53 protein-coding genes and 1 riboswitch (2 of these 54 running past the window's edge) are annotated in these 57671 nt (G+C 74.4%); of the genes, 18 read left to right on the top strand and 35 right to left on the bottom strand.

Translation table 11 applies throughout. From position 1 onward, the window contains the following. A protein-coding gene (locus C5N14_RS06960) for a hypothetical protein (RefSeq protein ID WP_117666972.1) crosses the window boundary here: on the bottom strand, positions 1–462 show its 5' portion. 258 nt of this gene lie to the left of the window's left edge; 462 of the gene's 720 nt are visible here — the first part of the coding sequence; the start codon lies at positions 460–462; its stop codon lies off the left edge, out of view. A 202-nt stretch (positions 463–664) separates the two neighbouring features. Between C5N14_RS06960 and C5N14_RS06955 the strand changes: the two genes are divergently transcribed. Next, positions 665–1873, top strand: a complete 1209-nt coding sequence (locus tag C5N14_RS06955) for a DUF349 domain-containing protein (RefSeq protein ID WP_117666587.1) — start codon at positions 665–667, stop codon at positions 1871–1873. A gap of 238 nt (positions 1874–2111) precedes the next feature. Here C5N14_RS06955 and miaB read toward each other — a convergent pair whose 3' ends face one another. Then, positions 2112–3683 carry a tRNA (N6-isopentenyl adenosine(37)-C2)-methylthiotransferase MiaB gene (gene miaB / locus C5N14_RS06950; RefSeq protein ID WP_117666585.1) on the bottom strand — a complete coding sequence of 524 codons (1572 nt, stop codon included), beginning with the start codon at positions 3681–3683 and terminating at the stop codon, positions 2112–2114. 51 nt (positions 3684–3734) lie between these two features. Between miaB and C5N14_RS06945 the strand changes: the two genes are divergently transcribed. Continuing rightward, on the top strand, positions 3735–3968 hold the full coding sequence (locus C5N14_RS06945; RefSeq protein ID WP_117666583.1) for a DUF2277 family protein: 234 nt from the start codon (positions 3735–3737) through the stop codon (positions 3966–3968). A gap of 186 nt (positions 3969–4154) precedes the next feature. On the opposite strand, the gene C5N14_RS06940 is transcribed toward C5N14_RS06945, so the two are convergent. Both C5N14_RS06940 and selD read right to left on the bottom strand, forming a co-directional pair. Further along, positions 4155–4634 (bottom strand): hypothetical protein, encoded by a 480-nt coding sequence (locus C5N14_RS06940; protein WP_117666581.1) that lies wholly within the window; start codon positions 4632–4634, stop codon positions 4155–4157. 290 nt (positions 4635–4924) lie between these two features. Beyond that, positions 4925–5914, bottom strand: coding sequence for a selenide, water dikinase SelD (gene selD, locus C5N14_RS06935; RefSeq protein WP_117666579.1), 990 nt, complete (start codon positions 5912–5914; stop codon positions 4925–4927). A 196-nt stretch (positions 5915–6110) separates the two neighbouring features. Between selD and C5N14_RS06930 the strand changes: the two genes are divergently transcribed. The 4 genes from C5N14_RS06930 to C5N14_RS06915 all read left to right on the top strand — a co-directional run bounded on the left by C5N14_RS06930 (position 6111) and on the right by C5N14_RS06915 (position 9424). After that, a complete protein-coding gene (locus C5N14_RS06930; RefSeq protein ID WP_117666577.1) occupies positions 6111–6866 on the top strand; it encodes an amino acid ABC transporter ATP-binding protein in 756 nt (251 codons plus the stop codon). Between the two features lie 56 nt (positions 6867–6922). Then, entirely contained in the window at positions 6923–7786 is an 864-nt protein-coding gene (locus C5N14_RS06925) for a glutamate ABC transporter substrate-binding protein (RefSeq protein ID WP_117666575.1), read from the top strand. Positions 7787–7865: 79 nt separating this feature from the next. Beyond that, a complete protein-coding gene (locus tag C5N14_RS06920; RefSeq protein WP_117666573.1) occupies positions 7866–8540 on the top strand; it encodes an amino acid ABC transporter permease in 675 nt (224 codons plus the stop codon). Beyond that, positions 8540–9424, top strand: a complete 885-nt coding sequence (locus C5N14_RS06915; protein ID WP_117666571.1) for an amino acid ABC transporter permease — start codon at positions 8540–8542, stop codon at positions 9422–9424. Before C5N14_RS06920 ends, C5N14_RS06915 begins: the two co-directional genes overlap by 1 nt. A 213-nt stretch (positions 9425–9637) precedes the next feature. Here C5N14_RS06915 and rny read toward each other — a convergent pair whose 3' ends face one another. The 8 genes from rny to C5N14_RS06875 all read right to left on the bottom strand — a co-directional run bounded on the left by rny (position 9638) and on the right by C5N14_RS06875 (position 19035). Further along, a complete protein-coding gene (rny, locus tag C5N14_RS06910; protein ID WP_117666569.1) occupies positions 9638–11404 on the bottom strand; it encodes a ribonuclease Y in 1767 nt (588 codons plus the stop codon). A 605-nt stretch (positions 11405–12009) separates the two neighbouring features. After that, on the bottom strand, positions 12010–12702 hold the full coding sequence (locus tag C5N14_RS06905) for a regulatory protein RecX (RefSeq protein ID WP_117666567.1): 693 nt from the start codon (positions 12700–12702) through the stop codon (positions 12010–12012). Positions 12703–12716: 14 nt separating this feature from the next. Then, positions 12717–13763, bottom strand: a complete 1047-nt coding sequence (gene recA / locus C5N14_RS06900) for a recombinase RecA (protein WP_117666970.1) — start codon at positions 13761–13763, stop codon at positions 12717–12719. A gap of 187 nt (positions 13764–13950) precedes the next feature. Then, complete coding sequence (locus C5N14_RS06895; RefSeq protein ID WP_117666565.1) at positions 13951–14151, bottom strand: DUF3046 domain-containing protein; 201 nt, start codon at positions 14149–14151, stop codon at positions 13951–13953. A gap of 2 nt (positions 14152–14153) precedes the next feature. After that, positions 14154–15464: an MFS transporter gene (locus tag C5N14_RS06890; protein WP_117666563.1), complete on the bottom strand. Its 1311-nt coding sequence runs from the start codon at positions 15462–15464 to the stop codon at positions 14154–14156. A gap of 94 nt (positions 15465–15558) precedes the next feature. Then, complete coding sequence (locus tag C5N14_RS06885; RefSeq protein ID WP_117666561.1) at positions 15559–16701, bottom strand: acyl-CoA dehydrogenase family protein; 1143 nt, start codon at positions 16699–16701, stop codon at positions 15559–15561. Between the two features lie 115 nt (positions 16702–16816). After that, positions 16817–17521 carry a UdgX family uracil-DNA binding protein gene (locus tag C5N14_RS06880; RefSeq protein ID WP_117666559.1) on the bottom strand — a complete coding sequence of 235 codons (705 nt, stop codon included), beginning with the start codon at positions 17519–17521 and terminating at the stop codon, positions 16817–16819. Positions 17522–17697: 176 nt separating this feature from the next. After that, positions 17698–19035 carry an aminotransferase class I/II-fold pyridoxal phosphate-dependent enzyme gene (locus tag C5N14_RS06875; RefSeq protein ID WP_117666557.1) on the bottom strand — a complete coding sequence of 446 codons (1338 nt, stop codon included), beginning with the start codon at positions 19033–19035 and terminating at the stop codon, positions 17698–17700. A 38-nt stretch (positions 19036–19073) separates the two neighbouring features. Between C5N14_RS06875 and C5N14_RS06870 the strand changes: the two genes are divergently transcribed. After that, positions 19074–20318 (top strand): bifunctional pyridoxamine 5'-phosphate oxidase family protein/GNAT family N-acetyltransferase, encoded by a 1245-nt coding sequence (locus C5N14_RS06870; RefSeq protein WP_117666555.1) that lies wholly within the window; start codon positions 19074–19076, stop codon positions 20316–20318. Further along, positions 20315–20983 carry a leucine efflux protein LeuE gene (gene leuE / locus C5N14_RS06865; RefSeq protein ID WP_117666553.1) on the top strand — a complete coding sequence of 223 codons (669 nt, stop codon included), beginning with the start codon at positions 20315–20317 and terminating at the stop codon, positions 20981–20983. Before C5N14_RS06870 ends, leuE begins: the two co-directional genes overlap by 4 nt. A 69-nt stretch (positions 20984–21052) precedes the next feature. On the opposite strand, the gene C5N14_RS06860 is transcribed toward leuE, so the two are convergent. The 10 genes from C5N14_RS06860 to C5N14_RS06815 all read right to left on the bottom strand — a co-directional run bounded on the left by C5N14_RS06860 (position 21053) and on the right by C5N14_RS06815 (position 31328). Further along, on the bottom strand, positions 21053–21976 hold the full coding sequence (locus tag C5N14_RS06860) for a sporulation protein (RefSeq protein WP_117666968.1): 924 nt from the start codon (positions 21974–21976) through the stop codon (positions 21053–21055). A gap of 126 nt (positions 21977–22102) precedes the next feature. Further along, positions 22103–23170 (bottom strand): hemolysin family protein, encoded by a 1068-nt coding sequence (locus C5N14_RS06855; RefSeq protein WP_117666551.1) that lies wholly within the window; start codon positions 23168–23170, stop codon positions 22103–22105. Next, positions 23167–24543: a hemolysin family protein gene (locus C5N14_RS06850; protein ID WP_117666549.1), complete on the bottom strand. Its 1377-nt coding sequence runs from the start codon at positions 24541–24543 to the stop codon at positions 23167–23169. The genes C5N14_RS06855 and C5N14_RS06850 overlap by 4 nt, the downstream gene beginning before the upstream one ends. A gap of 142 nt (positions 24544–24685) precedes the next feature. After that, positions 24686–25024, bottom strand: coding sequence for a monovalent cation/H(+) antiporter subunit G (mnhG, locus tag C5N14_RS06845; protein ID WP_117666547.1), 339 nt, complete (start codon positions 25022–25024; stop codon positions 24686–24688). Further along, a complete protein-coding gene (locus C5N14_RS06840) occupies positions 25021–25284 on the bottom strand; it encodes a monovalent cation/H+ antiporter complex subunit F (RefSeq protein ID WP_117666545.1) in 264 nt (87 codons plus the stop codon). The genes mnhG and C5N14_RS06840 overlap by 4 nt, the downstream gene beginning before the upstream one ends. Continuing rightward, positions 25281–25922, bottom strand: coding sequence for a Na+/H+ antiporter subunit E (locus C5N14_RS06835; RefSeq protein ID WP_243639225.1), 642 nt, complete (start codon positions 25920–25922; stop codon positions 25281–25283). Before C5N14_RS06835 ends, C5N14_RS06840 begins: the two co-directional genes overlap by 4 nt. A gap of 38 nt (positions 25923–25960) precedes the next feature. After that, complete coding sequence (locus C5N14_RS06830) at positions 25961–27475, bottom strand: Na+/H+ antiporter subunit D (protein WP_117666543.1); 1515 nt, start codon at positions 27473–27475, stop codon at positions 25961–25963. Next, positions 27472–27945 (bottom strand): Na(+)/H(+) antiporter subunit C, encoded by a 474-nt coding sequence (locus tag C5N14_RS06825; protein ID WP_117666541.1) that lies wholly within the window; start codon positions 27943–27945, stop codon positions 27472–27474. The genes C5N14_RS06830 and C5N14_RS06825 overlap by 4 nt, the downstream gene beginning before the upstream one ends. After that, a complete protein-coding gene (locus C5N14_RS06820) occupies positions 27942–30785 on the bottom strand; it encodes a Na+/H+ antiporter subunit A (protein ID WP_117666539.1) in 2844 nt (947 codons plus the stop codon). The genes C5N14_RS06825 and C5N14_RS06820 overlap by 4 nt, the downstream gene beginning before the upstream one ends. A gap of 132 nt (positions 30786–30917) precedes the next feature. Further along, positions 30918–31328, bottom strand: a complete 411-nt coding sequence (locus C5N14_RS06815; RefSeq protein WP_243639224.1) for a hypothetical protein — start codon at positions 31326–31328, stop codon at positions 30918–30920. Positions 31329–31526: 198 nt separating this feature from the next. On the opposite strand from C5N14_RS06815, the gene C5N14_RS06810 reads away from it, so the two are divergent. Then, positions 31527–36101 carry an ATP-dependent helicase gene (locus C5N14_RS06810; RefSeq protein ID WP_243639221.1) on the top strand — a complete coding sequence of 1525 codons (4575 nt, stop codon included), beginning with the start codon at positions 31527–31529 and terminating at the stop codon, positions 36099–36101. A gap of 282 nt (positions 36102–36383) precedes the next feature. On the opposite strand, the gene C5N14_RS06805 is transcribed toward C5N14_RS06810, so the two are convergent. Then, entirely contained in the window at positions 36384–37589 is a 1206-nt protein-coding gene (locus C5N14_RS06805) for a helix-turn-helix domain-containing protein (protein ID WP_117666537.1), read from the bottom strand. After that, on the bottom strand, positions 37579–37749 hold the full coding sequence (locus C5N14_RS32015) for a hypothetical protein (protein ID WP_165878041.1): 171 nt from the start codon (positions 37747–37749) through the stop codon (positions 37579–37581). The genes C5N14_RS06805 and C5N14_RS32015 overlap by 11 nt, the downstream gene beginning before the upstream one ends. A 458-nt stretch (positions 37750–38207) precedes the next feature. On the opposite strand from C5N14_RS32015, the gene C5N14_RS06790 reads away from it, so the two are divergent. Together C5N14_RS06790 and C5N14_RS06785 are read left to right on the top strand one after the other, a co-directional pair. Then, positions 38208–38459, top strand: a complete 252-nt coding sequence (locus C5N14_RS06790; protein WP_117666534.1) for a GntR family transcriptional regulator — start codon at positions 38208–38210, stop codon at positions 38457–38459. Positions 38460–38622: 163 nt separating this feature from the next. Then, complete coding sequence (locus tag C5N14_RS06785; protein WP_117666532.1) at positions 38623–39945, top strand: helix-turn-helix transcriptional regulator; 1323 nt, start codon at positions 38623–38625, stop codon at positions 39943–39945. Positions 39946–40089: 144 nt separating this feature from the next. Here the strand turns inward: C5N14_RS06785 and map are convergent, their stop codons facing one another. Further along, on the bottom strand, positions 40090–40872 hold the full coding sequence (gene map, locus C5N14_RS06780) for a type I methionyl aminopeptidase (RefSeq protein WP_117666530.1): 783 nt from the start codon (positions 40870–40872) through the stop codon (positions 40090–40092). A gap of 65 nt (positions 40873–40937) precedes the next feature. On the opposite strand from map, the gene C5N14_RS06775 reads away from it, so the two are divergent. After that, the gene (locus C5N14_RS06775) at positions 40938–41240 is read left to right on the top strand and encodes a helix-turn-helix domain-containing protein (RefSeq protein WP_117666529.1); all 303 of its coding nucleotides are present in this window, start codon (positions 40938–40940) and stop codon (positions 41238–41240) included. Positions 41241–41376: 136 nt separating this feature from the next. Then, positions 41377–41937: a hypothetical protein gene (locus C5N14_RS06770; protein ID WP_117666527.1), complete on the top strand. Its 561-nt coding sequence runs from the start codon at positions 41377–41379 to the stop codon at positions 41935–41937. On the opposite strand, the gene C5N14_RS32010 is transcribed toward C5N14_RS06770, so the two are convergent. Continuing rightward, positions 41919–42086 (bottom strand): hypothetical protein, encoded by a 168-nt coding sequence (locus C5N14_RS32010; protein ID WP_165878040.1) that lies wholly within the window; start codon positions 42084–42086, stop codon positions 41919–41921. The two genes, C5N14_RS06770 and C5N14_RS32010, sit on opposite strands and share 19 nt — an antisense overlap. Before the next feature lie 141 nt (positions 42087–42227). Between C5N14_RS32010 and C5N14_RS06765 the strand changes: the two genes are divergently transcribed. Further along, positions 42228–43094, top strand: coding sequence for an S-adenosyl-L-methionine hydrolase (locus C5N14_RS06765; protein ID WP_117666960.1), 867 nt, complete (start codon positions 42228–42230; stop codon positions 43092–43094). Positions 43095–43126: 32 nt separating this feature from the next. Beyond that, a complete protein-coding gene (locus tag C5N14_RS06760; protein ID WP_117666525.1) occupies positions 43127–43369 on the top strand; it encodes a CPCC family cysteine-rich protein in 243 nt (80 codons plus the stop codon). Positions 43370–43405: 36 nt separating this feature from the next. Here the strand turns inward: C5N14_RS06760 and C5N14_RS32875 are convergent, their stop codons facing one another. Continuing rightward, entirely contained in the window at positions 43406–44689 is a 1284-nt protein-coding gene (locus C5N14_RS32875) for a hypothetical protein (RefSeq protein WP_371685804.1), read from the bottom strand. A gap of 108 nt (positions 44690–44797) precedes the next feature. On the opposite strand from C5N14_RS32875, the gene C5N14_RS06750 reads away from it, so the two are divergent. Further along, positions 44798–45646, top strand: coding sequence for a zinc finger domain-containing protein (locus C5N14_RS06750; RefSeq protein WP_117666523.1), 849 nt, complete (start codon positions 44798–44800; stop codon positions 45644–45646). A gap of 227 nt (positions 45647–45873) precedes the next feature. Next, positions 45874–49536 (top strand): multicopper oxidase domain-containing protein, encoded by a 3663-nt coding sequence (locus tag C5N14_RS06745; protein ID WP_117666521.1) that lies wholly within the window; start codon positions 45874–45876, stop codon positions 49534–49536. A 4-nt stretch (positions 49537–49540) separates the two neighbouring features. Here C5N14_RS06745 and C5N14_RS06740 read toward each other — a convergent pair whose 3' ends face one another. The 7 genes from C5N14_RS06740 to C5N14_RS06710 form a co-directional block, all read right to left on the bottom strand. After that, positions 49541–50323, bottom strand: a complete 783-nt coding sequence (locus C5N14_RS06740; RefSeq protein ID WP_117666519.1) for a hypothetical protein — start codon at positions 50321–50323, stop codon at positions 49541–49543. 95 nt (positions 50324–50418) lie between these two features. Beyond that, the gene (locus C5N14_RS06735; protein WP_117666517.1) at positions 50419–51291 is read right to left on the bottom strand and encodes a PspA/IM30 family protein; all 873 of its coding nucleotides are present in this window, start codon (positions 51289–51291) and stop codon (positions 50419–50421) included. A 263-nt stretch (positions 51292–51554) separates the two neighbouring features. Then, positions 51555–52019, bottom strand: coding sequence for a helix-turn-helix domain-containing protein (locus C5N14_RS06730; RefSeq protein WP_117666515.1), 465 nt, complete (start codon positions 52017–52019; stop codon positions 51555–51557). Between the two features lie 157 nt (positions 52020–52176). Then, the gene (locus tag C5N14_RS06725; RefSeq protein WP_117666513.1) at positions 52177–52752 is read right to left on the bottom strand and encodes a CinA family protein; all 576 of its coding nucleotides are present in this window, start codon (positions 52750–52752) and stop codon (positions 52177–52179) included. Between the two features lie 140 nt (positions 52753–52892). Continuing rightward, entirely contained in the window at positions 52893–53486 is a 594-nt protein-coding gene (pgsA, locus tag C5N14_RS06720; RefSeq protein ID WP_117666511.1) for a CDP-diacylglycerol--glycerol-3-phosphate 3-phosphatidyltransferase, read from the bottom strand. Between the two features lie 77 nt (positions 53487–53563). Continuing rightward, the gene (rimO, locus tag C5N14_RS06715) at positions 53564–55129 is read right to left on the bottom strand and encodes a 30S ribosomal protein S12 methylthiotransferase RimO (protein WP_243639219.1); all 1566 of its coding nucleotides are present in this window, start codon (positions 55127–55129) and stop codon (positions 53564–53566) included. Positions 55130–55222: 93 nt separating this feature from the next. Beyond that, positions 55223–56146 (bottom strand): ornithine cyclodeaminase family protein, encoded by a 924-nt coding sequence (locus tag C5N14_RS06710; protein ID WP_117666509.1) that lies wholly within the window; start codon positions 56144–56146, stop codon positions 55223–55225. 164 nt (positions 56147–56310) lie between these two features. After that, positions 56311–56382, top strand: a riboswitch (guanidine-III (ykkC-III) riboswitch). A gap of 57 nt (positions 56383–56439) precedes the next feature. Here C5N14_RS06710 and C5N14_RS06705 point away from each other — a divergent pair. Continuing rightward, positions 56440–56754 carry a multidrug efflux SMR transporter gene (locus C5N14_RS06705; protein WP_117666507.1) on the top strand — a complete coding sequence of 105 codons (315 nt, stop codon included), beginning with the start codon at positions 56440–56442 and terminating at the stop codon, positions 56752–56754. Between the two features lie 30 nt (positions 56755–56784). Here the strand turns inward: C5N14_RS06705 and C5N14_RS06700 are convergent, their stop codons facing one another. After that, on the bottom strand, positions 56785–57671 hold the 3' end of the coding sequence (locus C5N14_RS06700; protein ID WP_117666505.1) for a DNA translocase FtsK. Its footprint extends 1585 nt past the window's final position; the window shows 887 of its 2472 coding nt (coding positions 1586–2472); its start codon lies beyond the right edge, outside the window; it ends in the stop codon at positions 56785–56787.

The following is a 57671-nucleotide window of genomic DNA, read 5'->3' as shown; positions in this document are numbered from 1 at the left end:
CGTCCCGCGGCAGGCCGAACCGTCCCCCAGCACCAGCAGCGCCATCCGGTGGTCCGCCGCCCCGACCAGCTCGGCGCCGAGTCGGGCGCACTCCTGCGGGGACGCGTCGGCGGCGATCGCGTGCGCGAACCGGGGCAGCTTGGTGCCGGTGCGGCCGAGGAGCCACGCGCCAATCGTCAGGCTCAGCGGGAGGCGCTCGCCCCCCGCGCAGTTGACCCGCCACAGCCGCACGTGCCGGTCCACCCCGTACGGCCGCAGCGAGCCGTAGTCGGCGGACCGTAACGACAGGGTCCGCGGCCCGGCGCCGACCAGCGTGATCGCGTCCGGCCCGGCGGCGAGCAGCCGGGCCACCGCCGCGGCGCAGGCGGCGCGGAGTCCGTCCAGCTCGCCGGCGGCGGCGCCGGCCACCTCCGGCACGATCAGGGGCGGGTGGGGACAGACTGCGGCGGCGACCAGAGGCACCCGTTCACCGTAGCCGGACCCACCGGTGCGTCCCCGCACCGATCCGGTCGTCCGGGGCCTAGGACACCGTATGGTCACGGTCGACGACAGGCGCTCGACGCGGACGGGGTCGGACCTGTGACAATGCCGGGAGTAACTTGGCTGCGCCGTGGCGGCGATCGCGGGTCTGTCCCGTCGACGCCGGGAGAACGAGGATGGGCACATGAGCGACTGGACGGCCTTCGGACGGGTGGACGCGGACGGCACCGTTTACGTCAAGACCGCCGAGGGCGAGCGGGTGGTCGGATCCTGGCAGGCGGGGGCCCCCGAGGAGGGGCTGGCCCATTTCGCCCGCCGCTTCGCGGACCTGGTCACCGAGGTGGACCTGACCGAGGCACGGCTCAACTCGGGTGCGGCTGACGCCGGCGGATCGCTGGCCACCATCCGCCGAATCCGCGCCTCGCTGGCCGAGGCGCACGTCGTCGGCGACATCGACGCGCTGGCCGCGCGGCTGGAGAAGCTCGCCGCGGTCGCCGAGGAGAAGGCCGGCGAGGCCCGCGCCGCCAAGGACGCGGCCCGGGTCGAGGCACTGGCCCGCAAGACCGCCCTGGTGGAGGAGGCGGAGAAGCTGGCCGCCGAGTCGACCGGCTGGAAGACCGCCGGCGACCGGCTCAAGGAGATCCTCGACGAGTGGAAGACCGTCCGTGGGGTCGACAAGAAGACCGACGGTGAGCTGTGGAAGCGCTTCGCCGCCGCGCGGGACGCCTTCACCCGCCGCCGGGGCGCCCACTTCGCCACCCTGGACTCGCAGCGCAAGCAGGCGCAGCAGGTCAAGGAGGAGCTGGTCGCCGAGGCGGACAAGCTGAAGGAGTCCACCGACTGGGCGGCCACCGCCAACCAGCTCAAGGACCTGATGACCCAGTGGAAGGCGGCCCCGCGCGCCTCCAAGGAGGCCGAGCAGAAGCTCTGGGAACGGTTCCGGGCGGCCCAGGACGCGTTCTTCACCCGGCGCAGCGAGGTCTTCTCGGCCCGGGACAACGAGCAGCGGGCCAACCTGGAGCGCAAGCAGGCGCTGCTCGCCGAGGCGGAGGCGCTGGACATCGACAGCGACCCGAAGGGCGCCCAGGCCAAGCTGCGGGACATCCAGGCGCAGTGGCACGAGGCCGGCCGGGTGCCACGGGAGGCCGCCGCCGGGCTGGAGCGCCGGCTGCGCGCGATCGACGACAAGGTCCGCGAGGTGATGGACTCCGCGTGGCGGCGGACCACCAAGGAGGACAACCCGCTGCTCGCCCAGATGCGGGTGCAGGTCGCCGAGGCCGAGGATCGGCTGGCCCGGGCCCAGGCCGCCGGCGACGCCCGGCGGGTCAAGGAGGCCGAGCAGGCGCTCGCCTCGAAGCGCCAGTTCCTCCAGCTCGCCGAGCAGGCCGGCTGACCCAACCTCACCCCCGGAAGCCCCCGCCCGCCCTCGCGGACCGGGGGCTTCCGCCGTCCCACGCCCACCCCGCGCCCACCCCGCGCCCGGGCAGCGGCACCCGCAAATTCAGAGAAAGCGTGGTCTCGCCAGCGCTGTTAGGCCCTCTTTCTGAGAATTTGCGCGGGCGCCGGCAAGATCACGGTCTGGCCCTCCGGACGTTGGTCGGGGCCCGCCGGCGCGGCGGGCCCCGACCGCGTCAGTGGGCGGCGCAGCCGGTCGTCGGCGCGGGCGCCGCGGCCGGCGCGCCGATCGTGGGCAGCCCGAGCAACACCCCGGGGGTACGCGGGGAGCGGCCGGCCTCGGCGGCGTCGCCGGCCCGGGTACGGCGGTGCGACAGCGGCTCGCCGTCGGCGTTGAGGTGGTGCGGGGCGGCGTACGTGACGGTGGTGTGCACGATGTCCCCCGGGCGGATCCGCCCGGCGAGGGACCCCGCATCGCCGGGCTGGTCGTTCGCTCCGGCTACGCCCGTCGCGCCGAGTTGGCCGTTCGCTCCGGCTACGCCCGTCGCGAAGTGCACCAGGCGGCCGTCGCGGGCCCGGCCGGACATCCGGCCGGTGCGCTCGTCCTTGCGGCCCTCGCCGACGGCGACCAGCACCTCGACGGCCTCGCCGACCAACCGCTTGTTCTCCGCCCAGGTGATCTCCTCGACCGTGGCGATCAGCCGCTCGTACCGCTCCTGGACCACCTGCTTGGGGAGCTGGCCGTCCATCGTCGCGGCCGGGGTGCCGGGGCGCTTGGAGTACTGGAAGGTGAACGCCGAGGAGAACCGGGCCTCGCGGACCACGTCCAGGGTGCGCTGGAAGTCCGCCTCGGTCTCGCCGGGGAAGCCGACGATGATGTCGGTGGTGATCGCCGCGTCCGGCATCGCCGCCCGCACCTTTTCGATGATCCCCAGGTACCGCTCCGACCGGTACGACCGGCGCATCGCCTTCAGCACGTCGTCGGAGCCGGACTGCAACGGCATGTGCAGCGAGTGACAGACGTTCGGGGTCTCGGCCATCGCGGCGATCACATCGTCGGTGAAGTCCTTCGGGTGCGGGCTGGTGAACCGGACCCGCTCCAGCCCGTCGATCTCGCCACAGGCGCGCAGCAGCTTGCCGAAGGCGTACCGGTCGCCGAACTCGACGCCGTAGGAGTTGACGTTCTGCCCGAGCAGGGTCACCTCCAGCACGCCCTCGTCGACCAGGGCACGGACCTCGGAGAGGATGTCGCCGGGGCGGCGGTCCTTCTCCTTGCCGCGCAGGGCGGGCACGATGCAGAACGTGCAGGTGTTGTTGCAGCCCACCGAGATCGACACCCAGCCGGCGTACGTCGACTCGCGCCGGGTCGGCAGCGTCGAGGGGAAGACGTCGAGGGATTCGAGGATCTCCACCTCGGCGGCGGCGTTGTGCCGGGCCCGCTCCAGCAGCACCGGCAGCGAGCCGATGTTGTGCGTGCCGAAGACCACGTCCACCCAGGGGGCCTTGCGGAGGATGTCGCCGCGGTCTTTCTGGGCGAGGCAGCCGCCGACGGCGATCTGCATCCCGGGATGCCGGTCCTTCACGGGGCGCAGATGACCCAGGTTGCCGTAGAGCCGGTTGTCGGCGTTCTCCCGGACGGCGCAGGTGTTGAACACCACCACGTCGGGGTTGTCGTCGGCCTCGGCGACACGCACGTAGCCGGCCTGTTCCAGCAGGCCGGAAATGCGCTCGGAGTCGTGCACGTTCATCTGGCAGCCGTACGTACGCACCTGGTAGGTGCGCGGGCTGCCCGCGGCTGCGGTAGTCATGACCCGGACAGCGTATCCGGGCGAGCCGATCGATCCGAACGAGGAGGAGCCGTGTGCCGAAGCATCAAGACCTTGCGTGAGCCGTACGTGCCGGAGGTGACCCGGGCCGACGTCGAGGCGGCGGCGTTGCAGTACGTCCGGAAGATCTCCGGTTTCCGGGCGCCGGCCGCGCACAACGCGGCGGCGTTCGACGCGGCGGTGGCCGCCGTCGCCGAGGCCACCGCGACCCTGCTGGACCAGCTCGTGGTCCGCGGCGGTGGCCAGCAGCCGGCCGCCCGAGGCTGAGCCGGACGGGGCCCGCCCCGGGCGGGCCGCACCCGGGCCGGGCCCTTCGCCGCGACCCGGCTGCGGTGCCGCCGGGAGCCGGCAGGGTGCCGCCGGACGGCCGGCTGGGGCGTGCCGGGCTCCCGGCCACGGTGTCGAGGGGCGGCGACGGCCGCCTCCCGGTCCACCCGGCGGGGCCCGGCCCGGTCAGGCGGCGGCCAGGGCCGGGACGACCGAGTCCGGGGCCCACCTGGAGCGGTGGCACCGCGACCAGCCCCGGCAACCGGGGTGGGCCAGCGTGCAGAGGCGCTGGTTGCCCAGCACCTCGCCGTCGTCGGTCTCGGCGACGTCGAAGTGCACCGGGCGGATCGTGCCGTCCGGCGCGACCAGCAGGTGCCGGCCGGCGTCGAGGGTGTCGTCGCGCAGCAGGCAGTTGCGGCCGAGCAGCCGGGCCAGCGCGGCGACGCCGGGCAGCTCGGGCAGACTCTCGGGCACCCCGTAGCAGTCCACGATCGTGCCGAACTCCCCCGGCGCCTCCCAGACGTCGCAGATCACCGCGTACGTGGGCAGCCGGGCGGGGTCGGCCACCGCGAGCGGCATCACCACCCGCCCCAGGGCCTCGGCCAGCGCCGGGTAGACCTCCACCGGGGGTACCCCGTCGATTCTCCAGTTCCACAGCTCGGTCATGCCGCCTCCTCGCTGCGTTCGTCCCACCGGCCTCCGGATCGGGCCTTAATGACGATGGTGGGGGGCATATGACCTCAGCCGGGGGCAAGTTACCGGTCTGTGACCATTCCGGGCAAAATTTCCTGACCCGCCATCGCGGAGAGTGGCGGGAAGATGACAGTTTATCGGGTATTGTTGCCCGTCCGGCACCCCGACACCCCACCCACTCCACTCCGGCCCGGCACCATTACCCGGCCCGGCTAGGCCCGGCCCGGCACCATTGCCCGGCTCGGCGACCTGCCCGGCCCGGCTCAGCGCAGCACGACGAGGTGCTCGCCGCGCGGCAGCAACTCGCCGATCACCGTGGCCCCCGGCAGCTCGCCGGCGACCAGCAGCCCGCCCGAGGTCTGGGCGTCGGCCAGCAGCAGCCGCTCCGCCTCGCCGGCCGCGCCGAAGTCCGTCCACGGCACGACCCAGTCCAGGTTGCGGCGGGTACCGCCGCTGACGTACCCGTCGCGGACGGCCTCCCGCGCGCCTGGCAGGTACGGCACCCGGGCGGCGTCGATCGCCACCGTGAGCCGGCTGGCCCGGGCCAGCTTCGAGGCGTGCCCGAGCAGCCCGAACCCGGTCACGTCGGTGCCGCAGCGGACCCCGGCGGCGACCGCCGCGCGGGCGGCGTCCCGGTTCAGCGCCGCCATCGAGGCGACCGCCTCGGCGAACCGCTCCCCGGTGGCCTTGTGTCGGGTGTTGAGCACCCCGACGCCGAGCGGCTTGGTCAGCGACAACGGCAGCCCGGCCCGGCCGGCGTCCAGGGTGATCAGCTCCTCGGGCCGGACCACGCCGGTGACCGCGAGGCCGTACTTCGGGCCGTCGTCGTCGACGCTGTGCCCGCCGGCCAGGTGGCAGCCGGCCGCCCGGGCCACGTCCTGGCCGCCGCGCAGCACCTCCCGGGCCAGTTCCAGCGGCAGCCGCTCGCGGGGCCAGCAGAGCAGGTTGAGCCCGACGAGCGGGGTGCCCCCCATGGCGTACACGTCGGAGAGCGCGTTCGCGGCGGCGATCCGGCCCCAGTCGTACGCGTCGTCGACGACCGGGGTGAAGAAGTCGGCGGTGCTGACTAGGCCGGTCCGCTCGTCGAGGCGGACCACCGCGGCGTCGTCGCCGTGGTCCAGGCCGACCAGCAGCTCGGCCGTGCCGCTGGCGGGGCCGAGCCCGGCCACCATCGCCTCCAGCTCGCCGGGCGGGATCTTGCACGCGCACCCGCCGCCGCGGGCGTAGTCGGTCAGGCGCACCGGTTCGGTCATCCCCACATGATCCCCACGCGACGGGGCCCCCGCCACCGGACCGGCCGACCGGCTCCGGAATTCGGGCCCCTGACGACGATCGTTACCGGTGTTACCGCACCGTGACCAGATCAGCGGCATTCCACCATGTCACCCCGCCTACAGTGGCCGGACCGGGGGTCATCCGACTCCACTGGCGTACGTGACGACAGGGACGGTGGACGACGTGACGACGGGCGAACCGCTCATCGTGCTGGACTCGGTCAACAAGTGGTTCGGGCCGCTGCACGTGCTGGACGACGTCTCGCTCTCCGTCGGCAAGGGCGAGGTGGTCGTGGTGATCGGCCCGTCCGGCTCCGGGAAGTCGACCCTGTGCCGCACGATCAACCGCCTGGAGCCGATCAGCTCCGGCACCATCACCTTCGACGGCCAGCCGTTGCCGGCCGAAGGAAAGGCGCTGGCCAGGCTGCGCAGCGAGGTCGGCATGGTGTTCCAGTCGTTCAACCTCTTCGCGCACAAGACCATCCTGGAGAACGTCACCCTGGGCCCCGTCAAGGTCCGCAAGGAGAAGGCGGCCAGCGCGCGCGAGCGCGGGCTGGCCCTGCTGGACCGGGTGGGCATCGCCAACCAGGCCGACAAGTTCCCCGCCCAGCTCTCCGGCGGCCAGCAGCAGCGGGTGGCGATCGCCCGCGCACTGGCCATGCAGCCCAAGGCGATGCTCTTCGACGAGCCGACCAGCGCGCTCGACCCGGAGATGGTGGGCGAGGTGCTGGACGTGATGACCTCGCTGGCCCGCGAGGGCATGACCATGGTCGTGGTCACCCACGAGATGGGCTTCGCCCGGCACGCGGCCAACCGGGTCATCTTCATGGCCGACGGCAAGCTGGTCGAGGACGCTTCGCCGACCGAGTTCTTCGGCAACCCGCGCAGCGAGCGGGCCAAGGACTTCCTCTCCAAGATCCTCACGCACTAGGCGTCCGTACCGGAGCACTCCGCCCCCCGGCGGGCTCCGTCGAGAAGGAGATGAGTATGCGTATCAAGCGCGTGGCGGCAGTAGCCGCGGCGGCCACCCTTGCACTGGGAATGACCGCCTGCGGAGGCGACGACGGCGACGGCAGCGGCTCGGGCAGCAAGGGCCTTGTCGGCAAGGCGCAGAGCCAGAAGAAGCTGGTCATCGGCGTCAAGGCCGACCAGCCAGGGCTGGGCCTGCAGACGGGCAGCACCTACGAGGGCTTCGACGTCGAGATCGCCAAGATCATCGCCAAGGGCCTGGGTGTCGAGGCCGCCAACATCGAGTGGAAGACCACGGTCTCCGCCAACCGCGAGCCCTTCATCCAGCAGGGCACCGTCGACCTGGTCGTGGCGACGTACACGATCAACGACGAGCGCAAGCAGAAGATCAACTTCGCCGGCCCGTACTTCATCGCCGGCCAGGACCTGCTGGTCAAGGCGGACTCGACCCTCGCTGGCCCGGAGGCGCTGGACGGCAAGACGGTCTGCTCGGTGACCGGGTCCACCCCGGCCAAGCGGATTCAGCAGGAGCACCCGAAGGCCGATCTCCAGCAGTTCGACTCGTACTCGAAGTGCCTGCCGCTGCTGGAGAACGGCAAGGTCGACGCCGTCACCACCGACGACATCATCCTCGCCGGCTACGCCGCGCAGACGCAGTACGTCGGCAAGTTCAAGGTGGTGGGTAAGCCCTTCTCCTCCGAGCCCTACGGCATCGGCCTGAAGAAAGACGACAAGGAAGGCTGCGAGAAGGTCAACGAAATCCTCAAGGCCGCCGCCTCGGACGGCACCTACAAGACCGCCTGGGACTCCACGCTGGGCAAGAGCGGCAAGGCCGCGCCCGAGCTGGACACCACCAAGCTGACCAACTGCGGCAGCGTCTGACTGGTTCCGGGGCCGGCACCGGTGACGGTGCCGGCCCCGGTCTGTCACGACGCCGACAACGTGCCCCGGGAGTCGACGCATGCACGTATTCGCTGACCAGGCCAACTTCGACGCGTACGTGTCGGGCTTTCTCTGGATCCTCAAGCTGACCGGTGCCGCGGCGGTCCTCGCGTTGCTGCTCGGCGTGCTGCTCGCCGCGTTCCGGGTCTCCCCCGTGCCGGTGCTGCGCGGCTTCGGCACGGCCTGGGTCAACATCTTCCGCAACACCCCGCTGACCCTGATCATCTTCTTCTGCTACTTCGGCCTCTTCTCCACGCTCGGGCTCAGCCTGGCCGATGACCTGGACCTGAACAACTACTGGCTCGGCGTCGTCGGCCTCTCCGTCTACACCGCGTCGTTCGTCTGCGAAGCCGTGCGTTCCGGCATCAACACGGTGCCGAACGGACAGGCGGAGGCCGCCCGGGCGATCGGGCTCACCTTCTTCCAGACCCTGCGGATCGTGGTGCTGCCCCAGGCCGGCCGGGCCGTCGTGGCCCCGCTGGGCAGCGTCCTCATCGCGCTCTGCAAGAACGCCACGATCGTCGGCACGATCGGGCTGATGGAGTCCTCCAGCGTGATGAAGGACCTGATCAACAGCAACGGTGACGCGGTCATCGCGATCTTCGCGGTCTTCGCCGGCACGTTCGCCGCGCTCCTGATTCCCACCGGCTACTTCTTCGGCTGGCTGGCCAACCGACTGGCGGTGAAGCGCTGATGAGCACCAGCAACGTCCTCTACGACCACCCGGGGCCGCGGGCCCGTATCCGCAACGCGGTGCTCAGCGTGGTCTTCGGCGTCGGTCTGGTCGCGCTGCTCTGGTGGATCTACCGCAAGTTCGACGAGGCCGGCCAGTGGGAGGCCAACCTCTGGAAGCCGTTCACCGAGGCGAAGACCTGGACCCAGTTCATCGTCCCCGGCCTCCAGCAGACCCTGCTCGCGGCCGGCACCGGGATGGTCCTGTCCCTCGCCTTCGGCATCGTCTTCGCCGTGGGCCGGCTCTCCGACCACCGGTGGATCCGGGTGCCCTCGGGTGCGGTCGTGGAGTTCTTCCGCGCCGTACCGCTGCTTCTGATGATCTTCTTCATCTTCTACGGCGTGCCGTTCCTCATCCAGCGTCCGGTCTCGGCGTTCTGGTCCGTGGTCATCGGTCTGACGCTGTACAACGGATCGGTCCTCACCGAGGCGTTCCGCGCCGGCATCCGGTCGATCCCAGGAGGCCAGTCCGAGGCGGCGTACGCGGTGGGTATGCGCAAGGCCCAGGTGATGCGCCTGATCCTGATCCCCCAGGCGGCCCGGGCGATGCTGCCGGTGATCGTCAGCCAGCTCGTGGTGCTGCTGAAGGACACCGCGCTCGGCTACATCGTGGCCTTCCCCGAGCTGCTGCAACGCGGCGTGAACGACCTTGCCGCCAACTACGGCAACGTGGTCGCCGCCGCGATGGTCGTCGCCGCGATCTACATCGTGATCAATACGCTGCTCACCCTGCTGGCGAACTGGCTGGACGGCCGGGCCCGGCGACGGGCCTTCCGGGTGTCGAAGCAGGCCGCCCCGAGCTCGAACCAGGTGGGCGGACCGGCCGTGGTCGAGCCACAGGGCTGAGGGCTCCAGCAGCAAGTCGGGCGACGCGCGAGGACTCGCGCGTCGCCCGACTCGCCTTGGAGACTGGTCGGCCGGGCGCGCTCGGTGCCCCTGACCGCGCAGGGGCGCCCCGAGCGACTCCACCACTCCACCCGAGGCCGCCACTCCCGCCCGGAGCGGTGGACGGGGCGGGGAAGCCGTGGTGCCGGCTGGGCCCCTCACCCGTTCCCGCTCTCAGCGGGCGATCTCGGTGACCCGGGACTCGCGCACCACGGTCACCCGGATCTGGCCCGGGTAGGTCAGCTCCTCCTCGATCTGCTTGGCCACGTCCCGGGCCAGCACCGCCGCACCGATGTCGTCGACGTCGTCGGGCTTGACCATCACCCGGATCTCCCGGCCCGCCTGCATGGCGAAGACCTTCTCCACGCCGAGCTTCCCGGCCGCGATCTCCTCGATCCGCTCCAGCCGCTTGACGTACGCCTCCAGGCTCTCCCGCCGCGCCCCCGGCCGGCCACCGGAGCAGGCGTCGGAGGCCTGGGTGAGGACGGCCTCGATGGTCTGCGGCGGCACCTCGTTGTGGTGCGCCTCGATGGCGTGGACGACGTCCTCACTCTCGCCGTACTTGCGGGCCAGGTCGGCGCCGATGATGGCGTGGCTGCCCTCCACCTCGTGGGTGAGCGCCTTGCCGATGTCGTGCAGGAACGCCGAGCGCTTGATCGTCGGCACGTCCAGCCGCAGCTCGGCGGCCATGATCCCGGCGATGTGCGCGGTCTCGACGAGGTGCTTGAGCACGTTCTGCCCGTACGAGGTGCGGTAGCGCAGCCGGCCGAGCAGGGTGACCATCTCGTCGTGGATCTCGGTGATGCCGACCTCGACGAGGGCGTCCTCGGCGGCCCGGCGGCAGAGCTGCTCCACCTCCTGACGGGCCAGGTCGTAGACCTCCTCGATCCGGTGCGGGTGGATCCGCCCGTCGAGCACCAGCTTCTCCAGGGTGAGCCGGCCGACCTCGCGCCGCACCGGGTCGAAGCAGGACAGCAGCACCGCCTCGGGTGTGTCGTCGATGATCAGGTTGACCCCGGTGACCGACTCGAAGGCGCGGATGTTGCGGCCCTCCCGGCCGATGATCCGCCCCTTCATCTCGTCCCCGGGCAGGTGCAGGACGCTGACCACGCTCTCCGCGGTCTGCTCGCTGGCCACCCGCTGGATGGCGTCCACGACGATGTGCCGGGCGCGCTGCTCGGCGGTGTTGCGGGCGTCGGACTCGATGTCCCGGACCAGCAGCGCGGCCTCCCGCTTGGCCTGCGTCTCGATCGCCTCGATCAGCTCGCTGCGGGCGGTGTCGGCGGTCAGCCCGGCGACGCGCTCCAGTTCCCGCCGGCGCTGCTCCTCCGCCTCGGTGAGCGCCCGTTCCCGCTCGGCCAGCGCGGACTCCCGGACGGCCAGGGCGGCGCTGGTGGCGGTGAGCTGCCGCTCCCGGTCGGCGAGCCGCTCCACCTCCTCGGTGTGCAGCCGCTCCCGCTCGTCCATCCGGGCGGCCCGCCGCTCCACCTCTGCGGCCTGTTCCCGGGTGGTCGCGGCGAGCACCGCCACCTCGCGTTCGCCGCTGCGCCGGGCCGTCGTGCGCAACTGCTCGGCGTCCGCCTCGGCCTGCTTGTGGGCCCGCTCCAGGACGGTGTCCGCCTCGGCGCGGGCGTCGTCGAGCACCCGGCGGGCCTCGGCGCGGGCCGCCTTCGCCTCGGCCTTCGCGGCGGCGGCCTCGGCGCGGGCCGCGGCGGCGGCGGACTTGGCCACGTCGATGGTGCTGTTCGCCTCGTCGGCGGCGGTGCGCAGCGCGGCCAGCGACTGCTCCTGGCGGTCCTTCTCGGCGATGAAGGCCGGGTCCTCGGGGCGGGGGGCGGCGCTGATCCGGCGCATCGTGCGCAGCCCCACCAGCACCGCGCCGACGACCACGGCGGCCAGCACCAGCACCACGGCGAGGATGACGACGTCGAAGGCGTTCACGGCCGGACCGCCGCGTCGACGCGGGCCGAACCGAACCGACGGGTCGGGGTGTGCCGGCGGACCCGGCCGCCCGTCGGTGTGCCGCGACCGACGGCCGTCCTGCCGGGACCACCGGTGTACCTGTGCCGCCCCGTCATGGCCGCCTCCCCCTGAACGTCGCGCCGCAGTGATCGTGCCGGTGGCACGCGCGCTGCGGCTCTGAGACGCCCGACCTGAGCGGCTGGCCGTGGGTAGCTCTCACCGCCGGCGGTGCCCACGGGCATCGTCGGCGGCCGGGTGCAGTTGTCGCACCAGCTCCGGACCGGCCTGTCCGGAGCTGGCACCGCAGGCCGGCGAGCCGGCCAAAGTGATGCTGTTCTGTTACGCGATCTATGTTGTGCGCTTAGCCTGCGCTGGTCGGGCAATGTGAGCCTGTATGGCGAGGCTAGGTCTCCGGGGGCCGTCTGGTCAAGGACTCATGATCAAACCCCCCGAACGGAGCGAAGTTGAGGGGTCACCGAAAGCTGATCCGGCCTCGGACACCGGCGGACAAAGGAGGCGTGGCGCACCCGCCATCGGGGCATCGGCGCCGCTCGGCTCGCCCCGCGCGCGAGGGCCGCGCCCGGTCAGTCGAGGCTGCGGCTGTCCCGGTCGATGTCGCCCTCCGCGTCGGCGAGCGCGTCGGCGTCGATCCGGTCGGCGAACTCCGCCGCCTCGGCGCTCTGCGCGGCGAGCGCGTCCTTCACCGCCCGGATCGCCACGCCGGGCGGGTAGCCCTTGCGGGCGAGCATGCCGACGAGCCGGCGGAACACCGCGTCCGGCTCGCCCCGGGCGGTGCGGAGCTTCCGCTCGACCAGCGCCCGGGCCGTCTCGGCCTCGGTCTCCTCGTCCAGCTCGCCGAGCGCCTCGGTGGCCACCTCGCCGTCCACGCCGCGCCGGCGCAGCTCGTTGGCGAGCGCCCGGCGGGCCAGCCCCCGGCCGGCGTGCCGGCTGGACACCCAGGCCCGGGCGAAGGCCGCGTCGTCGATGATGCCGACCTCGTCGTACCGGTCGAGCACTCCGGCGGAGACCTCCTCGGAGATCCCCCGCTTGGCCAGCGCCGTGGCCAACTCGGCCCGGGTGCGCGGGCGCAGGGCGAGCTGGCGCAGGCAGATCTCCCGGGCCACCTCGGCCTCGTCCCGGGGCGTGGCCTGCCCGCCGGACTCCGGATCGGGCCGATCACGCCGGTCGCGCCGGGAACGGGGCGGGGTGTCGGCGTCGCCCGCCCGGGGCGGGCTGGCATCCCAACCCCGCCCCGTCCGGGCGCGTCGTCCTGCCACGGGTCAGCGCCCGGTCAGAAGTCGACCGGCGGCAGCTCCGGGCCACCGGCGGCGTCGCCCGCGCCGACCCCGACGCCGAGCTTCTCCAGGATCTTCTTCTCGATCTCGGCCGCCACGTCCGGGTTCTCCCGGAGGAACTCGCGGGCCTTCTCCTTGCCCTGGCCGAGCTGGTCGCCGTCGTACGTGTACCAGGCTCCGGACTTGCGGATAATCGCCTGCTCCACGCCCACGTCGATGAGCGAGCCCTCGCGGGAGATGCCCTTGCCGTACATGATGTCGAACTCGGCCTGCTTGAACGGCGCGGCGACCTTGTTCTTCACGACCTTGACCCGGGTGCGGTTGCCGACCACGTCGGTGCCGTCCTTGAGGCTCTCGATGCGGCGCACGTCGAGCCGGACCGAGGCGTAGAACTTCAGCGCCCGACCACCGGTGGTGGTCTCCGGGCTGCCGAACATCACGCCGATCTTCTCGCGGAGCTGGTTGATGAAGATCGCCGTGGTGCCGGTGTTGTTGAGCACACCGGTGATCTTCCGCAGCGCCTGGCTCATCAGCCGGGCCTGGAGGCCCACGTGGCTGTCGCCCATCTCGCCCTCGATCTCGGCGCGCGGCACCAGGGCCGCGACCGAGTCGATCACGATGATGTCGATCGCGCCGGAGCGGACCAGCATGTCCACGATCTCCAGCGCCTGCTCACCGGTGTCCGGCTGGGAGACCAGCAGGGCGTCGGTGTCGACGCCGAGGGCCTTCGCGTAATCCGGGTCGAGCGCGTGCTCGGCGTCGACGAAGGCGGCGATGCCGCCGGCCCGCTGGGCGTTGGCCACCGCGTGCAGGGCCACCGTCGTCTTACCGCTGGATTCCGGACCGTAGATCTCGACGACCCGGCCGCGGGGCAGACCGCCCACGCCGAGCGCCACGTCGAGCGCGATGGACCCGGTCGGGATGACCGAGGTCTGGACGACCGGCCGCTCCCCCAGCCGCATCACCGATCCCTTGCCGAACTGCTTGTCGATCTGAGCGAGAGCAAGGTCGAGCGCCTTCTCCCGGTCAGGACCTGCCGCCATCGTTGCCACCCCTGCCTTCGCCGGCGTCTTTGCTGCTGAGCTTCTCGTCACGCGGACACGCTAGGCGCTGGGTCTGACAGAACACCAGCCGACCGGCCGCGAGCTGTGGACGAGTACCCCGCTGTGGACAATAGCCGAACAGGTGTACGACTCGACAAGCGACACGCGGAAGGAGCGAAAAGGCTGCTCAGCGTAGCCGCGCGGGCACCCGGTCAGGGTAGGCGGCGACCACCGCGCGCCACACGACGTGGGTCTGCTCACCCGATCTCAGCGCCTGCTCGATGGTCCGCCCGCCGAGCTGGGACAGCACCTGGTCCGAGGCGATGCTGGCCGCGTAGCCCGGCCCGAATGCCTCCTCCAGCCGGGTCCAGAAGTCGGTCAGCCGCACTGTCAGTCCTCCTCGTCCGGCGCCGGTCCGCGCGCCGGACGCAACGCTAGCGCCAGCAGGGGCACCGTCGCGATCGCCGCCAGCAGGGTGAGTGTCGGATACCCGGCCACCTGCATGACGAACCCGCTCAGCGCGCCGGCGGCGGCCCCGGCCAGGCCCATCGTCAGGTCGGACAGCCCCTGCACGCTGGGCCGCACGGCGGTCGGCACCGACTCCGACAGCAGGGTGGAGCCGGCCACCATCGTCCCGGACCAGCCCAGCCCGAGCAGGACCAGGCCGACCGAGAGCCCGGGCGTGTGGTGCCCGGAGGCGCCCGCCACCGCGCAGGCCGCCAGCAGCACCGCCAGGCCGCCGAGGATCACCGGACGCCGGCCGAGCCGGTCGGTGAGCCAGCCGACCACGGGGGACAGCGCGTACATGCCGGCGATGTGCAGGCTGAGCACGACCCCGACCACCCCGAGCACGGCGGCGTCGGAGTGGTACTCGCCGAGGCGGACCGGGGTCATCGACATCACCGCGACCATCACCAGGTGGCCGACCGCGACGGCGGCGATGCCCAGCCGGGCCGCCGGCCGCGCCCGGACCACCCGCCAGGCGGCCCGCATGCCCGTCCCGCGCCGGGCGGTCGCCGTGCCGGCGGTCCCGGCGGCGTCGGGGGCCTCGGCCGCCGCGAGCCGGCGCGCGGTGAGCAGCGGGTCGGGCCGCAGCAGGGCCAGCAGTACGCCGGCGGCGAGCGTGAACGCCACGGCGCTGAACGCGAACGGGCCGGCCAGCGGCGGCAGTCCCCAGCCCCGGGTGGTCCGGTCGGCCAGCGCGGCGAAGTTCGGCGCGGCCACCGCCCCGACCGTGGTGGCCCAGACGACCACGGATAGCTGGCGGCCCCGGCGGGCCGGCTCGGCGAGGTCGACGGCCGTGTAGCGGGCCTGGAGGTTGGCGGCCGTGCCGCCGCCGAACAGCAGCATGCCGAGGAAGAGCAGGGGCACCTGACGGGTCACCGCGGCGAGCACCACCAGCGCGCCCCCGGCCGCCCCGACCAGGTACGCGGTGACCAGGCCCGGCCGGCGGCCGTACCCCGTCATGATCCGGGTGACCGGGACGGCGAGCAGCGCGCCGCCCACCACCCCCGCGCTCTGCGCCAGGCCGGCGACCGCCGTGCCGGCGATCCGGGCGGCGAGCAGCGCCCCGACCGTGACGCCGATGGTGACGCCGACGCCCCCGATGATCTGGGTCACGAAGAGCAGCCGCACCGTCCGACGCTGGATCGGGGCGACGTCGGTCCGGCTCGGGGCCGGCGCGGTGAGGTCGGTGGCCATCGGGGCTCCTCGGTGGGGACGGCGGCTCCCGGGTAAGGGGTGGGGGGCCGACCCATCCTTGCGCACCCCCGGCCGGGCCGGCACCCGGGTTCTGCTAGAGGCCGAGACCCCGGCCGATGATCTCCTTCATGATCTCGGTGGTGCCGCCGTAGATGGTCTGCACCCGCCCGTCCAGCCAGGCTTTGGCCACCGGGTACTCCAGCATGTAGCCGTACCCGCCGTGCAGCTGGACGCAGCGGTCGGCGACCCGGTTCTGCAACTCGGTGGTCCACCACTTCGCCTTGGCGGCGTCGGTGGCGGACAGCCGGCCGGCGTTGAACTCGGCGACGCAGTGGTTGACGAACGTCCGGGCGATGGTGACCTCGGTGTCCAGCTCCGCCAGCAGGAACCGGTTGTGCTGGAACGCGCCGACCGGCCGGCCGAACGCCTCCCGGGACCGGGCGTACTCCAGGGTCAGGGCGAGCAGCCGCTCGGCGGCGGCGACCGCCGACACCGCGATGCCGAGGCGCTCGCGGGGCAGGTTGGCCATCAGGTGGTAGAAGCCGTGGTTCTCGGTGCCGATCAGGTTCTCCGCCGGCACCCGGCAGCCGTCGAAGAACAGCTCGGTGGTGTCGTTGGCCTTCAGGCCGACCTTCGCCAGCCGGCGGCCCCGGCTGAACCCGGGGGCGCCGGTCTCCACGGCGACCAGGCTCACCCCGTGCGCGCCCCGGTCCGGGGCGGTGCGCACCACCACGATCACCAGGTCGGCCAGCTCGCCGTTGGTGATGAAGGTCTTCTGCCCGTCGAGCACCCACGCGTCGCCGTCGCGGACCGCGCTGGTGCGGATGCCGGCCAGGTCGGAGCCGGCGCCGGGCTCGCTCATCGCGATCGCCGTCACCAGGTCGCCCGAGCAGAAGCCCGGCAGCCACCGCTCGCGCTGCCCGGCGGAGGTCAGCTCGGTGAGATACGGGGCCACCACGTCGTTGTGCAGCCCGAAGCCGAGCCCGGTGCACCCGGCCCCGACGATCTCCTCGACCAGCACCGCGTTGAACCGGAAGTCGCGTTGCCCGCCGCCGCCGTACTCCGGGTCGACGTCCGTGCCGAGCAGCCCGGCCGCACCCGCCTTGCGCCACACCTCGCGGTCGACGATCCCGGCCGCCTCCCACCGGTCGTGGTGCGGCACCGCCTCGCGGGCCAGGAACTCTCGGCACAGGTCCCGGAACTCTTCGTGGACGGGCTCGTAGAGATGCTGCTCCATGGCGAGAAGTGTGGCACCGCGCACCCGCCCTGCCCAGGGCCCGCCAACCGCCGCTCCGACCGCCCGGCCGTGGTCAGGGCAGGTGCCGGGCACGGCCAGCGGGCGCGCCGCGAGGTCAGGCGGACAGGGCGCGGGCGGCGACGGTCAGGTCGGCGACCAGGCCGGCGTACGCGATGTCCTGGTCGTCGGCGCGCAGCACGGCCGACGGGTGGATGGTGGCCAGCAGCCGGGCCGCCGGGGCGTCGGCGACCTTCCCGGCGGAGTCGACCGGCACCCGGGCGAAGTCCTCCGGGTGCTGGGCGCAGGCCGGCCACGGCATCAGCGTGCCCCGCTGCCGGGTTACCCGGAACGTGGGGCCGAGCAGCGCCTTCGCGGCGGTCGCGCCGAGCACCACCACGACGTCCGGGCGCAGCCGGGCGAACTCGGCCACCAGCCACGGCCGGCACGCGGTGACGTGCACCCGGTCCGGGGTCTGGTGGATGCGCCGCTTGCCGCGCAGCTCGAAGCGGAAGTGCTTGACGGCGTTCGTCAGGTAGAGCTGGGTCGGGTCGAGCCCGGCGTCGTCGACCGCCCGGCGCAGCAGCCGGCCGGCCGGCCCGACGAACGGCAGCCCCTTCTGGTCCTCCAGGTCACCGGGCTGCTCGCCGACCAGCACCACCCGGGCGTCCTCGCCGCCGCGGCCGAAGACGGTCTGGGTGGCGTCCCGGTACAGCTCGCAGCCCCGGCAGCCGCCCGCGGCGACGCGCAGCTCGTCGATGGTGTCGGCCTGCGGCGGGATGAACTGCTGCGCACCGGGGGCGGTGTCGGTCTCCTCGGACATGACGATCTTCCTACCCGCCCCCACCCCCTCAAGCGAACACCCCACCCCCGCGTGTCCCCACCCCACCCACCCCCAACCCCCACCCGGTTGATCAAGAGGTTTGCGTCACGCCAAGGGCGGATCCCCGACGCAAACCTCTTGGTCAACCGCGAAAGCCGGGTGGGGGCCGGTGGGGGTTAGGCCGTGAAGCCGGACGGGGGGGCGGGGTGGAGGGCGGCGGCCAGCGCGTCGGCCAGCGCCGGGATGTCGGCGGCGGCGAGCGAGCTGACCGTGATCCGCAGCCCGGGCCCGGCGGCGATCCGGAACAGCGCGCCGGGGGCCACCGCCCAGCCGGCGTCGCGCAGCGCGGTGAGGGCGCTGGTCTCGTCCGGCACGGGCAGCCAGACGTTGATGCCGGTGCGGCCGTGCCCGGTCAGGCCCCGCGCGGCCAGGGCGGCGAGCAGATCGCCCCGACGCCGCTCGTAGCTCTCGCCGGCCCGGTCCACCAGCGCGGCGGTGGCCGGGTCGCGCCAGAGTTCCAGCACGAGGCGTTGCAGCACGGTGGATACCCAGCCCGCGCCGACCCGGGCCCGGCCGGCGACCCGCGCCACGGTCGCCTCGTCGCCGGCCAGCACCGCGAGCCGCAGGTCGGGCCCGTACGGCTTGCTGACCGACCGGACGAAGGCCCAGGCCGGGGTGGCCCCGGCGAGCGGGCACAGGGGCACCCGGGCCAGCTCGGCGGCGTGGTCGTCCTCGATCAGCAGCAGGTCGTTGCGTCCGGCGAGCAGGGCGCGCAGCGCGGCGGCCCGGTCGGCGGAGACGGCCGCCCCGGTAGGGTTCTGCGCCCGGCTGGTCACCACCAGGGCCCGGGCCCCGGCGGCCAGGGCGGCCCGCAGCCCGGCCTCGACCGGCCCGTCGTCGTCGACCGGGACGCCGATCGGGCGCAGCCCGAGCGCGGCGACCAGGTCGAGCAGGTTGGCCCAGCCCGGGTCCTCCACGGCGACGGCGTCGCCGGGGCGCAGGTGGGCGGCGAGCAGCCGCTCGATGCCGTCGAGCGCGCCCCCGGTGACGGTGACCTCGTCGGCGGGCACGCCGTCGGCGGCGAGCCGCTCCCGGGCGGCGGCGGCCAGCTCGGGCACGACGCCGACCGACGCGTACCCGGCGGGAGCGCCGAGGTCGGCGGCGAGGGCGGCCAGGTGCGGGCCGAGCGGCGGGAGCAGCCCGGTGTCGGGCTCGCCGAGGGACAGGTCGCGGGCGCCGGGCGCGGCGGGCGGGCGGATCGCGCGGCGGGTGGCCACCGGCGGCCGGGGACGCACCCGGGTGCCGTGCCGGCCGGCGGTGGCCAGCAGACCGCGCTGGCGCAGTTCCTGGTACGCCCGGGCGACCGTGGCCGGGCTGACCGCCAGCTCGGCAGCGAGGGCCCGCACCGGCGGCAGCGGGGCCCCGGCCGGCAGCTCGCCGGACCGGATGCCCGATTCCACGCTGGCCGAGATCTCGGCGGCCGTCCCGCCGCTCACCTGATAACGTGCTGACACAATTTCGATATTGTACTAGAACGAAGGCGGGACGTCGCATGTACCCACCCACGCCCCGGACCACCGCCAGCCGCACCCGCGACCGGATGAGCTACGACCGGGCCGCCACGCACGCCGTGCTCGACGAGGCGTACCACTGCGCGCTCGGGTTCACCGTGGACGGCGAGCCCCGGGTGCTGCCCACCCTGCACGTCCGGATCGGCGACACCCTCTACCTGCACGGCTCCACCGGCAGCCGGCCGCTGCTCGCCGCCCGGGGCGACGGCCTGCCGGTCTGCGTCGCGGTCACCCTCCTCGACGGCCTGGTCTACGCCCGCTCGCAGTTCCACCACAGCGCCAACTACCGCTCGGTGGTCGCGCACGGCACCGCGCACCTGGTCACCGATGCCCGGGAGAAGGCCGCCGCGATGACCGCCCTGGTGGAGAAGGTCGCCCCCGGGCGCAGCGCGGACGCCCGCCCGCCGAGCCGCCGGGAACTGGCCGAGACGGCGGTGCTGGCGCTGCCACTGCGCGAGGTGTCGACGCGCGTCCGGGCCGGCGGGGTCCGCGAGGACGAGGCCGACCTGCACCTGCCGCACTGGGCCGGGGTGGTGCCGCTGGCGCTGACCGCCGGGCCGCCCGAGCCGGACGCGGGGGTGAGCGTGCCGGTGCCGGCGTACCTGCGGCCGGGCCGGTCGCCGTGGCTGGAGCCGGCCACCCTGCGGGGCGCGCACGTCGTGCTCGAACCGCTGGACCTCGCGCACGTCGACGAGCTGCACGCCGCCACCGCCGACCCGCAGGTGTGGCAGCACCTGGGCAGCCCGCAGCCGACCGATCCGGCCGGCACGGCCGAGCTGGTCCGGGTGGCGCTCGCGGCCCACCACCGGGGCGAGCGGGTGCCCTGGGTCCAGCGCTGCGCGGTCACCGGGGCGGTGGTCGGGACCACGTCGTTCTACGAGGTCGATCCGGCCCAGCGGGCGGTGGCGATCGGGCACACCTACCTGGGCCGGCCCTGGTGGCGGACGGGGATCAACACCGAGGCGAAGCTGCTGCTGCTCGCCCGCGCCTTCGAGGAGCTGGGCGCCGAGCGGGTGGTGTGGCACACCGACCTGCGCAACGAGCGCTCGCAGCGGGCCATCGAGCGGCTGGGCGCCACCCGGGAGGGGGTGCTGCGCCGGCACCGCGTCCGGCCCGACGGCTCCTGGCGGGACACCGTCCAGTACTCGATGATCGTCGAAGAGTGGCCGAACGCACAGGCCAGGCTGCAGGAACGGCTTCTCCCCGCGCAGTCGTCGGCGCGATGATGGCGGGCGTGCTGGGCATCACAGACATCTGGACGTACCTGCTGGGGACCGTGGCGATCATCCTGCTCCCCGGCCCGAACTCACTCTTCGTGCTCTCCACCGCCGCCAAGCGCGGGGTGCGGACCGGCTACCGGGCCGCCGCCGGGGTGTTCCTCGGCGACTCGGTGCTGATGATCCTCTCCGCCGCCGGGGTGGCCTCGCTGCTCCAGGCGTACCCGCCGCTGTTCCTGGTGGTGAAGTACGCCGGCGCGGCGTACCTGGGCTGGGTCGGGCTGACCATGCTGCGCGGCGCGTGGCGGCGCTGGCGGGACCGCAACGACCCGGCCGCGCCGCGCCTGATCGACGCCGCCGAGCCGGCGGAGCTGCGCAGCCCGTTCCGGCGGGCGCTGGTGGTCAGCCTGCTCAACCCGAAGGCGATCCTGTTCTTCATCTCGTTCTTCATCCAGTTCGTCGACCCCGGGTACGCCTGGCCGGCGGTGTCGTTCCTGCTGCTCGGGCTGATCGCCCAGGCGACCAGCGTGCTGTACCTGACGATGCTGATCTTCGCGGGGACGTACCTTGCCGCCCAGTTCCGCCAGCGCCGCCGGCTGGCCGCCGGGGCGACCACCGGGGTGGCCGCGCTCTTCCTCGGCTTCAGCGTCAAGCTCGCCACCGCCTCGATCTAGCATGGGCCGCCGTGCCCGTCCGCACCCGGCGGGCGGGTACGGCGGCACCACCCGGGGCGGCGCACCGGCTCAGGTGCCGTCGCCGCCGCCCCCGCCGATGCCGGCGCCGCCGGCGGTGCCGCCCAGGCCGTAGCCCGGCCGGACCGGCTCGTCCGGCCGGCGGCTCACGTGCGCCGACTCGCTGATCCGGGCCGACCAGACGCCGTGTGCCGCCGCCGCGGCGTGCCGGTTGATCGCGTGCCGCAGCCAGCCGTCCACCACGGCGACCCAGTCGGCCCGGTCCGCCCCGGCGTGCCAGACCCGGAACCGGCTGATGCTCTGGTGGGTGACCCCGGCCAGGGAGAGCCGGCGGTCGGCCCAGAGGATCACCTCCAGGCCGGCGGAGTTGGCCACGAAGATCACCTCCAGCTCGGTGATCGGACCGGCGTAGAGCGGCGCGACCCACCAGCCGAGCCGCTGGTGCAGCGGCAACGCCTGCTCCACCCCGGGCAGCCGGTCGGCGACCAGGCCGGCCTGGCGCAGGCTGAACCCGAGCGTGTCCAGCGCGGCCAGGATGTGCTGCTGGGTCGGCAGGGGGTGCACGAAGATCGGAACCATCGCGCCCTGCTCCAGGTCGACGTCGACCGACGCCTCGGTGCGCAGGCCCATCCGCAGGCTCATCAGCGGCACCCCGCCGAAGATGGTGACCGGGGTCTCCCAGGGCAGCGGCAGCGCGAAGTCGACCGCCCGCCGCCGCCCGGCCGGCACCACGAACGCCCCGGCGATCGGCACCTGGTGGAACTGGACGAGCCGGCGGGGCGCGCCCGGGTCGTCCGGCTCGACCTGGGTGACCAGCCCGAGCCGGAGCCGCCGGACGGGGACGTCGTACCGGCCGGCGTGCAGCGTCACCCGCCCGGGCAGCCGCAGCCCGGGTCGGCTGCTCGGGTTCGCCAGCGTGGTGTGCACCGCGAGCCCGGTCCGGCCGGACTCCGGCGACACCCCGGTCAGCCGCACGCCGCTCCCCCCGTACCCCTCGGTGGTGGCACGGCATTCCCGGTCGGCGGCCGGACAGTCCTGCCGGACCGGCACGGACGCCGGGGGCCGGCCCGGCTGGTCGCCGGACCGGCCCCCGGGCGGGCCTCAGCGCATCCGGCGGCCCCGGGGCACCGGGTCGGTCTCGTCGTCGAACTCGCCGATGACCTCCTCCAGCAGGTCCTCCAGCGCCACGAAACCGATCGGGCGGGTCGGGCCGCCACCGTTGCGGACCAGGGCGAGCTGGGCCTGCCGGCCCTGCATCGCGGCCACCGCCTCGGTCACCGACGCCGTCCCCGGCAGCGTGAACGCTGGGCTCATCAGCTCGCCGGCGGTGGCCGTCCGGCCGGCCGTGGTGGCCCGCACGGCCTCCCGGACATGCACCAGGCCGCACACCTCGCCGCCGGAGTCCAGCACCGCCAGCCGGGACCGGCCGCTGTCCCGGGAGACCTGCTCGATCCGCTCCGCCGGCTCGTCCCGGCGGACCGTGACGATCTGGTCGAACGGCTCCATCACCTGGGCGACCGTGGTGCCCTGGAGCTCCAACATGCTGGTGAGCATCTGGTGCTGCTCGGCGCCGAGCAGCCCGTGCTCGCGGGACTGCTCCAGCAGGATCCGCAGTTCGGCCGGGCCGTGCACCTGGGCGAGCTGGTCCTGCGGATGCACCCGGACCAGTCGCAGGATCGCGTTGGCCAGCGCGTTGAGCGCCGACAGCACCGGCCGGGCCACCCGGGCGAAGGCCCGGAACGGCAGCGCCAGCAGGGTCGCCGAGCGCTCCGCGTCGGTGATCGCCCAGGACTTCGGGGCCATCTCGCCGACCACCAGGTGCAGGAAGGTGACCAGGGCCAGGGCGAACACCAGCGCCACGACGTGGCTGGCCGCCGTCGGCAGGCCCACGGCGTGCAGCAGCGGGCTGAGCAGACCCTCGATCGCCGGCTCGGCCAGCGCGCCCAGCCCCAGCGTGCACAGCGTGATGCCGAGCTGCGCGCCGGCCAGCATCAGGGACAGCTCGCGTACGCCGTCCAGGGCCGCGCGGGCCCCCCGGCCGCCGCCACCGGCGACGGCCTGTTCCAGCCGGTACCGCTTGCTGGCCACCAGCGCGAACTCGGCGGCCACGAAGAACCCGTTCAACGCCAGCAGCACCACGGAGACGAAGAGCGCCACTCCCGGGCTCATGCCGCCTCCCCCTCGCCGCGCCGGCCGCCCGCCCTGCCGGCGGTGGCCCCGGTCAGCCGGAGCCGCACCGAGTCGGCGACATGCCGGTCCACCGCGAGCACCTCGACCAGGGCATGCGGCTCGGTCTGGGCGTCGCCGTCGACCACCAGCGCGATCTCCAGCCGGTCGCCCACCTCGGGCACCCGGCCCAGCTCGCGCATGACGAGCCCGGAGAGGGTGTCGTACTCGGGGGCCTCGGGCAGGGCGATGCCGGTGCTGTCGGCGACCTCGTCGATCCGCCAGCGGGCGGGTACCACCCAGGAGCCGTCGTCCTGCCGGGCGGGAGCCCGCTCCGGCGGGTCGTCCTCGTCCCGGATCGGGCCGACCAACTCCTCGGCGATGTCCTCCAGCGTGATCACGCCGGCGAAGCCGCCGTACTCGTCGACCACGCAGGCGAGCTGCCGGTGCCCGACCCGGAGCCGGTCCAGCACCGTCGGCAGCGGCAGCGTCTCCGGCACCAGCAGCGGGGGGCCGGCCACCGCGCTGACCGGGGTGGTCGCGCGCTCGGCCGGGGGCACCGCCAGCACGTCGGCGATGCCGACGACGCCGACCAGGTCGTCGACGCCCTCGGTGCCGCGGACGGGGAACCGGGAGTGGCCGGTGTCGAGCAGCTCCACCACCCGGCTCAGCGGCTCGTGCGCCCGGACGGTGTGCACGTCGACCCGGGGCACCATGGCCTCCCCGGCGGTCAGCGTCCGGAAGTCGAGCCCCCGGTCGAGCAGGTCGGACATCTCGGCGTCCAGGTGCCCCTCCTCCCGGGACTCGGCGATGATCTGTTCCAGGTCCTTCGGGGTGGCGCCGCTGGGCAGCTCCTCGATCGGCTCGATGCCGACCCGGCGCAGCAGCCGGACGGCGGCCTTGTCGAAGAGCGTGATCACCGGCCCGGCGACCTTCAGGTACATCAGGGTGGACCGGCTCAACGCCCGGGCCAGTTGCTCGGCGCGGGCAATGGCCAGGTTCTTCGGGGCCAGCTCGCCGAGGACCATCTGCACGACGGTCGCGATGAGCAGGGCCAGCGCCACGGACAGCGGGAGGGCGACCGCGGTGGACACCCCGGCCCCGCCGAGCAGCTCGGCCAGCCCCGCGCCCAGGTACGGCTCGGCGGCGTAACCGACCAGCAGGGCGGTCACCGTGATGCCGAGCTGCGCGCCGGAGAGCATGAAGGAGAGCCGGCCGGTCACCATGAGCGCCCGGGCGGCGGCCTGGTCGCCTTCGTCGGCGAGCTGCTTGAGTCGCCCCCGGTCCACGGCGACGTAGCCGAACTCCTGGGCCACGAAGTATCCCGTGGCGGCGGTGAGAACGGTGATGAGGACAAGTCCGACGACGATCAACACGGGTCGCTCAGGGCTCCCGGGGCCGTCGGGACGGGAAGATGCCGGGCACGACCCGGCTGGCTACTGCTGCCCTCCTGGGCAGAAGAGTCGATCATGTGGCCCATTTTATCGGCGTCGGCTGAGTGCCCGCTGAAGGACGTCCTCACCGCTCCTGCGCCAGCTCGTCGACGTCGAGCAGGGAGCGGTCCACCCGGCCCGAGCGGTACGCGGCCCGGCCGACCATCTGGGCGGCGACCGGCGCGGTGGCCAACTGGAAGAGCGCGACCAGGACGATCATGCCGATGTCGGACGTCGTGCGCAGCCGCAGCGCCACCCCGGCGAGCAGCAGCAGCACGCCGAGCACCTGCGGCTTGGTGGCCGCGTGCATCCGGTCCAGGACGTCCGGGAAGCGCAGCACGCCGATCCCGGCGGCGAGGCTGAGCAGGCCGCCGGCGACCAGGCAGGCCGCGCCCAGCCAGTCGACGACCGTACCCGCGCTCACGACTCCTCCCGGACGGCGAAGCGGACCAGGGCCACCGCGCCGACGAAGCCGAGCAGGGACAGCACCACGAGCACGGGCAGGGTGGTGGCGTGCCGGTTGACCGCCGCCTCCGCCGCGACCGCGCCGGCCATCGTGTTGAGCAGCACGTCGGCCGCGATCACGCGGTCCAGCAGCGAGGGGCCGCGGTACAGCCGGGTCAGCGCGAGCAGCGCGGTCACCGAGAAGAGCACGGTGAGCACGGCGGCGAGCAGGACGGTCACTGGTCTGGCCCCCTGTCGGTGGGAGGGTCGGGATCTGCGGCGGCGGGGGCGGGCACGTCCGGGGCCGGGGTGTCCAGCAGGCGGAGTTCGGCGGCGGAACCGATCGCGCGGACGATCCGGGCCTCGGTGGCGAGGGTCCGGTCCCGGCTGTCGGTCAGGTCCGCCGGGCCGCGGACGTCGAGCACGTGCACGTAGAGCACGCCGCGCTCCCGGTCGACCTCGACGATCAGGGTGCCGGGGACCAGCGAGATGGCCTCGGCGGTCAGCGCGAGGTTCAGGTCGGTGCGCACCCGCAGGCGTACCGCGATGATCGCGCCCCGGGGCAGGTAGCCGGGCTGCACGGCGATGCGGGCCACGTGGATACTGGCGCTGACCAGTTCCGTGACGAACCGGCCCGCCAGCACGAGCAGCGCCCGGGGGCGCAGCCGGCCGCCGAAGGTGACCGGCGGCAGCGGGAAGAACACCAGCACGGCCGCGCCGACCAGCAGCCCGCCGAGCAGGTTGCCCCAGGAGAACCGGCCCCAGAGCAGGTTCCAGGCCACGACCATCCAGGCGAGGGCCACCAGCCGGTCCCGCCACCGCGCGGCCCGGCTGCCCCGGGCCGCCGGGCCGGGCGGCCCCGGGGCCGTCCCGCCCACGGACCGCGGGTCGCCGGAGGCCGGGCGGCGGGCCCCGGTCACGGCACGCCGCCGGGAAGCACGGCGCGTACGTACGGGGTGCGGGCGCGCAGGTCGGTGGCCGCGTCGGTGGTCACCCCGAACAGCGGGCCGGCGGCGACGGTGAGCGCCAGACCCAGCACGACCAGGGCCGTGGTGGCGCCGACCATCAGGGGTGGCAGCCGGACCGCCGGCTCGGCGGTGTCCAGCCGGGGCGTCCGCCAGAACGCGATGTTCCACACCCGGGACGCGGCGTAGAGGGTGAGCAGGCTGGTGGCCGTGCCGGCGGCGACCAGCGCCCAGGGCAGCGGGCCGCCGACCGCCACCCCGGCCTGGAGCAGGCCCAGCTTGCCGAGGAACCCGGAGAACGGCGGGATGCCGGCGAGGTTCATCGCCGGGACGAAGAAGAGCACCCCCAGCACCGGGGCCACCCGGGCCAGGCCGCCGAGCCGGCGCAGGTCGGTGCTGCCGGCCCGCGCCTCGACCAGCCCGGCGACCAGGAACAGGGTGGTCTGGATGGTGATGTGGTGCACCACGTAGAAGATCGCCGCGGACAGCCCGGCGACGGTGCTCAGCGCCACCCCGAAGATCATGTAACCGATGTGGCTGACCAGCGTGAACGACAGGAGCCGCTTCAGGTCCGACTGGGCCACCGCGCCGAGGATCCCGACCACCATGGTCAGCCCGGCCACCACCATCAGCAGCCCGGTGACCTGGCCGCCGGGGAAGAGCAGCGTCTCGGTACGGATGATCGCGTACACGCCGACCTTGGTGAGCAGGCCGGCGAAGACCGCGGTGACCGGCGCGGGCGCGGTCGGGTAGCTGTCGGGCAGCCAGGCCGACAGCGGGAACACCGCCGCCTTGATCCCGAACGCCAGCAGCAGCATGAGCTGGAGGCTGAGCCGTACCCCGGCCGGCAGCTCGTCGAGCCGCTGGGCGAGCTGGGCCATGTTGAGGGTGCCGGTGGCCGCGTACACCAGGCCCACCCCGGCCAGGAAGATCATCGACGACAGGATGCTGACCACCACGTACGTCGAACCGGTCCGGATCCGGATCCCGGTGCCGCCGAGCGTGATCAGCACGAAGCTCGCGGCCAGCAGGATCTCGAAACCGACGAAGAGGTTGAACAGGTCGCCGGCGAGGAAGGCGTTGGTCACGCCGGCGGTGAGCACCAGGTAGGTGGGGTGGTAGATGGTCAGCGGGGCCGACTCGCCGATGTCCCCCCGCCCCTGGCCGATCGAATAGAGCAGCACGCACAGCGTCACCGCCGAGGAGACCACCACCATCAGCGCGGCGAGCTGGTCGGCGACCAGCACGATCCCCACCGGCGGGGGCCACCCGCCGATCCGCACCACCACCGGCCCGTGCCGGTACGCCTCGACCAGCAGCACCACGGCGACCACCAGGCTGGTGCTCAGCCCGACCATGCTGACGGCGCGTTGCAGCCGGGGCAGGTTGGCCAGCAGCAGGGTGAGCGCGGCGCCCAGCAGCGGCACCACCACCGGCAGCGGCACGAGCGCCTGGTGACCGGTCACGGCTCCCCCGACCGCCGCGGCCGGCGCAGGTGCGGTTCCGGGGCGACCTGCTCCGGGTCGTCGTCCGGCCCCTCGCCGCCGAGGTCGGGCGCGGGCAGTTCGTGGCGCGCGGCCAGCTCGGCGACCTGGCGGTCCTCCAGGTCGTCCTGCACCTCGTCGTTGCCCTCCAGGTACCAGTTGCGGTACGCGACCGCGAGCAGGAACGCGGTGAACCCGAAGGTGATCACGATGGCGGTGAGCACCATCGCCTGCGTCAGCGGATCGCTCATCCGGTCGACCGGGCCGGTGCCGACCACCGGGGCCCCGCCGGGCCGGCCGCCGAGCAGGATCAGCAGGTTCACCCCGTTGCCGAGCAGGATGACGCCGAGCAGGATGCGGGTCAGGCTGCGCTCCAGCAGCAGGGTGACGCCGGTGCCGGCGAGCACGCCGACGACCACCACCAGCACCACGGTCGTCCCGGTCCCGTTCACCGCCGGTTCCCCTCCGGGTCGACGACCAGCCCGCGCTCGCGCTTGCCGGTCGCCTCGATGTGCCGGTCGACCTCCGCGCCGAGGCTGCGCAGGATGTCGAGCATCAACCCGACCACGATCAGGTAGACGCCGGCGTCGAAGAAGAGCGACGTGACGAGGTGGAGGTCGCCGACGCCCGGCAGCGCGAGGTCGACCTTCACGCTGTCCAGCACGGACCGGCCGGCGACGAGCGCGGCCACGCCGGTGCCGACCGACACCGCCAGGCCCGCGCCGAGGATCGTGCCGGCGGAGACCGGGGCCGCATCGGCCAGCTCGTACCGGCCGCCGGCCAGGTAGCGCACGACCAGGGCGAGGCTGGCCACCAGGCCGCCGGAGAAGCCGCCGCCGGGCGCGTTGTGGCCGGAGAAGAGCAGGTACAGGGAGAACAGCACGATGGTGTGGAAGAGCAGCCGGGTGACCACCTCGAAGACGATCGACCGGCGGTGCTCCCGCAGGGTCGGTCCGCCGCGCAGCCAGACCGGCCGCTGCGGCCCCGGGTGGCGGAGCGCCTCGGTGCGGCGGGGGCGGCGCGGGCGGGGACCGGTCCGGGACCGCTCGAAGATCAGGCTGGCCACCCCGGTCGCGGTCACCACCAGCACCGAGATCTCGCCCATCGTGTCCCAGGCCCGGATGTCGACCAGGGTCACGTTGACGACGTTGCGCCCGTACCCGGCGGCGACCGCCAGGTCCGGGAAGGCCAGCGAGATCGGCGGCGCGGTCCGGGCCCCGGCCGCGACCAGGGAGAAGCCGCCGAGCACCACGCCGACGGCGACGCCGAGCGACCGGCGTACCCAGCGGCTGCGGCGCAGCGGCCGGGCGGAGAACCGCTCGGGCAGCCGGCGCAGCACCAGCACGAAGACCGCGATGGTGGCGCTCTCCACCAGGAACTGGGTCAGCGCCAGGTCCGGCGCGCCGTGCAGGACGAACAGCATCGCGAGGCCGTAGCCGGTGACCCCGACCAGCAGCATCGCGGTGAGCCGGCGGCGGGCGCCGACGGCCAGCAGCGCGGCCACCGCGATGACCAGCCCCACGACCAGTTGCAACGGGTTGTCCCAGAGGTCGATCCCCTGCCGCCAGGGGCGGGCGGCCAGCATCGCCCCGCCGGGCACGACCACCAGGACGATCAGGATGGTGCCGAGGTACTGGGGCAGGGACCCGCGCTGGGTGACGCTGGTGACCTCGATGGCGAGCCGGTCGAACTGGTGGGTCAGCCACTCGTACCCCCGGGCGCCGTCCACCGGCGCGCGGACCCGTTCCACCACGCCGGCGAGCGGGCCGCGCAGCGCGAAGAGCGCCGCGCCGCCGCCGAGCGCCAGGGCGGAGAGCCCGAGCGCGGCGGTCGGCCCGTGCCACAGCGCGAGGCCCTCGTCGACCGGGCCGAGCAGTTCGGCGTACGGGCGCAGCAGGCGGCCCAGCGGGCCGGCGAGCAGCCCGACGACGAGCCCGGCGGCGGCCAGCAGGGCCGGCGGCCCCAGCATGGCGACGGGGACCGGGTCCGGTTCGACGGGCGCGGCGGGCGGCCGGTCGGCGAACGCGCCCCAGACGAAGCGGGCGCTGTAGGCGACGGTCAGCACCGTCCCGGCGACCAGCCCGGCGAGGACCAGCGGACGGTCGGCGAACGCGGCGAGCACCGCCTCCTTGGCGACGAAGCCGACCAGCGGGGGCACCCCGGCCATCGAGGCCGCGGCGAGCGTCCCGACCGTGGCCAGCAGTGGGGCGTGCCGGCGCAGGCCGGACAGCTCCCGCAGGTCCCGGGTGCCGGTGCTGTGGTCGATCGCGCCGACGACGAGGAAGAGCGCCGCCTTGAACAGGGCGTGGGCGAACAGCATGGCGGTGCCGGCGAGCGCGGCCTGCGGGGTGCCCGCCCCGAGCACCACGGTGAGCAGGCCGAGCTGGCTGACCGTGCCGTACGCCAGCAGCAGTTTCAGGTCGGTCTGGCGCAGCGCGGCCCATCCGCCGGCCAGCATGGTGAGCAGCCCGGCGGTGAGCACCACGGGGCGCCACGGGCCGGCCGCTGCGAGCACCGGGGCGAGCAGCCCGAGCAGGTAGACGCCGGCCTTCACCATCGCCGCCGCGTGCAGGTACGCGCTGACCGGCGTGGGCGCGGCCATCGCCGCCGGCAGCCAGGAGGTGAACGGCAGCACCGCCGACTTGCTCAGCGCCCCGGCCAGCACCAGCAGCACGGCCGTGGTCAGGTAGCCACCGGACGGCAGGTCGGCCGCCGCGAGGGCGGACCAGCGGTACTCCCCGGTGTGCCGGCCGAGCATCAGGAACCCGACCAGCATGGCCAGCCCGCCGAGGGTGGTCACGGTGAGCGCCTGGGCGGCGGCCCAGCGGCTGGACCGCCGCTCGGTGCTGTGCCCGATCAGCAGGTACGAGAAGACCGTGGTCAGCTCCCAGCAGACGTAGAGCAGCAACAGGTCGTCGGAGAGCACCAGGCCGAGCATCGCGCCGGCGAAGGCGACCAGCACGGCGGCGAACCGGGCCAGCCCCACCGAGCCGGTGGCGAAGTACCGGGCGCAGTAGACCAGCACCAGCGCCCCCACGCCGCCGACCAGCAGGGTCATCAGCCAGGACAGGGTGGTCATCCGGAACGCCAGCTCCAGGCGTAGCTGCGACACCCAGGGGTACGTCTCGACGACCGCGCCACCGTCGCGCACCGCGGGCGTGCGGGCCAGCGCCCAGCCGAACGCGGCGGCCGGTGCGAGCGCCAGCAGATAGCAGGCCCGCGGCCCCCACCACCGGACCAGCAGCGGCGCGACGAGCGCCACCACGAGGTGGAGGATCAGCAGTACGAGCACCCGCGCTCCCGGTCGAGGTGGCAGCAGTGCGCGCCCCGGAGGAAGCGCCTAGGAGCGATCAGACGCCAGTTCGCAGCCTGATGGGCGGTTTTGCCGGAATTGACGCGGCCCGCCCCGACACCCGCCGGACGGTCAGCGCAGGGCGGCGTCCCCGGCCGGCAGCGCCGGCTCCAGGACGGGCCCGTCACGGCGAACCTCCGCCAGCAGGTCACGGTGGGCCTCGACCAACAGGTCGGGGCGGCCGAGCTGGAGCACCACCTTGTTGACCACGCGCTGGGCGGCGGCGAGGGAGCGCACGGAGAGCAGCCGGCCCCGGCTCTCCCGGCGCAGGACGAAGTAGTGCACGGCGGCGCGGACCTGCCCCCGGTCGGCCGCGCTGGACTGGGCCGTCTGCCGGACCAGCTCCCGCAGGCAGAACGCGAGCCGCTCGGCGAGCTCCAGCTCGGGGCCGTGCAGGCCGGTCCGCAGCGCGGCGAGGTGACCGTCGACCTTGCGGATGAGCACGTCGATGCCTGGCCCGAAGTCTCGCCCCTCGACCGCCATCCGCCCTCCTCCACCGCTCGCGCTGCGAGTGAAGTTACTTTATGTTGTCCGATACAAGCAAGCAGTTAAGTAAGACTTAACGTAATTAGCCTACCTTTCCATTACGTAAAACCCGCAGTCGGACAGATCCCAGGGTCGGTGGGCCTCCGCGCCGCTGCGGCGGGCGCGGATGTCCCATCCCCGAGGCAGGATGGGGGCGTGGCGGAGGTGACGGCCGGCCCGGGCGCGGCAGACGCGGCGCGGGTGCTGGCAGGGTTCGGGGCGGCGACCCGGGAGTGGTTCACCGCGGCCTTCGCCGCGCCCACGGCCGCCCAGGTCGGCGCCTGGCGGTCCGTGGCAGCGGGCCGAAACGCCCTGGTCGTCGCGCCCACCGGATCCGGCAAGACCCTCGCGGCGTTCCTCTGGTCGCTGGACCGGCTCGCCGGGTCGCCGCCGCCGGCCGAGGCCCGGCAGCGCTGCCGGGTGCTCTACGTCAGCCCGCTCAAGGCGCTCGCCGTCGACGTCGAGCGCAACCTGCGCGCCCCGCTCGCGGGCATCCGGCAGGCCGCCACCCGGCTGGGCGTGCCCCCGCCGGAGATCACCGTGGGGATGCGCACCGGCGACACCCCCGCCGACGAGCGGCGGGCCTTCGCCCGCACCCCGCCGGACATCCTCATCACCACCCCCGAGTCGCTGTTCCTACTGCTCACCTCCGCCGCGCGGGACTCGCTGCGGGGCGTGGAGACGGTCATCGTCGACGAGGTGCACGCGGTCGCCGGCACCAAGCGCGGCGCGCACCTCGCGCTCTCCCTGGAGCGCCTCGACGAGTTGCTGCCCGCCCCCGCCCAGCGGATCGGTCTGTCCGCCACCGTCCGGCCGGTCGACGCGTGCGCCCGGTTCCTCGGCGGGGCCCGGCCCGTCGACGTGGTGCAGCCGCCCAGCGCCAAGACCATCGAGGTGAGCGTCCAGGTCCCGGTGGAGGACATGACCCGCCTCGACGAGCGGGAACAGCCCGCCGACGACCTCGGCGGCCCCGGCCCGCGCCGGGCCTCCATCTGGCCGGCCGTGGAGGAGCGGGTCTTCGCCCTGGTCCGGGCGCACCGCTCGACGATCGTCTTCACCAACTCCCGGCGCAGCGCCGAGCGGCTCTGCGCCCGGCTCAACGAGCTGGCCGCCGAGGAGCTGACCGCCGCCCCCGCCGGCGGCCGACCGACCGGGCCGCCCGCCGAGGTGATGGCCCAGTCCGGCGCGGCGGCCGGGGCGGCCCCGGTGATCGCCCGCGCCCACCACGGCAGCGTCTCCCGCGAGGAGCGCAAGCACATCGAGGAGGCCCTCAAGTCCGGTCAGCTCCCCGCCGTCGTGGCCACCTCCAGCCTGGAGCTGGGCATCGACATGGGCGCGGTCGACCTGGTGGTGCAGATCGAGGCCCCGCCCAGCGTCGCCGCCGGCCTGCAACGCGTCGGCCGGGCCGGGCACCAGGTCGGCGTGGTCTCCCGGGGCGTGGTCTTCCCGAAGCACCGGGGCGACCTGCTGTCCTGCGCCGTGGTCGCCGGGCGGATGGCCGACGGCGCGATCGAGGAACTGCACCACCCGCGCAACCCCCTCGACGTGCTGGCCCAGCAGATCGTCGCGATGGTCGCGCTGGAGCCGTGGCGGGTCGGCGACCTCGCCGTCCTGGTCCGCCGGGCCGCGCCCTTCGCCGAACTGCCCGACTCCGCGCTGCACGCCGTGCTGGACATGCTCTCCGGCCGGTACCCGTCGACCGCCTTCGCGGAGCTGCGGCCCCGGCTGGTCTGGGACCGGGCCGCCGACGTGCTCACCGGCCGGCCCGGCGCGCAGCGGCTCGCCGTCACCAGCGGCGGCACCATCCCCGACCGGGGCCTGTTCGGGGTCTTCCTGGCCGGCGCGGAGCGGGCCGCAAGGGTGGGCGAGCTGGACGAGGAGATGGTCTACGAGTCGCGGATCGGCGACGTGTTCCTGCTCGGCTCGTCCTCGTGGCGGATCGAGGACATCACCCCCGACCGGGTGCTGGTGTCGCCCGCCCCCGGGCAGGCCGCCCGGATGCCGTTCTGGAAGGGTGACCAGCTCGGCCGGCCGGTGGAGCTGGGCCGGGCCATCGGCGGCCGGGTGCGGGCCCTGCTGCGCCAGGGCGACGAGGCGGCGGTGGCCGCCCTGCGCGCGGGCGGGCTGGACGACTGGGCCGCCGGGAACCTGATGGCGTACCTGCGGGAGCAGCAGGCCGCCACCCGGTCCCTGCCGGACGACCGGACGGTGGTGGTCGAGCGGTTCCGCGACGAGCTGGGCGACTGGCGGCTCGCCGTGCACTCGGTGCTCGGCGCCCGGGTCAACGGCCCCTGGGCGCTGGCGATCGGCCGCCGGCTAACCGAGCGGTACGGCGTCGACGCCCAGGTCATGCCGTCGGACGATGGGATCGTGGTGCGGCTGCCGGACACCGCCGAGGAGCCGCCCGGGGCCGACGTGGTGGTGTTCGAGCCCGACGAGATCACCCAGCTCGTCGAGGAGTCGGTCGGCACGTCCGCGCTGTTCGCGTCCCGGTTCCGCGAGTGCGCGGCCCGGTCGCTGCTGCTGCCCCGCCGCGACCCGCGCCGCCGGCAGCCGCTGTGGCAGCAGCGCCAACGCGCCGCCCAACTCCTCGACGTGGCCCGCGAGTACGCCGACTTCCCGGTCACCCTGGAGGCCGCCCGGGAGTGCCTCCAGGATGTCTTCGACCAGCCGGCGCTCGCCGCGCTGATGCGCGACCTGACCGCCCGCAAGGTGCGCCTGGTGGAGGTGGAGACGACCCAGCCGTCGCCGTTCGCCCGGTCGCTTCTCTTCGGGTACGTCGGCGCGTTCCTCTACGAGGGCGACGCCCCCCTCGCCGAGCGGCGGGCCGCCGCCCTGGCGCTGGACTCGGCGCTGCTCGGCGAGCTGCTCGGCCGGGTCGACCTGCGCGAACTGCTCGACCCGGCGGTGCTCGCCGAGACCGAGCGGCAGCTACGCTGGCGCACCGAGCAGCGCCGGCCCCGCGACGCGGAGGACGTCGTCGAGCTGCTGCGCACCCTGGGCGACCTGTCCGAGGCGGAGCTGGCCGAACGCGGCGCGCCGGTCGACTGGCTCACCGAGCTGGCGGCGGCCCGCCGGGTGCTGCGGGTGCGGATCGCCGGCGAGGACCGCTGGGTGATCGTCGAGGACGCCGCCCGGCTGCGCGACGCGCTGGGCGTGGCGCTGCCGGTCGGGGTGGCCGAGGCGTACCTCGCCCCGGTGGCGGACCCGCTCGGCGACCTGGTCGCCCGGTACGCCCGCACCCACGGCCCGTTCGCCGCCGCCACCTGCGCGGCCCGGTTCGGCCTCGGGGTGTTCGTGGTGGAGCAGGCGCTGCGCCGGCTCGCCGCGACCGGGCGGGTGGTGTCCGGCGAGTTCACCCCCGACAGCGTGGGCACCCAGTGGTGCGACGCCGAGGTGCTGCGGCTGCTGCGCCGCCGGTCCCTGGCCGCGCTGCGCCGGGAGATCGAGCCGGTGCCGCCCCGGGCGCTCGCGGCGTTCCTGCCCCGCTGGCAGCAGGTCGGGGCGTCGGCGCGGGGGGTGGAGGCCCTGGCCGCCGCCGTCGAGCAGTTGCAGGGCGCGGCGGTTCCGGCGTCCGCGCTGGAACGCCTGGTGCTGCCCGGGCGGGTCGCCGACTACTCCCCCGCCCAGCTCGACGAGCTGTGCGCCAGCGGCGAGGTGCTGTGGGCCGGCTCCGGGGCGATCTCCGGCGGCGACGGCTGGGTCACCCTCGCGTACGCCGACGCCGCGCCGCTGCTGCTCCCGCCACCCGACGAGGCGCTGACCCGTACCCCGCTGCACGACGCCGTGCTGGACGCGCTCGCCGGCGGGCAGGCGCTGTTCTTCCGGTCGCTGTCCGACCGGGTGGAAGCCACCGACGACGCCGCGCTGACCGCCGCGCTCTGGGACCTGGTCTGGGCCGGGCACCTCACCAACGACACCCTCGCCCCGCTGCGGGCCGCGCTCGGCGGCGGGGGCGCGCACCGGTCCCGGCCGACCGCGCCGCGCACCCGGTACCGCCGCCCCGGCCGGGTCGCGCTGCCCAGCCGCAGCGGCCCGCCCACCGTCGCCGGCCGCTGGTCCCGCCTGCCGGAACGGGACCTGGACCCGACCCGGCGGGCCGCCGCCCTGGCCGACGTGCTGCTGGAGCGGCACGGCGTGGTCACCCGGGGCGCGGTCGTCGCCGAGCAGGTGACCGGCGGCTTCGCCGCCGTCTACCCGGTGCTGTCCGCGCTGGAGGAGCGCGGGGCGGCCCGGCGGGGGTACTTCGTCGAGGGGCTGGGCGCGGCCCAGTTCGCGGTGCCCGGGGCGGTGGACCGGATCCGCGCCCTCGCCGACCCGGCCGGGCCTGGCCGGGGCGGGCCCGCCCTGGTGCTCGCCGCCACCGACCCGGCCAACCCGTACGGCGCGGCGCTGCCCTGGCCCGAGCGGGTGGTGGACTCGGGCGACGGGGCGGCCCCGGCCACCGGGCACCGGGCCGGCCGCAAGGCGGGCGCGCTGGTCGTCCTGGTCGGCGGCGATCTGCTGCTCTACGTCGAGCGCGGCGGCCGGACGATCCTCTCCTTCGCCGACGACCCGGACGCCCTGGCGGCGGCCGGCAGGGCGCTGGCCGACGCGGTGCACTCCGGCGCGCTCGGGGCGATGTCGGTGGAGCGGGCCGACGGGGAGGCGGTCTCTGCGTCCCCGCTGCGCGACGCGCTCACCGCCGCCGGCTTCCGGGCCACCCCCCGGGGCCTACGCCTGCGCCGCTGACCCGCCCGACCCGACCCGACCTGGCCCGACCTGACCCGGCCTGACCCGACCTGACCCGGCCCGGCCCGGCCCGGCCCGGCCCGGCCCGGCCCGGCCCGGCCCGGCCCGGCCCGGCCATGATCCACACGCTGTGCGGCACAACGCGGTTTCCCGCCCCCAACAGAGCACGACATACCGCACACCGTGTGGATCACGACCGGCCGGGCCGATGCTGACGCAGAACCGTCCGGGCCGCCAGGGCGATCCGGTTGCGGATCTGGGCCAGGGAGAGGAACGGCGCGGTCACCGGGTCAGGCCGACCAGGGCGGCCAGGCGTGCCACGTCGGCCGGTGTCGGGCCGCCGCGCGCCACGTCGGCGATCACCGTACGCGCCACCGGCCGGCACCGGATCTCCGCCGGCGCGGTCCGGTCGGCGTCGACCAGGACACGGCCCGCCCGCAGCAGGTCACCGACCTGGAGGTACGCCCGCGCGGCGTCCACCAGGTGCGCGGCCCGATGCTCGACCGGCAACCGCCCCCACCCGCTACGGCCGGTGGCCTTCTCGTGCCAGCTCACGGCCTCACCACCGTCACCCAGCTCCACCGCCGCCGCCACCCGGGCCAGCTCGACCGTCGTGGGTCCGAAGCTGGTTCCATTGTGCTGGCCCCGGCCCTCGCCGACCCGCTCGGCGATCTCGGCCGCCTGCTCGATCAGCTCCCCCACGCTGCGCGCGTCACCGCACACGGCGGCGGCAAGGGCGGCCTCCACCAGCAACGTCCCGCACAACGACAGTTCCCGGAGCGGGCCGTCGTGCGGCACAGGAGGTGCGATCCGGTGCGCGGCGGCGACCGTCGCCGCCATCGCCAACCGGCCCCGCCCCGCCGCCCGCAGCGCCTGCCCCAACGGCACCGCCGCGACCGCCCCCAGCAGCGGGTCACCGGCGGCCACCGCCATCGCCCGGTCGGCCGCCAGCCACGCCAGGTCTGCGTCCCCCAGTTTCACCAGCACCGACGCCATGATTCGGTACACCTGCACCAGCCGGTTCGCCGCCTCGTCCCCCGCGCCGGCGGCGTGGGCATGTTGGGCGTCGCCGAGCAGGTCCGGCAGCATCCGCACCACCTGCGGGTAGTGCGCGTGTTGGTAGGTCAACCAGGCATGCTCCACCCGTCGGCCCAGCTCGCCGACCGGCAGGACCGGTCGGGAACCCGGCCCGTCCAGAAGGGTGGGATAACGCGCGAGCGCGGCCCGCACTCCGTCCACGCCCGCAACGGCAGCGGTGATCGATGACGGCCGGGCGTCCCCGCCGACCAGCACCGACGGGTCCACCCGAAGCACCTCGGCGATGTCCTGGATGACCGAGAACCGGTCCAACGCACGGACGCCGCGCTCGACCTTGTCGACCCAGCTCTTGGACTTGCCCAACCGGTCGGCCAGCATCTGTTGAGTCATCCCGCGCCGGGCCCGCCACTGCGCCACCCGCCGGCCTATCGGCAGCTCATCACTGCCCACGACGCCACCGCCGGTCCGGCACCGCCCGCGTGGTCTCGTCCACCGGTATCCGATCCGCCTCGGCCTGCGCAAGGATGCGCCGCCTCGCCGCCTCCCGCTCGGCGGCCTCGGCCTGCTCACCACGGCTGGACGTCGACTCGTCACCGCTGCTGGATGCCATGCCACTCATCCCCGCCTCCGGGTAGGGGCGCGGCGTGCTCCTGGAAGGACCGACACCGCCGCGCCCGGCCAGTGATCGCGGTTGATTGGGATGCGGTGCCGGACACGGCAGGGCAGGTCGGCTCCACACCGGCACACCCGCCGCCACTTCCGCCAAGACCAGACCGGCTGGTGCCGGCGAGCCAGGGTGCGGGCCACCGCCAAGACGTACTCGTCATAAGAGATGTGCGTAATCGGCTCGTCGCTGGCACCCGGGCCAACGGTCTTCATGCTGGCCACGTCGAAGAGAGCACGGCTTCCTCCTTGTGCCGCGACTTTTCCGGAAGGCGTGGATGCCCGAACGTAGGAAGTTCGCCCGGGCATCCACGCTGGCGAGGACGGTCCGACAGCGCCAACCGAGGAATCGCCCCCCCTTGAAACCTCCCATAGGTACCGTTGGGTAGTCAAGGGACGAGGTAGGTGGTCTACTCGTGCTGCCAACCGAGGAGAAGCACCGTGCCACCGCGTTACCGCTACGAGCAGATCGCCGACGACCTCGCCGCACGCATCGCGGCGGGAGAGTTCCCGCCCGGCTCCAAACTGCCCAGCCGACGAGAGTTGATCGAGCATTACGGGGTCACCGAGCCAGTGATCGACCGCGCCATGCAGGTCCTACGCATCAAGCAAATGACCGAGACGCTGCCGGGCGTCGGCGTGTTCGTCGCCGAGTAACCCGCGCCGGACGATCGGCCTTTTCCTGTCGCCGCCATAGCGACACTCCACGCCAAGGCGGCCCAGCACGGTAACCCCACCATGGGGTCCCCAGGGGACCTCGCTGCCGGCCATGGACGCGATAACGTGACCGTCTACCAGCTTCCCTGACGGAGGGAGCCACGTGGACGCACGGACAGACCGCGTGCTTCCCCGGCGCCTGCTCAACGATCCGCAGATCGTCCACGCGCTCACCCAGCGAAACTTCACCCCGGTGTTCGCCGCGGCGAAGGCGGCCGGGTTGAGTTACAACGCGATCGCCGCCGCGTGCGGAATGAAGACCGAGCGGGTCAGCCTAATCGCACGTGGCAGCGCCACCGTCACGAGCATCGACACCGTTGAACGGATCGCTGACGGCTTGCACATTCCGGGTGGGATGGTCGGTCTCGCTGAGCGATGCTGGGAGAAGCAGCCTGCACGCCATCCGTCGAGCAGGACAGGAGACGATCTCATGAAGCGCCGTCAACTCCTGCGGGGTGCTCTCGCCGCCGGCCTGACCACCGCCTCGCTGACGCACATCACCGAGGCGCGGCAGAGTGGCGACAGGGCCCTCACCGTTACCGGCACCACCGACCTGGCCCACATCGAGTCAGCCGCCGAACAGCACAGCTACGGCTACCGGGGACGCCCACCCACCGACGTGCTCGCCGACCTCGTCGCCGACTTCAGCGAGATGACCCCCCTGCTACGCCGGCCGCAACACGCGGCAGCCCGGGCCCGGCTGTCCCACCTCACCAGCATGATCGCGGGAATGACCGCCATCGTGCTCCACGACCTCGGCAACCGACGCGAAGCGCACGCCTGGTTTCGCACCGCCGCTCGGGCCGCCGAGGAGTCCGGCGACCGAGCGCTGCACGCCTGGGTGCTGGCCCGAGAAGCCATGGTGCCCCTGAACTTCGGCGCACCGCGTACAGCCGCAGGCCTCGCCGAGCAAGCCCGACACGTCGCCGGCAAAGGCACCACCGCGGCGGCCACCCTCGCCTCCGCCGTCGCCGCCCGCGCCTACGCCATCAGCGGCCAACGCGACAAAGCCCTGGCCGCGCTCACCGAAGCCGACCGCCTCGCCGAGCATCTGCCCGCAGGCGAACGTACCGACTCCTGGTTCGGCCACTGCGAACAGAAGCACCGGGTGCACCTCTCCCACGCCCTCACCGCGCTCGGCGAGACCACCCGGGCCCGGCAGAACCAGGCCCAGGCACTGGCGCTGTCGGCACCCACGAGCGCCCTCACCCGCACCCTGATCCGGCTCGACGCCGCCATGTGCGACCACCGCGACGGCAACTCCATCGACGGCTGCCACGCCGCCACCCTGGCACTGATCGACCTTCCAGCCCGCTTCCGAACCGACCTGACCCGCAAGCGCGCCCTGGACCTGTACCGGGAGATGCCGGCACACCTTCGAACGTTGCCCGAAGCTCAAGAGTTCCGAACCATGCTGACACCCTGACGAACCACGACATCGACCCAGAGCCACCCGCCGCATATCGCGAGGGAAAGCCACGGAGCGTTGCGGTGCAGGATGGGTGAGGTTCTCGGGCCCGTCAAGCAGATCGAGGGTGACCTGACGGGTGCAGCCGTTGAAACGGGGTCCTCACGAGTGCGCCTGCTTCGGCAAGGTGAGGATTTCGGCTCCGTCGCTGGTGATGGCGATCGTGTGCTCACTGTGTGCCGTCCGGCAGCCGGTCGCACTTCGGAGCGTCCACCCGTCGGCATCAGTGATGAGTTCAGCGGTGTCCGCCATGACCCACGGTTCCAGTGCCAGCAGCAGCCCCGGGCGCAGTCTGTATCCACGACCGGGCCGTCCGGTGTTCGACACGTGCGGGTCCTGGTGCATCGTTGACCCGACGCCATGACCTCCGAACTCGGTGCTGATCGGATACCCCGCTTCGGACAGGGTTGAGCCGATGGCATGGGAGATGTCGCCGACGCGAGCCCCAGGGCCGGCAGCGGCTATCCCCGCGTACAGCGCGCGTTCGGTCGCGCTGATCATCGCGACGCTCTCCGGGGGCTTTGAGTCGCCCACGATGAAGCTGATGGCAGAGTCCGCAACGACCCCACCCTTGGAGACGGCGAGGTCGAGTGACAGCAGATCGCCGTCGGCAAGCGTGTAGTCGTACGGCAGTCCGTGGAGCACGGCGTCGTTGACGGACGTGCAGATGTAGTGGCCGAACGGCCCGCGTCCGAAGGATGGCTCGTAGTCGACGTAACAGGACACCGCACCAGCCTCGACGATCATGGTCTCGGCCCACCGGTCGATGTCCTGGAGGTTGGTGCCTACTGCGCTGCGGCTCTTCAGCGTCTGCAAAATGTCAGCGACCAGGGCACCCGCCTCCCTGGCTCGGGGCAGTTCGGTGGGGTTCAGGATCTCGATCATGCGACGCCTTCCACGCGGACCAATAACTATCCCGGCCATACTATCCCGGTACTAGAATCGGAGCCATGGTCAGGTTGCCGCTCACACCCGCAGAGGTCGAGCGCGGACAGCGCCTCGGCGCCCTGTTGCGTCGCGCCAGGGGAGAGCGCTCGATGCTCGTGACCGCGCTCGATGCACGTGTCTCACCGGAGACCCTCCGGAAGATCGAGTCGGGCCGCGTAGCGACCCCCGCCTTCCCGACCATCGCTGCGATCGCCGATGTCCTCGGCCTCTCCCTCGATGCGGTGTGGGCCGAGATCAACCAGCCCGCACGTGGTGTCGAACCGACCGGCTCTGGTCACAACGCACGTGAGCGGTTGGCCTCGTAGGTCTCTCCGGCCACCCCGGAGGGCCGGCCGCTGTCGCATCGCTGCCAGAACCGCCAGGCGAATAGAGAAATCCCTATGCTTGTCGTTGTTCCCGGCACCGTCGCCCGCGCCTGCCGTTCCGCCACGGAGGTGACCCGTGTCCCCCAACCACGCCCCGCCCACGTTCCGCCGCCGTCGTCCCTCGACCCTGCTCCTGGTACTCAGCCTGATGCTGGGCCTGGCCGCCCCCACGGCGCTGACGACCCCAGCATCGGCTCGGCCCACCCCGCAGGCCGCCGACCCTCTCTGCTACGCCAGCGGTTTCAGCCAGCCTCCGGACATCAGTCGCCCACTTGCCCTGACCTGGTCGCACGTCGGTAGCCGGTCCAACGGCAGTTACACCTACCGGTACTGGATGGTGCAGGAGCTGAGCGGGTCGACGTGGTACTACCGGAACAGCTACGTGGCCAGCTGCTCCGGCGACTCGCTGCTCTCCAGCACCGAGATCCCGACGACCGACGGGTTCGGCACCGCGGCCTGCACCAGCACCGCCGACCGCTACCCGGCGGAGTCGGAGGCCGAACGGTTCGTCGGGCAACGCACCTCCTGGCAGCGGCCGTACCTCGCGATCCTCACGTTCCGGTACTGGCACCAGGAGTGGTTCTCGTACGCCACCCTGCGGTGGGCCTACGGATCCAGTTACGCGGTGCGGTGCTGAGTCACCGTCCCGCTCGCGGCGTCGTCCGACCGTCCGACCAGGGGGCGATCAGGCGGGCGCGGGCGCTCCGGGTCCCGGCCGCGCAGCCACTCCTGCCAGCGGCCAGGTAGCGGCTCGTTGCGGCCGGGCACCAGCAGCACGCGGGTCATGCCCGAGAGGTTAGCGTCGAGCCGGCAGCCCGCCGCCCTCGCGGCGGGCGGGAGGGGTACGGCGTGGTGAGCGTACGACGGGCGGAGCCGACGGACCGGGCGGCGACGGACGTGCCGCACGAGCGGGAGCCGGGGGCGGAGGTGACCGGCGGGCCGCGAGACGGCGTCGGCGATGCCCCGGCGTGGATCTCGCTGACCACCGACTACGGCCTCGCCGACGGGTTCGTGGCCGCCTGCCACGGGGTGATCGGGCGGCTCGCCCCGGCCGCCCGGGTGATCGACGTGACCCACCTGGTCCCGCCGGCCGACGTGCGCCGGGGCGCCGCCGTGCTCGCCCAGACGGTGCCGTACCTGCCGGTCGGGGTGCACGTCGCGGTGGTCGATCCGGGGGTGGGCACCGCCCGGCGCGGGATCGCCCTGGCCACCCCGGGCGGGCTGCTGGTCGGGCCGGACAACGGGCTGCTGCTGGACGCCGCCACCACGCTGGGCGGCGTCACGTCCGCCGTCGAGCTGACCAACCCGCACTGGCTGGCCCCCGAGGTGTCCCGCACCTTCCACGGCCGGGACGTCTTCGCCCCGGTCGCGGCCCGGCTGGCGCTGGGCGCCCCGCTGGCCGGCGCCGGCCCGGCGGTCGACCCCGCCGGCCTGGTCCGGCTCCCCGAGCCGGTGGTCCGATCGGGCGACGGCGGCCTCACCGCCGAGGTGTTGACCGTGGACCACTTCGGCAACGTGCAGCTCGCCGCGCCGGGCGGGCTGCTGGCCGCGCTGCCGGCCCGGCTGCGGGTGGCCGGCCGCCCGGCGACGCACGGGCGCACCTTCGGCGACGCCCCGCCGGGCGAGCTGGTGGTGCACGTGGACTCCGCGGGCCGGGTCGCGGTGGCGGTGAACGGCGGCCGGGCCGCCGACGTGCTCGCGGTCGGCCCGGGTGACTTGGTGTCCGTCACCGCGACGGCCGAGGAGCCGCCCGGCCGTCCGGCGGGTGCCGAAATCGGACCACTGCCGGACTGATGCCCGGTGGCCGGTTGTGGAATGCTCTTCCGGTGGGTGATCAATGGGTTCCGTCGGCATGCCCCTGCTGCGCGTCCAGGACCGGTGGCGGCACGTGCCCGGTCTGCTTCTGGACCGACGACGGCCAGGGTGACGCCGACGCGGACGTGGTGCGGGGCGGCCCGAACGGCGACCTGAGCCTGTCCCTCGCGCGGCTCAACTTCGCCATCTACGGTGCCAGCCACCCCCGCTACCAGGACATCGTGCGCCCGGCGCGCCCCGAGGAACGCCCCTGACCGGGGCGCACCGGATCGGGGCACGCCGGACGGCGGTCAGCAGCGCGGCGCGGTGCCGCCGTACACGGCGGAGATGTACGCGTGGCTGACGTACTGCCCGCTGGCGAGACGGTTCCACCGGTTCGTGGTCCGGTAGGGACCGCTGACGGTCTGACCGGTGACGTAGCACTCGATCGGCACGTGGGCGTACGTGGCGGCGAGGCCACGGGCGGCGTACCCGGTGCCGGGACCGGCGCGGAGGTTGAGGGGGCCGGAGCCGACCACGCCGTGCGGGCCGGTGCCGGTCCACAGGTACGCGACGTCCACCCAGGCGTTGCCGGTGAGCTGCAAACCGTCCCAGAAGGTGCCGTCGGCGAGGTCGACGCCGCCCGGGTTCAGCACGGTCCGGCCGAACTGGTCCCGCCCGCCGTGGTAGCCGTCCTGGTACGCGGCCTGCGCCTCGGGGCGGCCCTGGGGCAGGTCCTTCCAGTTCTCCCGGACGGCGCTGGGGTTCCAGTAGTCGTCCCGGGTGTTCCACGGCCCGACGTCCCAGACCGGCGCGTACTCGCAGCGGCTGCCGCTGGTGGTGCAGACCCGGACGGTGTAGTCGCCGGTGCCGAGCGGGGACAGTGAGCGCCGGGACGGCAGCGCCGCGAAGTGGTCGCGGGACGTGACGACGTGCCCGTTGGCGGTGGTCTGGCCGACCAGCCCGATCCGGGTGGCGTAGACCCGGTAGCTGCGCCCCGGGGTGGCGGCGGCGACGGCCGCCCGGTCGGCGGTGAGCCGGACGGCGCGTACCGCCAGGGTGGCCCCGGCGGCGCGGGCGGTGAGCAGCACCCGGGCCTGGACCCGGGTGACCGGCTGGTCGAAGACGGCGGCCGGCACGGCCGTCCGCCACTCGGTCCAGCCGGCGGCGCGCCAGCCGCGCACCTGGACCTCCACCGCGGCGTCCGGGCCGGCGTCCGCGGCCACCTCGGCGCGGACCCGGGTGGCGGGTCGGGTCAGGGCGTGCTCCGGGCTCAGGTACGCGCCCTCGGCGACCGGCGCGTGCCGGTCCAGGGCGGCGGAGGTGACGGCACGCGGCGTCCGGTCGGCCAGCCGGAGCCCGCCGTCGGCCCAGCGGGCGTTGAGGCCGCCGGTGCGGGACAGGTCGGCGTCCCACCGCTCGGTCGGCCCGACCGCGTCGGCGGCGGGAGCGGACGTGGCAGGTACGGCGGCGGCCGGCCGCAGGGCGAGGGCGGGCGGGACCGGGGTGGCGGCCGGGGAGAGCGCGACGGCGAGGGCGCCGACGAGCAGCGGGGCGAGGACGAGGGTACGGGTACGACTTCGCGGATGATTCACGTTGTTCCTCCTCAGAACACCCCGATCGTTACGTTTCGCTGGATAGATGGGAACCTCAGTACAAATAGCGATACATGCGAATCCCACTCGGGGAGGGAGAATGGTGGGGTGCCCGAAGGCGACACCGTCTGGAACACCGCCCGCGTCCTGCACCGCGCCCTCGGCGGGGCCCGGCTCACCGGCTCCGACTTCCGGGTGCCGGGGCTGGCCACCACCGACCTGACCGGCTGGACGGTGCGCGAGTCGGCCAGCCGGGGCAAGCACCTGCTGCTGCGGCTGGCCGCCCCGGAGCCGCTGCCCGCAGACCCGGCCGGCGGGACCACCCACTGGACGCTGCACTCGCACCTGCGGATGGACGGGGCCTGGCGGGCGTACGCGCCGGGCGAACGCTGGACCGCCCGGCCCGCGCACCTGATCCGGGCGGTGCTGCGCGGCCCGGAGGCCGTGGCCGTCGGGTACCACCTGCACGAGCTGGCGCTGGTGCCGACGGCCGAGGAGGGCGCGCTGGTGGGCCACCTCGGGCCGGACCTGCTCGGCGCGGACTGGGACCCGGCCGAGGCGGTCCGCCGGCTCGCCGCGCACCCGGCGGCGACGATCGGGGAGGCGCTGCTCGACCAGCGCAACCTGGCCGGCGTGGGCAACCTGTACAAGTGCGAGGTGCTGTTCCTGCGCGGGATCTCGCCGTGGACCCCGGTCGGCGCGGTGCCCGACCTGGCCGGCACGGTGACGCTCGCGCGCAAGCTGCTGGCGGCCAACCGGGGGCGGTGGACCCAGAGCACCACCGGCTCGCTGCACCGGGGGCGGACCAGCTACGTGTACGGCCGGCGGGCGCAGCCCTGCCGCCGGTGCGGCACCGCGATCCGCAGGGAGGAGTTGGGCGAGCGGGTCACCTACTGGTGCCCGGCCTGCCAGCCCGCCCCGCCGGGCGACGCGCCGCCCGCACCGGCGCCCCGCTGACCCGACCCGCGCCCCGCTGACCCCGACGGCCGGGGCCGGGCGACGCCCTGACCTGCCCCGACGCACCCGTCCCACGGTCCGGGACGTCGACAGATAGGGACGATTGGGTAATTCCTAACCCGGGGTCCGACGTCGCATGCTGCGGTTGAGTGCTCACCGATCGTCAACAGGCGCGACGGCCGCCCCGAGGGGGTGGCGGCTGCCGCGCCTCGATCCCGGGGAGAGCCATGGTGCTGTTCCGCAGACTGCGCTCCAACCGCACCAACCGCACCGACCGCACCGACCGGGCCGTCCGCACCGGCCGGGAGGCCGGGCCGACCGTGCCGGGGGCCCGGGCCGCCGAGGCGGCGACCCCCGCCCCGGCCAGCCTCGACCCGGCGGCGGCCCCGCGCTGCTTCGGGCCGGTGCCCAACTTCGCCACCAGCCCGCTGCCGGTCCCCGACGGGCGGGGCGGGACGGTGCCGGGCACCGGCCTGCGCAAGTTCGTCGACGCGCTGCCGGGCCCGGGCGAGGCGGGCCGCACCGAGCTGGGCGGGTACCTGCCGGTGGGCGTCCCGGACACCATCACCTGGCCGGGCTGCGACTACTACGAGATCGGCCTCCAGGAGTACGCCCAGCGCCTGCACCGCGACCTGCCCGCCACCCGGCTGCGCGGCTACCGGCAGCTCAACCTGGGCACCGACGGCTCCGGGCACAACACGGTCGCCCCGCCCGACCGGCCGTACCTGCTCGGGCCGGTGATCGTGGCCCGGCGGGGCCGGCCGGTACGGATCAAGTTCATCAACCAGCTTCCCACCGGGCAGGCCGGCGACCTGTTCCTGCCCGTCGACCCGTCCCTCGACGGCGCGGGCGTCGGTCCGCTGGACGGTCCGGCGCCGTACCCGCAGAACCGGGCGGTGCCCCACCTGTACGGCGGGCAGACCGGCTGGATCAGCGCCGGCAACCCGTGGCAGTGGGTGACCCCGGCCGGTGAGATCACCCCGTACCCGACGGGGGTGGGGCTGACCCACGTGCCGGACATGCCGCCGCCCGGCCCCGGGGCGACGACCCTGTACTACCCGAACGAGCAGAGCGGCCGGCTGATGTGGCTGCACGACAACACGCTCGGCCTGTCCCGGCTCACCGTCCACTCCGGTCAGCTCGCGCTCTACCTGCTCACCGACCCGGCCGAGGAGCGCCTCGTCGCCGACGGCGTGCTGCCCGCCGAACAGCTTCCGCTGGTGATCCAGGACCGCACCTTCGTGCCGGACGACACCCAGCTCGCCGCCCAGGACCCGACCTGGGACCGGGACCGCTGGGGGGCCCGCGGCAGCCTGTGGCATCCGCACGTCTACCAGCCCCGGCAGAACCCGTACCGGGCCTCGGGCGGCAACCCGACCGGCCGCTGGGACTACGGCCCGTGGACCGGTCCCCCGCCGGGCCGGGAGGCGACGGCCCGACCGGGGCCGGACCCGGAGCCCGACGGCCACCCCGTCGGACCGGCGCCGAACCCGCACCACGACCCGGTCGCCGCCCCCGACGAGCCGCCGCTGGCCCCGGGCGTGCCGCACCCGTCGGCGGTGCCGGAGGCGTACGGGGACACCCCGCTGGTCAACGGGGTCGCCTACCCGTACCTGACGGTGGCGCCGAAGGCGTACCGGTTCCGGATCCTCAACGCCTGCGCCGACCGCGGCCTGAACCTCCAGCTCTACCGGGCCCGCTCGGACGGGCCGATGTGGGGCCCGGACGGCGAGCTGCGCGACGCCGACGCGGGCGAGGTGCCGATGGTGGACGCGGTCCGCTGCCCCGGCCGCCCGGCGCACTGGCCCACCGACGGCCGTGACGGCGGGGTGCCGGACCCCGCCGCGACCGGGCCGGAGTTCGTCCAGGTGGGCAACGAGTGCGGGCTGTTGCCCGCCCCGGTGGTGCTGCCCAACCGCCCGGTCGGCTACCGGTACGACCGGCAGGACCCGACCGTACTGAACGTCGACGGGCACGCCCTGCTGCTCGCCCCCGGCGAGCGGGCCGACGTGGTGGTCGACTTCTCCGCCGTCCCGCCCGGAGCCACGGTGCTCCTGTACAACGACTGCCCGGCCCCGCTGCCCCGGTTCGACCCCCGCTACGACCACCACACCGGCGCGCCGGACCGCACCGCCGTCGGCGGGGCCCCCGGCACCCGCCCCGGGTACGGGCCGAACACCCGGACCCTGCTCCAGTTCCGGGTGGCGGGCGAGCCCGCCGAGCCGTTCGACCTGGCCCGGCTCGCCGACCGGCTGCCCGCCGCGTACGCGGCCAGCCAGCGCCCGCCGATCGTGCCCCAGCCGGCGTACGACGCCGCGTTCGGCACCCGCACGGCCCGGGAGACCGTGGTCACGGCGTACGCCACCTCGGTCAGCTTCACCCCGGCCGGGGCCGCCGCCCCGGTGACCCTGCCGCTGGCGGTGAAGGCGGTGGAGCAGGTGTTCGAACCGGCGTACGGGCGGGTGGCCGGCCGGCTCGGGGTCGCCCACCCGAACGCCGGCCCGCTCGGCCCGGTGACCCTGCCACTCGGGCCGGTCGACCCGGCCACCGAGACCCTGGTGATCGCCGACCCGACGGTCCCGATCGGCGCGCCCGCGGACGGCACCCAGCTCTGGCGGATCACCGGGGACGCCGGGCAGACCCACCCCGTGCACGTCGGCGGCTGCGACGTGCAACTCGTCAACCGGGTCGGCCGGGACGGCACGATCCGCCTGCCGGAGGCCAACGAGTTGGGGTGGAAGGAGACGATCCGGGTCAACCCCCGGGAGGACGTGATCGTGGCGCTGCGTCCCGTCGCGCCCGCCCTGCCGTTCAAGCTCGGTGACAGCGTCCGGCTGCTCGACCCGACCCGCCCGGCCGGCGCCCGGATCGGCTCGACCGCGGTCAGCCCGCTCGACGGCCGGCCGGCGGCGGTGGTGAACCAGTTGGTCAACATGGGCTGGGAGTACCGCTGGCACAGCCAGCTCGGCGGCCACCGGGACCAGGGCATGAGCCGCCCGCTGGTGCTGCGGGTCGCCCCGAAGGCCCCGACCGGGCTGACCGCCACGCCGGTGGCCGGCTCGGCGACCGTGCTGCCGGCGATCGCGCTGACCTGGACCGGCAACGGCAGTCACCCGCCGGCCCGCAGCCACCTGCTCCAGCGGGCCACCGACGCCGCGTTCACCGAGGGGGTCACCGCGATCACGGTGGCCGCCGCCGCCTCCCGGTACACCGACGCGACGGTCACCCCGGGGGTGACGTACCACTACCGGATCCGGGCGGAGAACGAGGTGAGCTGCTCAGCCTGGTCCAACGGGGTGCCGGCGGGGGTGCGGCTCGCCGCCCCGTCCGGGCTGGTCGCGGCGGTCCCGCCGGCCGCGCCGCCACGGGTGGCGCTGCGCTGGGCGAACCGCTCCTTCGCCACGGGCGTGGACGTGCAGCGGGCCACCAACCCCACCTTCACCAGCGGGCCGGTCACCACGGCGATCGGGGTGGGCGAGCAGCACGTGGACGCCGTGGTCGCCCCGGAGACCACCTACTACTACCGGGTGCGCACCACCTACCTGGGCGCGGCGTCGCCGTGGTCGACGGTCGCCACCGTCACCACTCCGCCCCGGCCCACGCCGCCGACGGCGCTGGCCGGCGCCGCGAGCGCCCCCGCGCCGGACACGGCGACGGTGGCGCTGACCTGGGCGGCGGGGCCGCCGGGTGGGCCGGGGGCCGGGTTCGTGGTGCAGCGGGCCCTCGACCCGGCGTTCGAGCGGGAGGTCGTCGCGTTCACGGTGCACGGGCGGGGGTTCACCAACACCGGGCTGGCCCGGGGCGTGACGTACCACTACCGGGTGCGGTCGTTCAACGTGGTCGGCAGCTCGCCGTTCACCTCGCCGGTGGCGGTGACCACCCCCGGCTGAGCGGTCAGCGGGGGGCGCGCAGCGGGTCGCCGACCGTGCGTAGCTCGGCCAGCGCCGAGGCCACCCCGTGCAGCAGGTCGGTCGCCTCGGCGAGCCGGGACGCGGCGGCGTGCTCGGTGCTGGGGCGGGCGTCCTCGGCCAGGTAGCCGGCGGCGGCCACCACCAGCCGCTCGTACGCGGTGACCCCGCTCTGGAGCTGCGCGGACAGCTCGCGGTGGGCGTCGGCGAGCGGTGCCCGGGCGTCGGCCGGGGCGAGTTGCAGGGCCCGCTCGACGCTGGCCACCCGCCCGGCCAGCTCGCGCAGCGAGCGGTCCGCGGCGGCGGCCTCCAACACGGCCGGCTCGGCCAGCCCGGTCAGCCGGCCGGCCATCCCGCCGAGGGTCAGCGCGGCCCGGTCCAGCCGGGCCCACGGCTCGGCAACGCTGGTGCCACGCAGGGTCAACCGGGACCGCACCCGGCGCACCTCGGCCAGCACCCCCTGCCCGGCGGGGAGCCGTTCGACGGCGGCGACCAGCCGGGCCCGGGACCGGGCGGCGGCCTCGGCCGGGTCGAGCGCCGGGGGCGCGGGGCGGGCCGCGTGGGCCCGCAGGTCGAGCCAGCGCCAGGCGGCCAGCGCCACCGCGCTGCCCGCGGCGCCGGCCCAGGCCGCGTCGGGCAGCCCGAGCCCCGCGTACGGGGTCAGCACGGCCGCCGCCCCGGTCAGGCCGCCGCCCAGGACACTCCACCGCCGGGCGGACCGCCGCAGCCGGCTCAGTTGACGGAAGTACCGTGCTCGCTCGTCTGCCACCCGTGCCTCCTCGATCCGGCCGCCCCGGCCTTCGGCGCGCCCGCCGCCGGCCCCGACCGGCCCTGGTGCCGCCCGACCAGCGGCGCTGCTGCCGCTCAGCCGGCGGCGGTGCTGTCCCCGGTGCCGCGCTCCTGACCCATGCTGGCCCGGATCTGGTCGAGCCGGGCCGCGGCGGCCGGGTCGGCGGCCGGCGCGGGCTGGCCCTGCTGCCCCGCCGCCGAGCGGTCCTGCCGGCCGGCGAGCTGCTCGCCGGCCATGCTGGAGCGGATCTGCTCCAGCCGGGACGAGCCGGCCGAGTCCAGCGTCGCCTTCTGGATCTCCAGCATCCGGCCCTCGACGGAGTTGCCGGCCAGCTCGGCCCGGCCCATCGCGGTGGCGTAACGCTTCTCGATCCGGTCCCGCACCTCGTCCAGCGAGGGGGTGCTGCCGGACGCGGTCAGCGAGGACATCGACTCCAGCGAGCGGGCCACGCTCTCCTGCATCTTGGCCTGCTCGAGCTGGCTGAGCAGCTTGGTGCGCTCGGCCAGCTTCTGCTGGAGGATCATCGAGTTGTTCTCCACCGCCCGGCGGGCCTGCGCGGCGGCGCCGAGCGCCTGGTCGTGCAGGGTCTTCAGGTCCTCCGTGGCCTGCTCGGCCGAGACGAGCTGGGTGGCCAGCACCTGGGCGGACTGCTCGTACTTGCCGGCCTCCGCCTCGTCGCCACGGGCCCGGGCCTGGTCGGCGAGGACCAGGGCCTGCCGGGCATTGCCCTGGAGGCGCTCGACCTCGGACATCTGCCGGGACAGCTTCAGCTCCAGCTGACGCTGGTTACCGATCACCGCCGCCGCCTGCTGGACCAGCGCCTGGTGCTGGCGCTGCGCCTCCTCGATGGCCTGCTGGATCTGCACCTTGGGGTCGGCGTGCTCGTCGATCCGGGCACCGAAGAGCGCCATCAGGTATTTCCAGCCCTTGACGAACGGGTTCGCCATCTCCGCGGTATCCCCTCAGTTAGAGTCGCGCCGCCTCGGCCGTGCCGGGCGGTCCGGTGGTCGCGCGCGACAGTGGCCCCATCGTCCCAGCCGGGCGCCAGCCCGGCCGTCCGTACGCCACGAGCGGCACGCGCCACCGTCTGATCAACAGTACGCGGCGGGGGAAAGCCCGGCCACGTCGTCGGCGGCCGGGGTTTGGGCCGCGCGCGGTCGGGCCGGCGGGCGGCGACGCGCCGGCCGGGGTGGCCGCGCGCAGGACCGGGTCAGGCGGCGCAGACGACGTCGCGGTCGCGCTCGGCGGAGCGCACCCGCGTGGTGCGCAGGGTGGCCTTCAGCGGCGAGTCCTGGTGCACCGCGACCGACACCGGGCCGCCCGTGGTGACCTGGCGCACCCCGCGGCCGGCGGCGTTGCGGACGGCCGCGCGGCCCACCGGCGTCGGCTCGGCCGGGCCGGCGGTCTCGTCCTGCACCGGCACCAGCACCCCGGGGAGCTGTTCGGCGAGGGCGACCGTGTCGCTGACGTCGCGGAGCAGCTCGGAGAGCCGGGCGCCGAGGGCGTCGCAGATGGCGGCCAGCAGCTCGCTGGAGGGCTCCTTCTGACCGCGCTCGATCTCGGACAGGTAGCCCAGGCTCACGTTCGCCGCGGAGGAGACCTCGCGCAGGGTGCGGTGCTGCCCCTGCCGGCGCGCCCGCAGTGCGTCACCGATCACCCGGCGTAGCAGGACCATCGCACCTCCCCTGACGTGTCTCACCCTCCGACGGTCGTCGTTCCCGGCGCGGTGCACCGCCCCGGTGCCGACGACGCGCGTCGGAGCCTTCCCGCAACCGTACCCGTTGCCGGCCCCGGTGACATCCCACCCCGCCCCACCATCTGGCGGTGGCCGTTCAACGCCCGTCCGTCGCGGCGGTCGCGGGATCGCCGTCGTCGGCGGCGGGCGCACCCGGCCCGGTCGCCGGGCCCGCCGCGTGGATCCGCTCGGCCAGCATCCGGAACGCCTCGATCACCGCGGCGGAACGGATGTGGTCCCGGCCGCCGTCCAGGTCGAGCCGGGTGACCTCGGCGCCGGTCGGCCCGGCGACGGCGACGTAGACCAGCCCGACCGGCTTGCCGTCCTGCGGCTCCGGCCCGGCCACGCCCGTGGTGGCCAGCCCCCAGTCGGCGCCGCAGCGCCGCCGGCCGCCCTCGGCGAGGGCGAGGGCCACGTCCGGGTCGACCGGTCCGCGGTCGGCCAGCAGGTCCTCCGGTACGCCGGCCAGCCGCGCCTTCAGCTCGGTGGCGTACACGACCAGCCCGCCCCGGTAGACGCCGCTCACCCCGGCGATCTCCACGAGCGCGGCCGAGAGCAGCCCGCCGGTGAGCGACTCCACGGTCGCCAGCGTCTCGTGCCGCAGGGCGAGGCGGTGCACCACCCCGGCCGCCGGGTTGCCGACCGGCCGCAGCCCGTTCGCGTCCGTCCCCATGTCCACGTTCCTTTCCCCGCCGCTGCCGCCCCTCATCCTCCCGCCCCCGCATCCTCCCGCCCGCCACCGGTGGTCGGTTGGTGCTCGCCCGGACCCGCCGGGCGGGACGCGACCCACCCGTGCTCACCGGGGGGCCGGGGTCAGGAGCGGGGCCGGCGCAGCCGGAGGGCCTGGGCGATGTAGTCGAAGCCGGTGACCACTGTGACCACCACCGCGGCGGCCATGATCCACGGGCCGACGGCGGCGAGGGCAGCCGGCATCGGCCAGAGGTACCAGGTGATCGCGAGGACCTGGAGCGCGGTCTTGATCTTGCCACCCCGGCTGGCCGCGATGACGCCGTGCCGGATCACCCAGAACCGCAGCGCCGTGATGCCCAGCTCGCGGGCCAGGATCACCACGGTCACCCACCAGGGCAGCAGGTCGTACCAGGACAGCAGCACCAGGGCGGCGCCGGTCAGCGCCTTGTCGGCGATCGGGTCGGCCACCTTGCCGACGGAGGTGACCAGGCCGAAGCGGCGGGCGATCCAGCCGTCCACCAGGTCGGTGGCCGAGGCGAAGACGAAGATCAGGCAGGCCACGATCCGCCAGCCGGCCTGGCTCATCTGCGACACCACGACCATCGCCACGAAGACCGGCACCAGCACCAGCCGCAGCAGGGTCAGCGCGTTGGCCGCGTTGAGCACCGGCACCCGGGCGACCACCGGCGACGGCGTCGACTCCGCCGCCGGAGTCACCGGCGCGCCCCGATCGGGCCGCTGTGGCGAACCTGGCACCGCACCACGTGGCTCCCCCGCTTCCTCAGGGCCCGCCGTCACCGTTCCGCGCCGGGCGCCGCCGAGATCATCTCATCCGGCACCGCGACCAGGTCCACCCCTTCAGTGGCGGTGACCGTCGCCCGCACCAGGTCGCCGGGGCGCAACGCGGCCAGGTCAACGCCACCCTCGGCCGGGGCGACCAGCGTGGTCGAGCCGTCGACCTCGGGGGCCTGGTGCGCCGCCCGGCCCTCGACCACGCCGTCGTCGATCGAGTCGACCAGCACCTCGACCGTGGAGCCGAGCCGCTCCTCGGCGCGCTGCGAGCACAGCTCGTCGGCGAGCGCGCTGAGCCGGTCGTACCGGCGCTTGATGGTGGCGGCGGAGACCTTGCCGGGCAGGCCGGCGGCCTCGGTGCCGTCCTCGTCGCTGTAGTCGAACATGCCGATCGCGTCGAGCCGCGCCTCGGTGAGGAACCGGACCAGCTCCTCGACGTCGCCCCGGGTCTCGCCGGGGAAGCCGACGATGAAGTTGCTCCGCGCGCCCGCCGCCGGGGCCAGGGCGCGGGCGGAGGCCAGCAGCTCCAGGAACCGGTCGGTGGAGCCGAACCGGCGCATCCGGCGCAGCACCGGCTCGCTGGAGTGCTGGAACGACAGGTCGAAGTAGGGCGCGACGCCCAGCGTGCCGGCGATCGCCTCGACCAGCCCGGGCCGGGTCTCCGCGGGCTGGAGGTAGCTCACCCGGACCCGGACGATGCCGGACACGGCGGCGAGCTGCGGCAGCAGCTTCTCCAGCGCCCGGGGGTCGCCCAGGTCCTTGCCGTACGACGTCGAGTTCTCGCTGACCAGCACCAGTTCCCGGACGCCGCCGCGGGCCAGCCACTCGGCCTCGGCGAGCAGCTCGTCGGGCGTACGCGAGACGAAGGCGCCGCGGAAGGCCGGGATGGCGCAGAACGCGCAGCGCCGGTCGCAGCCGCTGGCCAGCTTGAGCGACGCCACCGGGCCGGTGTCGAGCCGGCGCCGCAGCACCTGGCGCAGGTGGGCCGGGGTGTGCTCGTCGGTCTGCACGGCCGTCCGCGCAGTGCCGTGGCCGGGCAGCGAGACCGCGCTGTCGCGCCGGGCGACCGGCGTCAGCGGCAGCAACTCGCGCCGGTCGCGTGGGGTGTGCGCGTCGATCGCCTCGCCGGCCACGACCGCGTCGAGCCGGGCGGCGATGTCCGGGTAGTCGTCGAAGCTCAGCACCGCCTGAGCCTCCGGCAGGCTGTCGGCCAGCTCCCGGCCGTACCGCTCGGCCATGCAGCCCGCGGCGACCACCTTCGCGCCGGTGTCGGCGGCGGCCAGCAGCGTCTGGATCGAGTCCTGCTTGGCCTTCTCCACGAATCCGCAGGTGTTGACGACCACCACGTCGGCGCCCTCGCCGTCGGTGGTGACCTGCCAGCCGTCGGCGTGCAGCCGGGCGGCCAGCTCCTCCGAGTCGACCTCGTTACGGGCGCAGCCCAGCGTCAGCAGGGCGACGCGGCGGCCGGCGGTGGCGGTGGCGGTGGCGGTGGACGACGGCTCCAGGTCGCGGCGCGGCGCCAGACGCGCCGAGCTGGAGCCGTCGGAAGGGGAGGTGGCAGACACCATCCGAGGGTACCGGGCGCGGCAGACCGGCCCGGCAACGGCGGTCGCCGCCCGCCGGGCGCCGGGCACAGCCCCGCCGGACGCCGGGCCCGCCGGTCAGCGCCGGGCCGCGCCGACCCGCAGCAGCCGGTCGAGCAGGAAGACCTCGGTGCCGGCCAGGCCGGTGGAGCAGAACACCGACACCTGGTCCGCGCCGGTCCTTCCGGGGACCGCCCCGGCCAGCACCGCGCCCAGGTCGGCCAGCCGCCCGGCGTACGGGGGCAGCGCCGCGAGCATCGGCGGGTCGTACGCCCTCGCCTGTGCCGCCGAGTCGGTGACCAGGACGTCGGCGGCGTCCAGCAGGTCGGCGGCGAACTCGGCCCGGCCGCGCTGCTTGAAGCCGACCGTGTTGACGTGGGCGCCGGGGGCCAGGTCGGCGGCGGCCAGCACCGGCGTGGGGCTGGTGGTGGCGAGCACCACCACATCCCGGCCGGCGACGGCGGCCCGGGCGGTGTCCACGGCCCGGGCCGGCACGCCCAGCTCGGCGCGGACCCGGGCGGCGAACGCCTCCCGGCGGGCCGCCGAGCGGCTGTGCACGGTCACCTCGCGCAGCGGGCGGACCGCGGCGGCGGCCCAGACCTGGGTCCACGCCTGCCCGCCCGAGCCGATCACGCCGAGGGTGGCCGCGTCCGGCCGGGCCAGCGCATCGACGGCCACCCCGCCCAGTCCCCCGGTACGCCGGGAGCCCAGCTCCTCGCCGACGGCGACCGCCCGCACCGCCCCGGTCCGCCCGTCGTGCAGCACGACGAGCTGCTCGCCCTGCGGGTGGCCGAACGTGTCGTACGAGCGGTAGCCGTACCACTCGTCGGTGAGCTGCCCGGCGGTGAGCACCATCCGGCCCCCGCCCAGCGGGGCGGACGCGCGGGGCGGCGCGACCAGCCGGCCGGCGTGGGCGGCGAGCAGGGCGTCGCGCATCGCGGCCACGGTGGTGGACGCGTCGAGCACGGCGGAGACCTCCCGGTCGGACACAAACAGAGCCATGCCCCCAATACTGAAACTTGAACTCACCTTCACCTCAACCCCCCCACCCCGTCGATCATGGAGGTGTGCTGCCCCACACAACGGGCATCAGGGCCGTTTCACCCACCACGACTCCATGATCGACGGGGTGGGTGGGGTGGGGGGCGACGGTGCTAGCGTCAGGGGTGGGGGCCGAGGCACGACGACGGCCGCCCCGGACGAGGGTGGGCGTACCCGGTCAGGCAAGACGCCCGCGAGTTGTGCCCACTCGTCCCGGTCCCCGGTGGTCCGGGCCCCCGCAGAGGTGATGTCACATGGCCTGGATCGTGTTGGTGGTCTCCGGACTCCTGGAAACCGCGTGGGCGATCTCGCTCGACCGCAGCGCCGGCTTCAGCCGCCCCCTCCCCTCGCTCGTCTTCGCCGGCACGCTGGTGCTCAGCATGCTGGGGCTGGCGTACGCGCTGCGGGAGATCCCGGTCGGCACCGGGTACGTGGTCTGGGTCGGCATCGGCGCGGTCGGCACCGCGCTGGTCGGGATGCTGGCGCTGGGCGAGTCGACCAGCCTGCCCCGGATCCTCTGCCTGCTGCTGGTGGTGGCCGGGGTGGTCGGCCTGAAGGTCTTCCACTGACGCCACGGGGTGCCCACCCCGCCGGCGCGGTCAGTCCCCCGCACCGCCCAGTCCGGCCAGGACCTCCTCCAGCTCGTCCGGCTTGACCAGCACGTCGCGGGCCTTGGAGCCCTCCGAGGGGCCGACCACTCCCCGGGTCTCCATCAGGTCCATCAGCCGGCCCGCCTTGGCGAAGCCGACCCGCAGCTTGCGCTGGAGCATCGAGGTCGAGCCGAACTGCGAGGTGACCACCAGCTCGACCGCCTGCACCAGCAGGTCGAGGTCGTCGCCGATCTCCTCGTCGATCTTCTTCTTGGTGTCCTGCGCCGGGGCCAGCACGTCCGGGCGAAACTCCGGCTCCCGCTGGTCCTTGCAGAACTTCACCACGTCGGCGATCTCGCGCTCGGTGACCCAGGCGCCCTGGATCCGGATCGGCTTCGACGCGCCCATCGGCAGGAAGAGGCCGTCGCCCCGGCCGAGCAGCTTCTCCGCGCCCGGCTGGTCCAGGATGACCCGCGAGTCGGCCAGCGACGAGGTGGCGAACGCCAGCCGGGACGGCACGTTCGCCTTGATCAGGCCGGTGACCACGTCGACCGAGGGGCGCTGGGTGGCCAGCACCAGGTGGATGCCGGCCGCGCGGGCGAGCTGGGTGATCCGGACGACCGAGTCCTCCACGTCGCGGGGCGCGACCATCATCAGGTCCGCCAGCTCGTCGACGATCACCAGCAGGTACGGGTACGGCCGCATCTCCCGCTCGCTGCCCGGCGGGGCCTTGATCTCCCCGTTGCGCACCTTGCGGTTGAAGTCGTCGATGTGCCGGACCCCGTTGGCGGCGAGGTCGTCGTAGCGCATGTCCATCTCGCGGACGACCCAGTCCAGCGAGTCGGCCGCCTTCTTCGCGTTGGTCACGATCGGGGTGACCAGGTGCGGGATGCCCT

Source organism: Micromonospora sp. MW-13 (genome assembly GCF_003434305.1).
GTDB lineage: Bacteria > Actinomycetota > Actinomycetes > Mycobacteriales > Micromonosporaceae > Micromonospora.
This window is presented reverse-complemented; position numbering and strand designations above follow the sequence as displayed.

Coding starts and splice junctions, on each gene's coding strand:
- C5N14_RS06955 (WP_117666587.1), top strand. CDS start 665: ATGAGCGACTGGACGGCCTTCGGACGGGTGGACGCGGACGGCACCGTT.
- miaB (WP_117666585.1), bottom strand. CDS start 3,683: ATGACTACCGCAGCCGCGGGCAGCCCGCGCACCTACCAGGTGCGTACG.
- C5N14_RS06940 (WP_117666581.1), bottom strand. CDS start 4,634: ATGACCGAGCTGTGGAACTGGAGAATCGACGGGGTACCCCCGGTGGAG.
- selD (WP_117666579.1), bottom strand. CDS start 5,914: ATGACCGAACCGGTGCGCCTGACCGACTACGCCCGCGGCGGCGGGTGC.
- C5N14_RS06925 (WP_117666575.1), top strand. CDS start 6,923: ATGCGTATCAAGCGCGTGGCGGCAGTAGCCGCGGCGGCCACCCTTGCA.
- C5N14_RS06920 (WP_117666573.1), top strand. CDS start 7,866: ATGCACGTATTCGCTGACCAGGCCAACTTCGACGCGTACGTGTCGGGC.
- C5N14_RS06915 (WP_117666571.1), top strand. CDS start 8,540: ATGAGCACCAGCAACGTCCTCTACGACCACCCGGGGCCGCGGGCCCGT.
- recA (WP_117666970.1), bottom strand. CDS start 13,763: ATGGCGGCAGGTCCTGACCGGGAGAAGGCGCTCGACCTTGCTCTCGCT.
- C5N14_RS06890 (WP_117666563.1), bottom strand. CDS start 15,464: ATGGCCACCGACCTCACCGCGCCGGCCCCGAGCCGGACCGACGTCGCC.
- C5N14_RS06885 (WP_117666561.1), bottom strand. CDS start 16,701: ATGGAGCAGCATCTCTACGAGCCCGTCCACGAAGAGTTCCGGGACCTG.
- C5N14_RS06880 (WP_117666559.1), bottom strand. CDS start 17,521: ATGTCCGAGGAGACCGACACCGCCCCCGGTGCGCAGCAGTTCATCCCG.
- C5N14_RS06870 (WP_117666555.1), top strand. CDS start 19,074: ATGTACCCACCCACGCCCCGGACCACCGCCAGCCGCACCCGCGACCGG.
- leuE (WP_117666553.1), top strand. CDS start 20,315: ATGATGGCGGGCGTGCTGGGCATCACAGACATCTGGACGTACCTGCTG.
- C5N14_RS06855 (WP_117666551.1), bottom strand. CDS start 23,170: ATGAGCCCGGGAGTGGCGCTCTTCGTCTCCGTGGTGCTGCTGGCGTTG.
- C5N14_RS06815 (WP_243639224.1), bottom strand. CDS start 31,328: ATGGCGGTCGAGGGGCGAGACTTCGGGCCAGGCATCGACGTGCTCATC.
- C5N14_RS32015 (WP_165878041.1), bottom strand. CDS start 37,749: ATGGCATCCAGCAGCGGTGACGAGTCGACGTCCAGCCGTGGTGAGCAG.
- map (WP_117666530.1), bottom strand. CDS start 40,872: ATGATCGAGATCCTGAACCCCACCGAACTGCCCCGAGCCAGGGAGGCG.
- C5N14_RS06775 (WP_117666529.1), top strand. CDS start 40,938: ATGGTCAGGTTGCCGCTCACACCCGCAGAGGTCGAGCGCGGACAGCGC.
- C5N14_RS32010 (WP_165878040.1), bottom strand. CDS start 42,086: ATGACCCGCGTGCTGCTGGTGCCCGGCCGCAACGAGCCGCTACCTGGC.
- C5N14_RS06745 (WP_117666521.1), top strand. CDS start 45,874: ATGGTGCTGTTCCGCAGACTGCGCTCCAACCGCACCAACCGCACCGAC.
- C5N14_RS06735 (WP_117666517.1), bottom strand. CDS start 51,291: ATGGCGAACCCGTTCGTCAAGGGCTGGAAATACCTGATGGCGCTCTTC.
- C5N14_RS06730 (WP_117666515.1), bottom strand. CDS start 52,019: ATGGTCCTGCTACGCCGGGTGATCGGTGACGCACTGCGGGCGCGCCGG.
- C5N14_RS06725 (WP_117666513.1), bottom strand. CDS start 52,752: ATGGGGACGGACGCGAACGGGCTGCGGCCGGTCGGCAACCCGGCGGCC.
- rimO (WP_243639219.1), bottom strand. CDS start 55,129: ATGGTGTCTGCCACCTCCCCTTCCGACGGCTCCAGCTCGGCGCGTCTG.
- C5N14_RS06710 (WP_117666509.1), bottom strand. CDS start 56,146: ATGGCTCTGTTTGTGTCCGACCGGGAGGTCTCCGCCGTGCTCGACGCG.
- C5N14_RS06705 (WP_117666507.1), top strand. CDS start 56,440: ATGGCCTGGATCGTGTTGGTGGTCTCCGGACTCCTGGAAACCGCGTGG.